Source organism: Pseudonocardia hispaniensis (genome assembly GCF_042658695.1).
GTDB classification, from domain to species: domain Bacteria; phylum Actinomycetota; class Actinomycetes; order Mycobacteriales; family Pseudonocardiaceae; genus Pseudonocardia; species Pseudonocardia hispaniensis.
This window is the reverse complement of record NZ_JBHSQW010000044.1, coordinates 283,667-340,772: the sequence shown is the minus strand read 5'-3', so window position 1 is coordinate 340,772 and position 57,106 is coordinate 283,667. Positions and strand designations below refer to the sequence as shown.

Here is a 57,106-nt window from a genome sequence, read left to right as displayed (position 1 = left end):
AACGGCTTACCCAGCCGATCGGCGAGGTAGACCGTGGTCGCCACGGCGGTCGAGGCCAGGTAGCCGGCCGCGGCCAACCGCTGGACCACCTCCGCGACCGAGCCGAACAGCGGGGACTGGGGAGCGCTCACCCGAGCCATCCTGCCGTGCGGTCACCGGGTTGTCAGGGTGGCCCGCCACCATGACGGGGTGCCCCGGATGACCCGACCGACCGAGCCCGAGCTGCGGGTGCGGGCCGAGCAGGTGCTGGACACGCTGGCCGGCCCCGGCGCGAGGCTGCGCGCGGACCAGTGGACGGCGATCCGGGCGCTGGTCACCGAACGCAGGCGTGCCCTGGTCGTGCAGCGCACGGGCTGGGGCAAGTCGGCGGTGTACTTCGTGGCCACCGCGCTGCTGCGGGCCCAGGGCGCCGGGCCCACGGTGATCGTCTCTCCGCTGCTGGCGCTGATGCGCAACCAGATCGATGCGGCCGCGCGCGCCGGTATCCGCGCCGCGACGGTCAACTCCGCCAACATCGAGGACTGGGACGCCGTCTACGCGGCCGTCGAGGCGGGCACCGTCGACGTGCTGCTGGTCAGTCCGGAGCGGCTCAGCAACCCCGACTTCCGCGACCGGGTGCTGCCCCGGCTCGCCGCGACCGCGGGACTGCTGGTGGTCGACGAGGCGCACTGCGTGTCGGACTGGGGGCACGACTTCCGGCCCGACTACCGCAGGCTGCGGGCGCTGATCGCCGAGCTGCCCACCGGGATACCGGTGCTGGCCACCACGGCGACCGCCAACGACCGGGTCGTCACCGACGTCACCGAGCAACTCGGGCTGGGTGGTGCCGAGGCCGACACGCTCGTGCTGCGCGGCTCGCTCGACCGGGCCAGTCTGCGGCTGTCCGTGGTGCGGGTGGCGACCCCCGCGGCGCGGCTGGCCTGGATCGCCTCCCGGCTCGATGCGCTGCCCGGTGCGGGCATCGTCTACACGCTCACGATCCAGGCGGCGCAGGAGGTCGCGGAGTTCCTGCGCGAGCGGGGGCACGCGGTCGGGTGCTACACCGGCAAGACCGATCCCGAGACCCGGCTCGCCGCCGAGGCCGATCTCATGGCCAACCGGGTCAAGGCGTTGGTCGCGACGAGCGCGCTCGGCATGGGCTTCGACAAGCCCGACCTCGGCTTCGTCATCCACCTCGGCGCGCCGGCCTCCCCCGTCGCCTACTACCAGCAGATCGGCCGGGCCGGGCGTGCGCTCGACCGCGCCGAGGTGATTCTGCTGCCGAGCCGGGAGGATCGCGACATCTGGGCGTACTTCGCCTCGCTGGCCTTCCCGCCCGAACCCCTGGTCCGCCAGACCCTCGGCCTGTTGTCGCAGGTACCGCAGTCCACAGCCGCGCTGGAGACCCGGATCGACCTGTCCCGGACCCGGCTGGAGATGCTGCTGAAGGTCCTCGACAGCGACGGGGCGGCCAGGCGGGTCACGGGCGGCTGGATCAGCACCGGGCAGGAGTGGGTCTACGACGGCGAGCGGCACCGCCGCATCGCCGCCGCCCGCACGGCCGAGCAGCAGGCGATGCTCGACTATCTGGACACCGACGGGTGCCGGCTGGCGTTCCTGCGCCGCCAGCTCGACGACCCCGACGCGACCGCCTGCGGGCGGTGCGACGTCTGCACCGGGACGGTCTGGTCCCCGCAGGCCGACGCCGCCGCGATCGAGGCGGCCGCCGAGCGGATCGGGCGGCCCGGGGCCGAGCTGGCCCCGCGCAGGCAATGGCCGACCGGGATGAGGGAGCTCGGCGTCGCGGCCTCGGGCCGGATCCCCGCCGGCGAGCTGGCCGAACCGGGCCGGGTGATCGGGCGCCTGTCCGACATCGGCTGGGGGGTCCGGCTGCGCGAGCTGGTGGACGGCGAGGACGGGCCGATCCCGCAGGACGTGCTCGACGCGTGCGTGCGGGTGCTGGCGGCGTGGGACTGGAGGCAGCGACCGGTGGCGGTGCTCGGCGTCGGCTCGCGTACCCGCCCGCGTCAGCTCGACCGGCTGACCCAGCGCCTGGCCGAGATCGGCCGCCTGCCGCTGCTCGGTACGCTCGCCCCGACCGGGCCGCGGCCGGGCGCGCACGAGAACTCCGCACATCGGCTCGCCGCGGTCTGGGACGGCTTCGACACGGGCTCGCTACCCGATCTGTCCGGCCTCGATGGCCCGGTCCTGCTCGTGGACGATCTGGTCGACAGCGGCTGGACGATGACCGTCGCGGCCCGGGCGGTGCGTCTCGCCGGGGCACCCGCGGTGCTGCCGTTCGCGCTGGCTCAGGTGGGCTGAGTCGGCCGCGCCCAGCCCAGCAGCAGCCTGCTGAACTCCTTGTCGATCACGGTCCTGCCCGCGGGGACGGCGGGCGGCTCGCCGGACGGGAGCACCGCGGCGATCACCAGATCGGCCGCGTTGAGCCTGCCCAGCGCGTGCCAGCGGCGCACCATGCGGCCCAGGCGTGCGGCGGCCGGGCCGCCGGCCGGGCCGAATACCTGCACAGCCGCCGGGTGGAGGCGCCCGGTGCCCGGACGGCCGCGCGGATCGAGCACCAGCAGGGCACAGTCCTCGCCCGGCTCCCCATCCACGAGCGCCACCGTGCCGCGGTCCGGGCCGATCCGAAGCAGCCGCCGTGCCAGCGGGCTCTCGGCCGCCTCGCCGCTGGCCAACACCCGTAGGGTCGACCGATCGGCCAGCGCGAGCCAGAGCCCGAGCCCGTCCCACAGATCGGCCGGGCCGATCGGCACCCCGGTGGCCCGTACCGGTCCGGGTTCCTGCAGCGCCGCGGCGACCGCGGCCGGATCGACCGTCGAGTCCTCGGCGACCTGTATCAGCAGGCCGTCGCCGGTCGACGCGGCGCGGGTCGCGGGCCCGGCGCCGATCCCGCGCAGCCGGATGAAGGCGCAGCTGCGCACGGAGTCGCTGCGCAGCGCACCGTCGCCGCCCAGGTCGAACGCCACCGAGAGCTGGCTGCCGCGCACGGCCAGCGGCAGCACCAGCCGCCCGCCCGGCACGAGCTGCTCGACCCATTCCGGGCGTACGTCCCAACTCCCGACGGTGAGGATGATCCGGTCGAACGGGGCGCCGTCCGGGTGGCCGAGCGCCCCGTCGCCCACGACCAGCTCGACCCCCTTCACCGCAGCGGCCCGCAGGTTGTCCTCTGCCTGGGCGATCAGCTCGGGGTCGATGTCGATGGCGGTCACCGACCCGGACGGCCCGACGATGCGGGCCATGAGCGCGGCGTTGTAGCCGGTCCCCGCGCCGATCTCGAGCACCCGCTGCCCCGGGCACAGACCGAGCTGCTCGAGCATGATCGCCATCATCGACGGCTGGGAGGCCGAGCTGATCGCGACGCCGCCGGCGAACTTGGTGGCGATCGCCTCGTCGGAGTAGGCGGTCTCGATGGTGCTACCGGGCAGGAACAGATGCCGCGGCACCGTGGCGAACGCATCGGCCACCGCCGGGGACCGCACCCGCGAGCCCCGGCGCAACTCCTCGACCAGGCGGGAACGTGCCCGTTCTGGGGAGACCATCGCCGCCCAGTGTGGCAGCAGCCCGGCGGGGTGTCAGGAACCCGGAACGGCGCAGCGCCGTTTGCTCGCAGCGAAGCCGGTCATCGGCACGAGGTCGTCAGCGTGGACGACCTCGCGCCGCTGCTCGGGAGGCAACTCGTGGGTGCGCCGGCCCATCAGCGCGGGCAACTCGGCGGCGTCATAGCTGACGACGCCGCGCGCGACCACCACCCCACTCGGCCCGACGAGGTCGACGACGTCACCGGCGACGAAGTCCCCGCGGGTGCCGTGGATCCCGGCGGCGAGCAGCGAACGCCTGCGGCCGATCACGGCGGCGACCGCGCCCGCGTCGATGTCCAGCCTGCCCCGCACGTTCGCCGCGTGCCGCAGCCAGAACCGCCGTGCCGACATCCGCCGCCCCGAGGGCCGAAACGCCGTGCCCGGCTTCGGCCCGTCGACGGCGGTGTCCAGCGCGGCCGCGGCCTCCTCCGCGGAGGCCAGCAGCACCGGGATCCCCGACGCCGACGCCATCGCCGCCGCGGTGATCTTGCTCGCCATCCCGCCGCGCCCGAGGCTCCCGGCGCCGGGGCGGCCGATCTCGACGGCCTCCAGATCGGCGGGCGCATCGACCTCGGTGATCAGTGTGGATCCGGCGCGGCGCGGGTCGCCGTTGTAGAGCCCGTCGACGTCGGAGAGCAGGATGAGTGCCTCCGCGCCCAGCAGGTGCGCGACCAGCGCGGCGAGCCGGTCGTTGTCGCCGACCCGGATCTCGTCGGTCGCCACCGTGTCGTTCTCGTTGACCACCGGCAGCGCGTCCAGGCCGAGCAACCGCTCCAGGGTGCGCTGGGCGTTGCGGTAGTGCGCGCGACGGATCATGTCGTCGGCGGTGAGCAGGACCTGGCCGACCGTCTGGTCGTAGCGCGCGAACGAGGCGGCGTAGGCGTGCGCGAGCAGGAGCTGCCCGACGCCGGCCGCGGCCTGCTGCGTCGCGAGGTCACGCGGGCGGCGGGTCAGCCCGAGCGGGGCGAGCCCGGCCGCGATCGCACCGGACGACACGAGCACCACCTGTGTCCCGGTGGCGCGGCGGGCGGCGATCGCATCGACGAGCCGGTCGAGCCGCTCCCCGTCGAGCCCACCGTCCAGGCTGGTCAGCGATGACGAGCCGACCTTGACGACGAGCCGGCGAGCGGCCGCGATCCGGGCGCGGGCGCTCACCGGAGCTCGCCGTCTGCATGGTCGGCCTCGGCCGCCAGCTCCTCGTCGGTACGGTGGCGGCGCCGTTCCAGCTTGGCGGCCTTGCGTTCGGCCGCGCTGACCCGGGCGCTGCGCTCCAACCGGCGGTCCGTGCCGCGCCGCGACAGCATCACCGCGACGCCGGCGGGGGTGCTGGGTTCCCAGTCGAAGGTGACCTCGCCGATGGTCACCGGGCATCCGGGCTCGGCCCCGGCCTCGGCCAGGGCCTCCTCGACCCCCAGCCGGGCGAGCCGGTCACCCAGGTAACCGACGGCCTCGTCGTTGTCGAACGGGGTCTGCCGGATCCACCGCTCGGGACGGGCGCCGCGGACGATGAAGCCACCGGGAAGCTCCCGGTCGGGCTCGATCGTGAATCCGGTGTCGTCGACGGCCCGCGGGCGAAGGACCACGCGGGTCTGTTCGGCGACCGGCTGGGCCGCCCGATGGGCCCCGACCTGCTCGCCCATCGCGAACGACAGCTCGCGCAGCCCGGTCCGGGTCGCCGTCGAGATCGGGAAGACCGGCCACCCGAAGCGTCTCTGCAGCTCGGGCGTGACGAGTTCGGCCAGCTCGGCGGCATCCGGGACATCGATCTTGTTGAGGGCGATCAGGCGGGGCCGCTCGGCGAGCGCCCCGCCGAGCGCCGGGATGTAACGGGCCAGCTCGTCCTCGAGGGCCTGCACATCCGAGACCGGATCGCGGCCCGGCTCGTAGGTCGCGCAGTCCACGACGTGGACGAGCACCGAGCAGCGCTCGATATGGCGCAGGAAGTCCAGCCCCAACCCGCGGCCCTCGGCCGCCCCCGGGATCAGGCCCGGCACGTCGGCGATCGTGTAGACGACCCCGTCGTGGTCCCGGCCGCTCGGGCTCACCACACCGAGCTGTGGGACGAGCGTGGTGAACGGGTAGTCGGCGATCTTCGGCCGCGCCGCCGACAGCGCCGCGACCAGGGACGACTTACCCGCCGACGGGAAGCCGACCAGCCCGACGTCAGCCATCGAGCGCAGTTCGAGCACCAGGTTCCGGCTCTCGCCCGGCTCCCCGAGCAGCGCGAATCCCGGCGCCTTGCGGGCGGGCGAGGCCAGCGCCGCGTTGCCGAGCCCCCCACGACCACCCTCGGCCGCGACGAACCGGGTGCCCGCCCCGATCAGGTCGGCGATGATCGCGCCGCGCTCGTCGAACACGACCGTGCCGTCGGGCACGCGCAGTTCGAGGTCCTCGGCGTTGGCGCCGGCGCGGAACCCGCCTTGGCCCTGCTTGCCGTTACGGGCGGTGGCATGCGGTCGGTGATGGAAGTCGAGCAGGGTGTGCACGCTGGGGTCGACCACGAGGACGACCGACCCGCCGCGGCCGCCGTTTCCTCCGTCGGGGCCGCCGAGGGGTTTGAACTTCTCCCGGTGCACCGAAGCGCAGCCGTTGCCGCCCGCCCCCGCGGTGGTATGCAGCACGACCCGGTCGACGAACCGCGACATCGGACGACGTCCCCTCGTAGTTCTGAACAGAAACGGCGGACCACCCCTCGGGGCGGCCCGCCGTTCTTGGTTCTCGAATGGTGCCCAGCAGCCCTCAGGACTGCACCGGCACCACGTTCACGGTCTTGCGACCGCGCTTGGTCCCGAACTCCACTGAGCCCCCGACCAGCGCGAACAGCGTGTCATCCCCGCCGCGGCCGACGCCCGCACCCGGGTGGAACTTGGTGCCGCGCTGGCGGACGAGGATCTCCCCCGCGTTGACGACCTGGCCGCCGAAGCGCTTCACGCCGAGGCGCTGTGCGTTGGAGTCACGCCCGTTGCGAGAGCTGGACGCGCCCTTCTTATGAGCCATTGCCCAAGCCTCCTACTTCGCGATTGCGGTGACCTGGACCTTGGTCAGCGGCTGACGGTGTCCCTGCCGCTTGTGGTACCCGGTCTTGTTCTTGAACTTGTGGATGCGGATCTTCGGGCCCTTGGTGTGCTCGAGGACCGTGGCGGTCACCGAGGCGCGGGCCAGGGCGTCCGCGTCGGTGGTGAGCTCGTCGCCGTCAACGAGCAACACGGCAGGCAGGCTGATCTCCGCGCCCGGCTCGCCGTCGATCTTCTCGACGGTGAGCACGTCGTCGACGGCCACCTTGTATTGCTTACCGCCGGTCTTGACGATCGCGTACATCGTTGACGCACGACTCCTGAAATCGGGGGACACCACATACGCGCTCATCACAGCACGCCGCCAGCGCCCACGAATGCTCGCAGGAGCGGCTCCGGTCTCCCAGGGTACGGAACGGATTTCGAACGGGTCAAACCGGGTCCCCCCCAGCATCGATGCCGGTCGGCGGCCCGGCCGGGCGGGAGGCGCCGCGCCGCGCCCGCCGCGGGCGCACCGCCGTGGACGGCTGCGGCTGATCGGGGATAGTGGCCGGCACCGGGGCCGCCTGGGGGACCTCCCCGGGTAGCGGTGCGGTGATCACGGTGGCGGCGGTCCCGGTCGAGGGCGCCCCGGCCGAGCGCGTCACCCGGCCGCGGCGGCGCGGTCGCGCGGCCGCCTCGGCGTTCCCGGTCGCGTCCCCGGTCACGTCCGCGGTGGCGGCCGGGCGCGGCGCGGGCACCGTCGGCGCGGCCGGAACGTCGGTCACGGGGGCGGGGTGCTCGGGCTCCGCGGTGGCGGCGGCGCTCGTCGTCTCCTGCGGCGTGCCGTTGGCCGCGGAATGACTGTCGGCGGCGTGGCCATTCGGCGTCGACACGTGCAGTCGGTCGGCAGAAGCCGTGGTGGCCGCCGCCACCGCGGCCGCAGCCGCGGCGGCACCGGTGGTGCGGTACTCCTGCTGCGCGCGCTCGTCGGGAACGGCCTCGTCGGCGCGGCGCGCCCGGCTCCGCGCGCGGCGGTCCTCGCGGTCACGGCGCGGCTCGACCGGCTCGGTCGAGACGATCACACCCCGGCCCCGGCAGTGCTCGCACGGGGTGGAGAAATGCTCGAGCAGCCCGCCACCGACCCGCTTACGGGTCATCTGCACCAGCCCGAGCGAGGTCACCTCGGCCACCTGGTGGCGGGTGCGGTCGCGGGCCAGGCATTCGGTGAGCCGCCGCAGCACGAGGTCACGGTTGGCCTCGAGCACCATGTCGATGAAGTCGATGACGATGATGCCGCCGATGTCGCGCAGCCGCAGCTGACGGACGATCTCCTCGGCCGCCTCCAGGTTGTTGCGGGTGACGGTTTCCTCGAGGTTGCCGCCGGCCCCGGTGAACTTCCCGGTGTTGACGTCGATGACCGTCATGGCCTCGGTCCGGTCGATCACCAGCGTGCCGCCCGAGGGGAGCCAGACCTTGCGGTCGAGCGCCTTGAGCAACTGTTCGTCGATCCGGTACTCGGTGAAGACGTCGGCCGGGCCGACATGGCGATGCAGCCGGTCCGACAGCTCGGGCGCGACGTGCCCGATGTAGTTCGACACGGTGTCCCAGGCGTCGTCGCCGGACACGACGAGCCGGGAGAAGTCCTCGTTGAACTGATCCCGGATGACCTTGATGAGAAGGTCGGGCTCCTCGTAGAGGAGGCTGGGCGCCTTGGGTTTGTTCGGCCCGGTCGCCTCCGCCTTGTTCTTGATGACGTCCCACTGCGCCTGCAACCGGCGGACGTCGCGTTCGAGCGCCTCCTGGCTCACGCCTTCCGAGGCCGTCCGGATGATCACCCCGGCCTCGTTCGGGACGATCTCCTTGAGCATCTCCTTGAGCCGCCTGCGCTCGGTGTCGGGCAGCTTGCGGCTGATCCCGGCGGCGCCGCCGGAGGGGACATAGACCAAGAACCGGCCCGCCAGGCTGACCTGGGTGGTCAACCGGGCACCCTTGTGCCCGATCGGATCTTTCGTCACTTGGACGAGAATGCTGTCACCGCTGGTCAGCGCCTGCTCGATGCGGCGGGCCTTGCCGTTGAGCCCGGCGGCGTCCCAGTCCACCTCGCCGGCGTACAGCACCGCATTGCGGCCACGACCGATGTCGACGAAGGCGGCCTCCATGCTCGGCAGGACGTTCTGCACGCGCCCGAGGTAAATGTTGCCGACCATGGAGTTTCCGGTGCCGTTCGCGCTGGAACCGCCGGTGACGAAGTGCTCGACGAGCACGCCGTCCTCGAGCACCCCGATCTCGACGCGGTCACCCTGCTCCCGCACGACCATCGAGCGCTCGACGGACTCGCGGCGCGCGAGGAACTCGGCCTCGGACAGGATCGGGGAACGGCGACGACCGGCGTCGCGACCGTCCCGCCGGCGCTGGCGCTTGGCCTCCAGCCGGGTGGACCCGCGGACACTCTGCACACCGTCCGGAGCGTCGTCGTCCGCCGACCGGTCGCGCGCGGGCCGGATCTTGGTGACGGTGCCGGGCGGGTCGGCGACGGCGTCGAGGTCCCCGTTCTCGTCGCCGGATGCGCGGCGGCGGCGCCGACGGCGCCGACGGCGCGTCGCGCCCATCTCGTCCTCACCGGCGTCCTCGCCCTCGGCGTCGGCGTCGGCGTCGGCGTCGGCGCCGGCGTCGGCCGCGACCTCGGCCTCGGCGGGCTCCTCCTCGGGCTCGGTGTCGACCTCGGCGGCGGACTCGTCGGTCTCGTCGTCACCGGGCTGGGCACCGTCCGCGCCGCGGCCGCGACCCCGCCCGCGCCGCCCCCGGCGACGGCGACGACGGACGCCGCCCTCGTCCTCGGCCGACTCGTCGGTCTCCTCGACGGCGGACGTCTCGGCCGCCGCGGCGGGCTCGTCGGCCGGGACGGTGCTGACCGGGGCCGGCTCGGGCGGGGCCACGGGCCCCGCTTCGCGGCGGGCACGCGTCGGCCGTTCCGGTGGCTGGAACACCGGGGCGGGTGGGGCGAACAGCGGGGTCAGCGGCGCCTCGCCGCTTCCGGGCTCGGCGGCCGCGGGGGTCTCGACGACCGCGGTGGCCGCCCCGGGGGTGGCCGCTTCGGCGGCACCCTCACCCACCGGGCCGGCCTCGGGAACCCCAGCAGGCTCCGCGGCCTCGGTGGCGTCAGCGGCCTCCAGGACCTCGGCGGCCGCAGCGGTCGTTGCGTCCGCGACGGGGGTGTCGACATTCGCGGCCTCCTCGGGCCGCAGCCCCGCGAGGATCTGCTCGGCCACGCTGCGCCCGACGCTGGACTGTGCGCTGCGTACCTCGATGCCCTGCTCGTTCAGGATCGCCAGCACCTCACGGCTCGTCCGCCCGATCAGCCGGGCGAGCGCATGCACCCGGACCCGTTCGGGCAGGTCGGCCAGCGCGGAAGGCCCGCCGTTGCTGCCGGCGGGCGCGTCATCGTTCGACATTCAGCTCCTTCGCCCCCGGGCGCCCCCGAATCGGGAGGCGGCCGCGCAGGGGCCTTGCGTTCTCTCCCCACGCGGTGCGCGGAGAGCAATCCTCGGCGGCGGTGCTTCGACGTCGTACCGAAGGCCGGCTGGCGCCGGCAACGCACCGAACGCGTCCGGTCAGGACCGGGTGGTGACCCGGTCGGGGTCGAACGGCTCGGCGAGGCGGCCCCGGTCGTCGAGCAAGCCCTGGGCCAACCGGGTCACCTTCGCGGGCACCGGCGGCCGAAAGCCTGCGACAACGTCGAGTGCGCCCAACACGTCGTCGGGTCGAACGGCAGGTGTCATCTGCCGGACGACCGCCGTCAGTATCGCACAGTCCGCAACTGTCCCGGCGGTGCTCGAAGGCGAGGACCCGTCCGTCGCCGTGACCGCGGCCGATGCCAATCCGGCCCGCACATCGACCTCGCGGCGACCCGACGGGGTCATCCGCTCGACGACCACGCGCTCGCGCGCCAGCAACGCCTCGACCGCCGCGGCCAGCTCCGCCGCCGCGACGCCCGGCAGCTCGATCCGCCAGCGGCTGGCGTTGATCCGCTCGGCCAGCGGGGGTGGCTCGGCGACGACGGCGGTCAGCACGTCGAGCCCGTCGGGAAGCACCGCGTCGAGCTCGGCGACCAGCATGTCGGGATCGACCTCGCGGGTCAGTCCGATCTCCAGGTACTCGGCCTCACTGGCCGCGCCCGTGGGGGCCGCGCCGAGCCAGGAGATCCTCGGGTGCGGGCTGAACCCGTGCGAATGCGCAACGGGCACCCCCGCCCGCCGGACGGCGCGTTCGACACTGCGAGCGATGTCACGGTGAGACAGGAAGCGCAGCCGGCCGCGCTTCGCGAAGCGCACCCGGATCCGTTGGACCGTGGGTGGGGCCGGGTTCGCCGCCTCACCGGGCCGGACGCGTGCCATGCCGCCAGTCTAGGGACCCGACGTTCCGCAGCGTCGTCGCCGTCCCGCGAGCGGAGGCCCCACTGCGAGGGCGGCGAGCGGCACGAGCACCAGCCAATCCTGCGGGTCGGTCAGCATGTCGACCAGCAGCCACGGGGCGTTGGGCAGCCCCGGCGAGGCGAGGAGCAGCCACGCCGCCCCGGATCCGACCACCCCCGCGCTCACCCTCGCACCGATCGCGGCGCCGAGCACCATCGCGGCGAACTGGGTGATCAGCGCGTTCTGCACGGCCGCAACGGCGAGGCCGGCAGGGGCTCCGATCCCGGCCGCCCCAAGCCCCACCGCCGCGGTGGTGATCGACAGTTCAGCCAGACGCAACCACCGCGCCCGGCCGACGGCGCCCTCGTCGAGCCAGCGCAACCGAACCGGGGCAGGGCGGCCCCCAGCACCCCCACCAGCACCGGTGCGAGCGCCCCGGTCACGACCGCGGGGTAGGTCGCGGCCGCCAGGTCGGTGCGCAGCACGGGCGCGGGCACCCGAGCGAACGCGGCGGCCAGTGCCGCGGTGACCCCGATGGCGACCATGCGTTGCGGCAGGCAGCGCGCGTGCAGATGGGCACAGGCGAGCCGGGCCGTGGTCACGTCGGCCGGACCGTCCGCAAGAACCAGTCCCACTGCTCGGCCTCGGGCCTGGTCAGCAGCGCCTGGACGGGCGAGCCGTAGCCGGCCACCTCGACACGGGCGGGCCCCTCCAGCGCCCGCGCGGCCAGCCAGGCTCTGGCCGGCCGCAGGTCGACTTCAGCCCGACCGGGCGCCAGCCGCTCGATCAGCCCGTCGGCAAGGGCCTGTGCGACCTGCACCGAGCCCGGTCGGTTGCCGGCGATGTACAGCGGCGCGTCGGCGGCGCGGCGGGCCAATCCGATCTCGGTCCACCCGCGGACCGGCAGCTGCTCCGGAACACCCGCCAGCATCCGGCGACCGACCCCGCCGTAGCGAGCCGCGAGGAAGCCGTGGTCGGGCCACAGGCAGACCACCCCGTCCGGAGTGCAGTGCCGGGTGCCGTCCACGTCGGTGAGCAGCTGCGCCTTTGGCCCGCCGGTGGCGGCGAGGCCCATGGCCGCGCCCACCGGCAGCAGGGTGACCATCGCGGCCGCCACCGCCGCAACACCGGTCGGGCGCACCAGCCAGCCCGTGACCGCGGCCGCGCTCGCGGCAAGGAGCAGGTAGAACGCAGCCTGCAGGCCCTGCACGATCGGCCGAGGCGCCGCCGCGGCGCCGAGAAAACCCGAGTCGACCACGGTGAACAGGGCCGCGACACTGTCCGACTCGGCGGCCAGCACCACGTTGCCGAGCAGGCCGAGCAGTCCCGCCAACGCCACCGCGACGAGCACCGGGACGAGCCAGCCGAGCAGGACTCCCAGCGCGGCGTGCGCGACGACCGCGGCGGCGCCGGCCGCGACCCATATCCAGGGCAGCGGCGGCGGGAACACCGGGTTGACCCGCGCCGTCGCGGCGTACCCGGTGACCAGGACGAGCAGATACCCCGCCAGGCCCCACAAGGCGACCACCGCGACGAGCGAGGCGACCACGGCAGCCGGGGGGCGGACACCGGTCACGGCCGACGGGTGCGCGGCGGGCCGTAGCACGCGGCGCGCATCCAGCGCGCCGGCGAGGATCACCATCGGGAGCAGGAGCACAAGATGTGTGGTGGCGCGCAGGGTGGCATCGCCCCAGCTGCCCACCCAGCTCCCATCGGTCAGCAGCCTCGCGACCGCCAGCACCGTCCCGAGCGGGACTAGCAGGCGGGCTGTGCTCGTCCGCAACAGGGCTCTCATGCCGGTACCGAGTCCTGAAGACCCAGGTAAGCCAGGTCGAGGTCCTCGGGTCGGGCAGGGTCCAGCGCCCGGCCGAGCCGCACCGCGGCCGCGTCGGTCAGTCCCCGGAGCGGACCGTGGAACACGATCCTCCCCGCCGACATGACCGCCACGGCGCCGCCGAACCGGCGCAGGTCGTCGAGCACGTGGGTGGACAGCACGACGATCCGCCCGTGGGCAAGCTCGGTGATCACGTTCGCCAGCACGGTGCGCTGTTCGGGGTCCAGCCCCGCGGTCGGCTCGTCGAGTACGAGCAGTCGTGGTTCGTGCACCACCGCGGCCGCGAACCCGAGGCGCCGGCGCATTCCACCGGACAACGTCCGGACCCGGTCGCCTGCGCGGTCGGCCAGGCCGACGGATTCCACCGCGCGCTGAACCGCGTACCCGAGCTGGCGCCGCCCGAGGCCCTTCAACCAAGCGGCGAGCGCCACGGTGTCGCGCACCGACACGCCACCGGCCAGGTCCGGCTCCTGCGGCAGGTACCCGACCAGGCTCTGCCACCGGCCGGTCTCGGCGGGTGTGTGGCCGCCGAGCCGGACGCGCCCCGACGTCGGTCGTTGCACCCCGGCAAGCGCGCGGAACAGGCTCGATTTGCCCGCCCCGTTGGGCCCGACGACCGTGGTGACCCCCGGCCCGAATTCGGCCGATGCGCCGCGGACCGCGGAGCGCCGGCGGTGCCGGACCGACACCTCCTCGACGCACAAGATGCCTACCTCGGCGAGGTCCTCGGCCGTAACCAGTGCGCCCTGACGAAGCCCTGCCCGAACTGGGACTCCTGTCGGGCCGTCACCCGGGCGTCGAAATGGAACCGGCCCCGGCTCCACGAGACGCCGGTCTGGGTGGCGGGACCGTCGCACGCCCGGCCGTTGTAGCGGTGCACGACTTCGTCGGGCAGGTAGTCCCGATCGCGAACGAGCTGGACTCCGTAGGTGGAGTCGCACGCGGTGCCGTCGAGGTCGGAGGTGACCAAGCCATTGCTCACCGCGGGTGCCGCGAAGTCCGAGTCCGGATCCGCGGGAAGCCGCTGGTTGCCCAGTCTCGTGGCGTCGAATCGATACTCAGCACCCGCCGCCCAACCGACCGCGGGCAGGCCAACAAGCAGCGCACCGGCCGCTGCGACGGTGGCCACCCACCGGAATGCCCTCATCGTTCCGCGTCCGGGTCGTGATATTCGCGCACCGTGGCGATCCGTGGCTGTTCCTCGACGGCGTACCGCCAGGACCGCTCGGGCTCGGGCTCGGGGCCGCATTGATACCACTCGTACCCGAGCCGGTCGGTGAACTCCCGCGGCGGGGGGCTGTACAGATCATGGAAGAAATAGAATCCCTGCTCTCGCGCACTGAGCGCATAGCCACCGCTGGTCGGATCGATATGTGGGTCGGGGATCCGCCGCCCCAACCGCCAGTCCCCGATCCGGTACCGAATGTAGACCGCGAGATCCTGCCCCACCCAGCACTCGTCGACGGGCGGCGGCAGCGGCTCCAGGCCCCTCTCCTGCTCTCTCCATACCAAATCGACAAACTCCTGGGCCACCGCGGTTGCCCACTCCGCGGTCAGCTCCACCACCGGCCGCAGCGGCGTGTTCTCCTCGGGCCGACCGAGCGGCCGATCGTTGTTCTCGCTCATGCCGGAGAGACGTTCTGGACATTGCTCACCCAGGAGGGGCATTCAGCGACATCAGGTCTACCGAATACACAGTAGGCAGTAATCACACCCTTCTGGCCACCCATGTTCGGATCCTCTCGAAAGTCGACCACGGCTTTGAGGGGGATTCGCTCGACTTCCTCGCATCGACCGGAGACATCGCATCGAAACCTTTGAGCGAAACCTCGGTACGTTCTTGCTGAACCGTTTAACTCTCCACCATTGGGATTTTGGATAATTTTCTCGATGAGCTTGACATTCGTGATCTTGTGCTTGTGGTAGATCTTGTCCCACCCGAATCCGGCAATGCCGACCTAGTAGCCGCGCCGCATGACGACCGGCCGACCTGCCGCATCCGTGAAGCTGTGCACCACCTCACGCTGATAGTCGAAGGACGGAGGCGCTGCCAGCGCGACCGACGGCATCGCCATCAGCAACGCGGACACCAACGCTGCCACAGTCCATGCCCTGCGCGTCGTCATTACTCCATGCGTCCACAGATCAACTGTGAGTCACAGTAGCGAGGCGTGAGGGCGGCAGAGCGGCATCACCAGAAGATCACCGGAACGTGGCCTACGGCTCCGCTCGGGCTACTGCGCCGCCGGGTGCAGCACCAGGATCGACTCTCCCGCCGGGGCGAACCCGGCACGGCGGTAGAAGGCGGCGCTGCCCGGCGTCGGGGTGAGCAACAACCTTCGGTAGCGGCGGGCGCGGGCGTGCTCGACGGCCGCCGCGAGCAGCGCCCGCGGTACCCCCCGGTCGGCGAAGGAGCGCAGCACGAACGCGTTGCCGACCTGCCCGACGCGCCCGCTGCGGGCCCCCGGGCGCGGCATGTGGACGGTCTCCACGACGTTGATCGAGCCGACCGCCGTCCAGCCCGCCCGCTCCGAACCCGCCTCGGCCAGCCAGAAGGTCCGGCGCGGCTGCTCGATCCGCCACCAGTCGGCGAACGTCTCCTCGAACCCGGGGTCGGGTACGGGGTGGCCCAGGCGCTCCTCCAGCCAGGCGCGGCGCAGCCCGGCCAGCGCCGCCACGTCGCGCTCGTCGGCGACGCGGATCGTGAACCCCGGCGACGCGACCCGATCAGCCACTCGCAAACCGGTTCCCGCCGACAGGGTTGACCACCGTCAGCGGGAGCAGGGACGTGCCGCTCGGACCCACCTGGATATCGGTGCCGGTCGAGGGACAGACACCGCAGTCGAAACACGGCGTCCACCGGCAGTCGTCCTGCTCCCGCCCGTCGAGAGCGTCCTGCCAGTCGTCCCAGAGCCAGTCGCGGTCCAGCCCGGAGTCGAGGTGGTCCCAGGGCAGGATCTCCTCGCGCCCGCGCTCGCGGGTGGTGAACCAGTCGAGCGAGACGCCCAGCGGCTCGAGCTCCGCGACGGCCGCGCCGGTCCAGCGCTCGTAGGAGAAATGCTCGCTCCAACCGTCGAACCGGCCGCCCTCGCGCCATACCCGCTCGATCACCCGGCCGACCCGGCGGTCGCCGCGAGCCAGCAGTCCCTCGATGAGCGAGGGCTGCCCGTCGTGATAGCGCATCCCGACGTTCCGGCCCAGCTTGCGATTGCTGTTGACCGCGGCCCGCAGCTTGCGCAGCCGGTCGTCGACGACCTCGGGCGAGGCCTGCGCGGCCCACTGGAACGGGGTGTGCGGCTTGGGCACGAACCCGCCGATCGAGATGGTGCAGCGGATGTCGTTGCGCCCCGACGCCGCCCGACCGGCTTCGATCACCCGGTGCGCCATCCCGGCGATCTGCACGACGTCGTCGTCCTCCTCGGTCGGCAGCCCGCACATGAAGTAGAGCTTGACCTGCTGCCAGCCCTGTGCGAACGCCTGCGAGACGGTGCGGATGAGGTCGTCCTCGGAGACCATCTTGTTGATCACACGCCGGATCCGTTCCGACCCGCCCTCGGGGGCGAAGGTCAGCCCGGAACGGCGGCCGTTGCGGGAGATCTCGTTCGCGAGGTCGATGTTGAACGCGTCGACCCGGGTCGAGGGCAGCGACAGCGACGTGTTGGTGCCCTGGTAGCGGTCGGCCAGGCCCTTGGTGATCTCGGCGATCTCGGAGTGGTCGGCCGACGACAGCGACAGCAGCCCGATCTCGTCGAAGCCACTGGCGCGTACCGCCCGATCGACCATCTCGCCGATGCCGGCCAGGGACCGCTCACGCACCGGCCGGGTGATCATGCCGGCCTGACAGAACCGGCAGCCCCGGGTACAGCCGCGGAAGATCTCGACGCTCGCCCGCTCGTGCACCGTGTCGGCCAGCGGGACCAACGGCGTCTTCGGGTACGGCCAGTCGTCCAGCTCGACGGTGGTGCGCTTGTGCACGATGCGCGGTACGCGTTCGTCCACCGGGACGACCGAGGCGATCGTGCCGTCGGCGGCGTAGTCGACCGCGTACAGCGACGGCACGTAGCAGCCGTCGGTCGCGGCCAGCCGCAGCAGCAGCTCGCGGCGCCCACCGGGGCGGCCCTGTTCCTTCCACTGTTTCACCACGTCGGTGATGTCCCCGACGACCTCCTCGCCGTCCCCGAGCGCCGCGACGTCGATGAAGTCCGCGATCGGCTCGGGATTGAACGCCGCGTGCCCGCCCGCGACGACCACCGGATGGTCGAGGCCGCGGTCGGTCGCGCGCAGCGGGATGCCGGCCAGGTCGAGAGTGGTGAGCAGGTTCGTGTAGCCCAGTTCGGTGGCGAAGCTCACGCCGAGCAGGTCGAATGCGCCGACCGGGCGATGGGCGTCGACGGTGAACGCCGGAACGCCGTGCTCGCGCATCCGCGCCTCGAGGTCGGGCCAGACGGCGTAGCAGCGCTCCGCCAGTGCGTCGTCCCGCTCGTTGAGCACCTCGTAGAGGATCATGACGCCCTGGTTGGGCAGCCCGACCTCGTAGGCGTCGGGATACAGCAGGGCCCACCGCACCGCGGCGGACTCCCAGTCCCGCTGCTGCGCGTTCAACTCGCCGCCGACGTACTGCACGGGCTTGGCGACATGCGGCAGCAGCGGCTCGAGTATCGGGAAAACGGACGCCGGGGTCACGCTGCCCCAGGGTAGCCCCGCCACGACGGGCCGCCGCAGCCACGTCGCACCGGCCCCCATCCCGCCGCCACATGAGCGGCTCAGGCGCCCCTGGGCGACGCCTGTGCCACTCATGTGCGGTCAGGTCCGGCCGGATGCGACGGCTCGGGTCAGCCGAGCAGACCCGCGGTGCGCAGCGCGGCGCGGACCGCGGGCTGATGGGCCTCCTCGAGCGGGACCAGCGGGAGCCGGATGCCCCCGCCCATCAGCCCCAGCTCGGCCAGCGCCCACTTCACCGGGATCGGGTTCGGCTGGAGGAACAGCGTGCGGTGCAGGTCGGCGAGCTCGGCGTCGATGGCCCCCGCGGTCTCGGCGTCCCCGGCGATCGCCGCCGCGCACATCTTCGCCATCCCCTCCGGGGCGACGTTGGCGGTCACCGAGATGTTGCCGTGGAACCCGGCGAGCATGCTCTCCCGCGCGGTGGCGTCGTCACCGGAGTAGAGCGCGAAGTCCTCCAGGCCGAGCGCGACCAGGTCCCGGACCCGGCCCAGGTCGCCGAGCGCCTCCTTGATCCCGACGATGTTCGGCACCGCCGCCAGCCGCGCCACGGTCGCGGGCAGCATGTCGCATGCGGTGCGGCCGGGGACGTTGTAGAGGATCTGCGGGATGTCGACGGCCTCGGCGATCGCCCGGAAGTGCCGATACAGGCCCTCCTGCGGGGGCTTGTTGTAGTACGGCGTGACGAGCAACGCCGCGTCCGCACCCACCTCCTTGGCCGCCTGGGTGAGGTGGATGGCCTCGGTCGTGCTGTTCGCGCCGGTGCCGGCGATGATCGGGACCCGGCCCCCGGCGACGTCGATGGTGCGCCGGATGACGTCGGTGTGCTCGTCCACATCGAGGGTCGCCGACTCACCCGTGGTGCCGACCGACACGATGGCCGACGTGCCGGCCTCGATCGTGCGGTCGACGAGCTTCGCCAGCGCCTCGTGGTCGACCGAGCCGTCGGCCCGCATCGGGGTGACCAGCGCGACGATACTGCCGGTGATCATGGTTCATATCCTCCGCCGTGTGTACCGATGTCGCACGCTACCCGGCGAGCGGATCGGCGCGCGCTCGGTGCCGCTCCCCCACGCCGGATCCGCGGCCCTACTTCAGCAGTAGCACGTCGAGTCGCCGGGCCGCCACCACGACCCCGAACGCGATCATGACCGCGAAGTACCCGAGGTGGCCGAGGACGCCCACGTGCACCGCACCGGTGGTCAGCGCGCGCATCAGCTCGACGGCGTGGAAGAGCGGCAGGCACTCGACGACAAGCTGCAGCCAGCGCGGATAGATCGAGAGCGGATAGAACGTCGTCGCGAACAGGAACATCGGCAGCACCGCGAGGGTGACCAGGTCGAAGTCCTGCCAGGAGCGCATGAACGACGTCGCCGCCATCCCGATCGCGCCGAACGCGAACGCCACCACCAGCGCCGCGGGCAGCGCCAGCAGCGCCCACGGGGAGCTGATCAGCCCGAATGCGGCCATCACCGAGAGGAACCCGGTGGCGTACAACCCACCGCGCAGCAACGCCCAGCCGATCTCCCCGAGCGCGATGTCGATCGGCCCGAGCGGGGTGGCCAGCATCGCGTCGTAGAGCCGGGCATAGCGGAGCTTGAAGAACACGTTGTAGGTGGAGTCGAACACCGCCCCGTTCATCGCCGACGCGGCCAGCAGCCCCGGTGCGATGAACGCCGCGTAGCTGAGCGGGGCGCCGCCGGGACCGGGCAGCTCCCCCACCAGCGAGCCGAGGCCCTGCCCCATCGCGATGAGGTAGAAGATCGGCTCGAAGAACCCGGACACGACCGCCAGCCAGGTCCGCCGCGACGCGGTGGCCGACCGGAGCAACAGCATCCGGGCCCGGCCCGCGTAGCTGCCGGCCGGGAGCAGCCGCAGCGCGAGCGGGAGGTCCGGGACGGTGGACGGGGCGCTCATGGGGTCAGCCTCCGCTGGAACAGCCGCGTCACCAGCACGGCCCCGACCACCAGTAGCACCAGCAGATACGCCACGTGACCCACGGCCGCGAGCGGCTGCCACCGGTCGAGCGCCGCCGATCGAGCCAGCTCGGTGCCGTGCCAGAGCGGGGAGACCCAGGCCAGCGGCTGCACGATGGCGGGCAGCCGGTCGATCGGGAAGAACGTGCCCGAGAACAGCGTCATCGGGATCACGACGAACCGGAACAGCCCGGTGAACTGCGAGCCCTCGTTCTCCACGGTGGCCGCGAACGCCATGACCAGCGCGGCCACCGCGGTGCCGGTGATCGTCGCGGCGAGCAGCGATATCGCGATCCCCGGACCGGTCACCCCGCCGAACGCCGCGATCACGATCACATACACCGCGCCGGAGGCGACCATCCGCAGCGCGATCCAGGCCAGGTGACCGAGCCCGATCTGGGTGCCGGTCAGCGGGCCGGCCGCCATCGCGTGGTACACCCGCTGCCATTTGAACCCGGACAGCACCGGATAGGTCGACTCGAACGCGGCGCTCTGCACCGCCGACATCGCCAGCAGCGCGGGTGCGAGCCACACCAGGTAGCCGACGCCGCCCGTGGCCACCTCGACCCGACCGCTTCCGCTCACCAGCGCGCCGAAGCCCACCCCGAAGGCCAGCAGGAACAGCAGCGGCTGCAGGACCGAGGACACAACGGTGGCCCGCCAGTTGCGCCGGTACCAACGCCAGTAGTGCTCGACGACGATCCCGATCCCACCGATGCGGCCCGGAACGCGCCCGCACGCCTGCGGGACGGGGACGACCGCGGTGCTCGGTCCGGTCATCAGTCCACCAGGGTCCGGCCGGTGAGCCGGAGGAAGACGTCCTCCAGCGACGAACGACGCACCAGAGCCGACAGCGGTCGCAGTCCGGACCGGGCCACGTCGGCCTGCGTCCGTTCGCCGTCCTCGGTGTAGAGCAGGAACCGGTCGGGCAGCTCCTCGACCCGCTCGAGGGGGCCAGGGAGCTCGACCGAAGCGGGCCGATGCTCCGGAAGGAAGCGCAGCTCGAGGACCTCCCGGGTGGAGTAGCGCTCGATCAGCTCGGCGGGTGAGCCCTCCGCGACGATCAACCCGTCGTCCATCACGACGAGCCGGTCGCACAGCTGTTCGGCCTCGTCCATGTAGTGGGTGGTGATGATCTGGGTGACGCCCTCGCGTTTGAGCCGGTACAGCCGGTCCCAGAGCAGGTGCCGGGCCTGCGGGTCGAGTCCGGTGGTGGGTTCGTCCAGCAGCAGCAGCTCCGGGTCGTTGACCAGGGACCGGGCGATCGTCAACCGCCGCTTCATGCCGCCGGACAACGGCTCCACCGGCTCCTCGGCGCGCTCGCGCAGCTGGGCGAACTCCAGCAGCTCGGCGGCCTTGGCCCGAACGTGCCGTCGGGACAGCCCGAAGTAGCGCCCGTAGATCTCCAGGTTCTCCCGGACCGAGAGCTCCGTGTCGAGGTTGTCGAGCTGCGGGACGACCCCGATCCGGGCTCGGATCCGCGGGCCGGCCGACCCGGGATCCATGCCCAGCACCTGCAGCGACCCGCCCGAACGCGGCGAGACGCAGGCGATCATCCGCATGGTCGAGGACTTGCCCGCGCCGTTGGGCCCGAGAAAACCGAACACCTCGCCGCGCGCGACATCGACGTCGATACCGCGAACCGCCTCGAACGAACCGAAGCGTTTGCGAAGGTCCCGCGCCTGCACCAGAGCATCGGACACGCCGGAAACGCTAACCCGGCGCCACGACGGAATGGGCGGGGTTCGCGGTGTCAGAGGCTAGGGAACCACAGCTTGATCTCGCGCTCGGCCGACTCCGGCGAGTCCGAGCCGTGCACCAGGTTCGACTGGGTCTCCAGCCCGAAGTCACCGCGGATGCTGCCCGGGGCGGCCTTCTCCACCGGGTCGGTGCCGCCGGCCAGCTGCCGGAAGGCAGCGATCGCGCGCGGACCCTCGACGACGGCGGCGACCACCGGGCCGGAGGTGATGAACTCGAGCAGCGAGTCGAAGAACGGCTTGCCGTCGTGCTCGGCGTAATGCTGGGCGGCCAGCTCACGGTCGACGGTGCGCATGTCGAGAGCCACCAGGTCGAGCCCCTTGCGCTCGATCCGGGCGACGACCTCGCCGACGAGCTTGCGCTCGACGCCGTCGGGCTTGACGAGGACCAGGGTGCGTTCAGTCACGCCGCCAGCGTATCGGCGGGTCAGGTGGCCACCGGCTGCAGGGCGGCGGCGCCGAAGGAGACGTTGAACCGGTCGCACCAGATGCTCACGCTGGTGAGCTGGGTGAGGTCGACGTCGGCGGGCACCGGGTAGTTCGAGCTCCCGAGGTTGCCCTTGAGGTCACCGAGGTCGACGTAGCGGCCGTCGTCGAACACACCCCAGCCCGCACGGCCCGGCAGCACGGGCGCATCGGTGAGCCACACGTTCAGGTCGGGCCCGTTGCTGGTGTCGAGGTTCTCCAGACGCAGCACCCGCGAGCCGTCGGGCAGCGCGAACACCGCCACGGTGCCCGTCGTCGCGTGCTCGTGGCTGATCAGATCCCCCCTGGCCAGCAGCACCGGCCCGGTCGGTGCCGCGGGGCCGGCGGGTGCGCCGGCCACGACCGGGGCCGCTTCGTCGACGCTCTGGTCGATGAACAGCTTCCACGGCTGGAACAGCGCCAGTGCGGCGATCACCACGACCGCGCCGACCGCGAGCACCACCCAGGTGACCGGACGACGCAGCAGCGGACGGCGGGTGGTGCGAGACATATCACATGGTATCCGCCGGATCCGGTTGATCGCCGCCGTTCGCTGCGCGCCGCTGGGCGGGCAGCTCACCGCGCTGCATCTTGCGGGCCACGTCCCGGCGCATCAGCAGCAATCCGCCCCAGACCAGCGCGAACACCACGCCCATCACGCCGAGCGCCGGCACGAACACCGCAAGGGCGATCATCACGGCCTGCAGGGCGAGGGCGAGGCCGAGCCCCCACCGGCGGCGCTGCAGCCCGGCGGTGACGATCAAGGCGGCGGCCAGCCCCAGCACCGCTGCCACGCCGGCCGGGGTCGCCCCCGCGCCGAACTTCGCCAGCACGAGCATCGCCAGCAGTACCACGATCGACTCGAGCACGAGCGTGGCGGCGAACACCCCCCGTACGCCCTTCATCGGGTCGGGGTTGGGCGCCGCGGGCCCGGTCATGACGGGTCCTTGCCGAACAGCCTGCGTGCCTCACCGGCGGTGACGACCGACCCCGTGATGACGACGCCGACGCCGGAGTCGCCACCCTCCTCGGCCAGCTCCACCGCCTGCTCGATCGCCTCGCCGAACACCGGCTCGACGCTGACCCGGTCGGCACCGAACACTTCGACGGCGAGCGCGGCGAGCGCGTCGGGATCCATCGCCCGCGGCGACGAGTTCGCGGTGATCACGACCTCGTGCACGACGGGCTCCAGTTGGGCGAGCAGGCCGCGGGCGTCCTTGTCGCTCAGCACGCTCAGCACCGCGACGAGCCGGGTGAACCGGAACTCCGAGGTCAGCGCCGCGGCCAGGGCTCGAGCGCCGTGCGGGTTGTGCGCCGCGTCGGCCAGTACCGTCGGGGGCCCGCCACGACTCAGCCGCTCCAGGCGCCCCGGCGACTGCACCGAGGCGAACGCCGCACGCACCACGTCGGGGTCCAGCGGCTGCTGCGGCCCGGCGCCGACCAGCGCCTCCGCCGCCGCGAGCGCCAGCGCGGCGTTGGACGCCTGGTGCTCGCCGTGCAGCGGCAGGAAGATCTCGTCATAGCGACCGGACAGCCCTTGCAGCGCGAGGCGTTGACCGCCCACGGCCAGCTCGCGCTCCCGGACGCCGAACTCGGCCCCCTCCCGGGCCACCTGCGCGTCGACCTCGGCAACCCGTTCGAGGAGCACCTGGGCCACCGCCGGGTCCTGGGCCGCGAGCACCGCCACCGATCCCGGCTTGATGATCCCGGCCTTCTCCCGCGCGATCCCCCGCAGGTCGTGCCCGAGGTAGGCCGCGTGGTCGAGCCCGATGGGGGTGACCACGGCCACCTGGGCGTCGGCCACGTTGGTGGCGTCCCAGCGGCCGCCGAGACCGACCTCGAGGATCGCGGCCTCGACCGGGGCATCGGCGAACGCCGCGAACGCCATCGCGGTGAGCACCTCGAACTTGCTCAACGCCGGACCGTCACCCCGGTTGGCGTCGACCAGATCGACGAAGGGAACGACCTCGCGGTAGATCTCCACGTAGCGCTCCGGACTGATCGGCCGGTTGTCCAGGCTGATCCGCTCGGTGGCCAGCAGCAGATGGGGGCTGGTGTACCGGCCGGTGCGCAGGCCGACCTGACCGAGGATGGCCTCGATCATCCGGGCCGTCGAGGTCTTGCCGTTCGTGCCGGTCAGGTGCACCACGGGATATCCACGCTGCGGCTCGCCCATCAGGTCGACCAGGGCCCGAATGCGATCGAGGGACGGTTCCATGACCGTCTCCGGCCAGCGCCGGTCCAGCTCGGCCTCGACGGCGAGGAACTCCGCGAACCCGGCCACACTCGACTGCGCCGGGACGACGTCGATGCTCTCGCTGCCACGGATCGCGTCGAGAACGTGGGAGATCACCGCGTCCTGGGCGGAGGCTTCACCGTTGCGGGAGATCTCGACCTCGTCCGCACCCTCGGTCCCGTTCCCGGTGGGGTTCATGAGCTCGCAAGGGCCTCCAGTCGTGCCGTGACCCGTTCGATATCGGCCAGCGCCGCCGCGCGGCGGGCCCGGATCCCGTCGACGACCTGTGCGGGCGCCTTCTCGGTGAACCGGGGGTTACCGAGCTTCTTGTCGGCCTGGTCGAGCTCCTTGCGCGCCGCGTTCAGGTCGCGCCCCAGCCGCGCCCGCTCGGCGGCGACGTCGACCGCGCCGGAGAGATCCAGCTCGACGCGCGCACTGCGGTTGCCGGGCAGGCCGACCTCGACCGTCGCGGTCGGCGCGAAGCCGTCGGACGGCCCGTCGAGCCGGGTGAGGAACCGGATCGCGGTCTCATGCCCGGCCAGACCGGCCTCGTCCAACCCGACGAGCCGCGCGGCGACCGAGCGCCGGTCGGGCAGCCCCTGCTCGGTGCGGAACCGGCGCAGCTCGGTGATCAGCCGCTGGAGCGCCTCGACCCGCGCGGTCGCCGCCGCGTCGGGCGAGGCACCCACGTCGGTGGGCCACGGGGCGATGACGACGGACTCCCCGCCGGTCAACCCGGTCCACAGCGCCTCGGTGACGAACGGGATGATCGGCTGCAGCAGCCGCAGCAGCGCGTCGAGCGCGTGGCCGAGAACGGCCCGGGTGCCCTCGGCCAGCTCCGGGTCGGCCAGCTGCGGCTTGGCCAGCTCGATGTACCAGTCGCACAGCTCGTCCCACGTGAAGTGATAGAGCGCCTCGGTGGCCTTGGCGAACTGGTAGTCCTCCAGCAGCGCGTCGACCTGCTCCCGGACCTCGCGCAGCCGCCCGAGGATCCAGCGGTCGGCGTCCGTGCGCATGCCCTCGGCGGGCAGCGGCAGTGCGGGCGAGGCACCGTTGGCGAGGGCGAACCGGGTGGCGTTCCACAGCTTCGTGATGAAGTTGCGCGCCGCGACGACGGCGTCCTCGCCCAGCGGCAGATCGGTGCCGGGGTTGGCCCCACGGGCGAGGGCAAAGCGGACCGGGTCGGTCCCGAAGCGGTCCATCCAGTCCACCGGATCGACCGTGTTCCCCGCGGACTTGGACATCTTCTTGCCGTGCTGGTCGCGGACCATGCCGTGCAGGGCGATGGTGTGGAACGGCGGCTCGCCGTCCATCGCGTACAGGCCGAACATCATCATCCGGGCGACCCAGAAGAACAGGATGTCGTACCCGGTGACCAGCACCGACGTCGGGTAGTAGCGCTCGAGGTCCGGGGTCCTGTCGGGCCAGCCGAACGTCGAGAACGGCCACAGCGCCGAGGAGAACCAGGTGTCCAGGACGTCCTCGTCCTGGTGCCAGCCCGGGCCCGACGGCGGCTGCTCGTCGGGGCCGACGCAGACGACCTCACCATTCGGCCCGTACCACACCGGGATGCGGTGGCCCCACCACAGCTGCCGTGAGATGCACCAGTCGTGCATGTTGTCCACCCAGCCGAACCAGCGCGGCTCCAGCTCCTTCGGGTGGACGGTGACCCGGCCGTCCCGCACGGCGTCGCCCGCGGCCTTGGCCAGCGGCCCCACCTTGACGAACCACTGCATCGACAGCCGCGGCTCGATCGGCTCGTACGGCGCGCGCGACGAGTGACCGACGCTGTGCCGGTACGGCCGCTTCTCCGCGACGATCCGGCCCTGCGCCCGCAGCGCCTCGCGCACCGCGACCCGCGCCTCGAAGCGGTCCATGCCGTCGAACTCGGTGCCGGTGCCGGTGATGACGCCGCTCTCGTTCATGATCGACGGCATGGGCAGGCCGTGCCGCCGGCCGATCTCGAAGTCGTTGGGATCGTGCGCCGGCGTCACCTTCACCGCACCGGTGCCGAAGGTCGGGTCGACGTGGGCGTCGGCCACGATCGTGATCTTCCGGCCGACCAGCGGCAGCGTGATCTCGCGACCGACGAGGTGGGCGTAGCGCTCGTCGTCGGGGTGCACCGCCACCGCGGTGTCGCCGAGCATCGTCTCGACCCGGGTGGTGGCGACGACGACGGAGTCCTCCCCATCGCCGTAGCGGATGGAGACCAGCTCGCCGTCGACCTCCTTGTGCTCGACCTCGATGTCGGACAGCACGCTGCGCAGCGCGGGCGACCAGTTGACCATCCGCTCGGCCCGGTAGATCAGGCCGTCGCCGTAGAGCCGCTTGAAGATGGTGGTGACGGCGCGGTTGAGCCCGTCGTCCATGGTGAAGCGCTCGCGCGTCCAGTCGACGCTGTCGCCGAGGCGGCGCATCTGGGCGAGGATCGCCCCTCCGTGCTCGTCCTTCCACTCCCAGGTGCGTTCGATGAACGCCTCGCGGCCCAGCTCGCGGCGGCTGGTGCCCTCCGCAGCGAGCGCCTTCTCCACGAGCGCGTGCACCGCGATCGAGGCGTGGTCCATCCCGGGCAGCCACAGCGCGTCGTAGCCCTGCATCCGGCGACGGCGGATCAGCACGTCGATGAGCGTGTGCTCGAAGGCGTGGCCGATGTGCAGGCTGCCCGTGACGTTCGGCGGCGGGATCACGATGGCGTACGGCGGCTTGCCGGACGTGGGGTCGGCCTCGAAGTAGCCGCGATCCACCCACCGCCGGTACAGCCCGCCCTCTACCTCGCCAGGGTTCCACTTGGCGGGCAGCTCGGACGTACGCGATGGGAGGGTTTCGGTCACCCCGCAAGTCTACGAGCCGGACGCCACCGGGCTCCGCGACCCCATGATCATCAGTTTGGAGTCCTGAGCTGCGCGAACCGCGGCTTCGGGCGCCGAAACGGCGATCATGGTCCGGTGGGCAGCAGCGCGAGGTGCAGTCGGTCGAAGCCGACGACCGGGCCGAGCCCGCGCCGGCGGATCCGTTCGACGTCCAGGGCGCGCACCGAGCCGCTGGAGGGCTCGTAGACCCGCCAGCCGCGGTCGGTCCCGGCCAGCGCCAGCACGTAGTGCCGCGGCACCAGCGAGCCGACGAGCAGCGGAACCGGGCGGCCCGCGGCCAGCGCGGCGGCCACGGCCGCGCTCAGGGCGGCCACATCGGCCGCCGAGGTGTCGTCGACGAACCGGACCCGGTAGCGCCCGGCGTGCGGCGCATGCTCGTGCAGCCAGCGCACCATCCCCCAGGGCGTGGTGCCGAGCGCCCGCGGCCAGAGCCGATTGGACTCCCGGTGCACCTGCCGCTGCCGCGCATCGAACCCGATGCGCGCCAACCGGTCCGCCTCGGCCGGATCCGCCCACGCGGCCAGCGCCACCAGCACGGCGCTGCCGCAGGTCGTGCCGTCGACCTGGTCGAGCCGGATGCCGTCGCAACGCTGCTCGCCCAGCGCGTTGCCGAGCAGCGGCCGGCCCCGGGGCGCCACCGCGCCGATCCGGCCGCCGGCCGTGTCACCGACGGTCAGCAGCTGCGCCCGCCGCGCGATCCCGCACACCGTGCGCACGCCGAATCACCCCAATCCCGCTCGGCCGCACCCGCCGGGGGCGTCCGGACGACGGCGGCCGCCGAGGTGAGCGCCGCCCCGGACGTCACGGCCCGAGGGCGGCTCAGCCGCGAGCCTGCTGGTCATCCGCCTCGCTGCCCCAGCCGTCGGCGAGGCTGCCGATCTTCTGGGCGAAGTCGCGCGCGGCGACCGCCGGATCCGCCGCCCGACCGGCGGCGAGGCCGACGAGGAACGCGGTCACCGGTGCGGCCGGGCGGCTCACGCCGTGCGCCACGTCGGAGGTGAGGTCCAGCACCAGGTCGACGGTGGCGTCACTCTCCACGGCCGCTTCCAGGCCGAGTTCGCGGGAGACGGCCTTGACCCACTCGGACATCGCTTTCGATTCGTCGCTCACAGCTCGCAACCTAGGCCCTCCGCGGGCCGACCGAAAACGCGGCCGAAGCGCCCGCCTTACGATGGGGCGTGTCCGCGCATCCCCTCGACGGCATCACCGTCGTCTCGTTCGAGCACGCCGTGTCGGTTCCCTACGCCACCCGGCTGTTGGCCGACCTCGGCGCCGACGTGATCAAGGTCGAGCGGCCCGGTGGCGGCGACTTCGCCCGCGCCTACGACACCGCCTGCGGGGAGGTCTCCTCCTACTTCGCCTGGATCAACCGCGGGAAGCGTTCGGTGGTGCTCGACCTCAAGGACGCCGACGGCCTGGCCGCCGCGCGGCGGCTCACCGACCGGGCCGACGTCGTCCTGGCCAACCTCGGCCCGGGCGCCACCGCCCGGCTCGGACTCGACGGTGACACCCTGCGCGCGCGGCGCCCGGAACTGATCACCTGCGAGCTCACCGGCTACGGCGACGACGGACCGTCCCGCGGGCGCAAGGCCTACGACGCGCTGATCCAGTCCGAGGCGGGGCTGCTGGAGCTGACCGGAGACGGCGCCGTCACCGCGCGCACCGGGATCTCCGTCGCCGACATCGCCGCTGGGGTTCAGGTGCATGCGGGCGTGCTCGCCGCACTGCTGCACCGGCAGCGGACGGGCGAGGGCGCGACCCTGCGGATCAGCCTGCTCGAAGCCCTGGCCGAGTGGATGCACCAGCCGATGCTGTACGCCCTCGGAACCGGCGCCCCGCCGCCGCGCACCGGGGCTCATCATCCCTCGATCGCCCCGTACGGGCCGTTCACCTGCGGGGACGGGGGCGCGGTCCACCTGGCCGTGCAGAACGAGCGGGAGTGGGCCCGACTGTGCGACGTCGTGCTCGACGATCCCCGGCTCGCCACCGACCCGCGCTTCGCCACCGTCGCCGACCGGGTCCGCAACCGCGCGGAGCTGCATGCCGAGCTGCACCGCCGATTCGGCGCGCTCACCGCGTCGCAGGCCGGGACCCTGCTCGACGCCGCCGACATCGCGTGGTCGAGCGTCGGACACGTCGCCGGGCTGCCCGAACACCCGCAGCTGGTGGCGCGCAACCGCTGGCGGTCGGTGCCGGTGCCCGGCGGCGCCGACGTCCCGATGCTGGTGCCTCCGGTGGACTCCTCGGCGTGGGATGCGCCCGAAGCGCACGCCGTCCCCGCTCTGGGAGCCAGCACGGGCGAGGTGCTCGCCGAGCTCGGCTACTCCCCGCAGGAGATCGCCGCCCTCACCGGGGACCCAGCGCACGTCGTGGAGCCACGATGCGCTGGAACCTGCCCGGACAGGAACGTCATGGAGCCATAGCGCGCTGGGACGTGCACAGCGGGTGGGGCTCAGGCCGAGCGCTCTCGGCGCTCCCGGCGCGGCGGCTGCCGCGGGACGATCGTCGGGTTGACGTTCTCCCGCACGGTCTGCTCGGTCACGACCACCTTCGCCACGTCGTCGCGGCTCGGGATGTCGTACATCGCCGGGTGGAGGACCTCCTCCATGATCGCGCGCAGCCCCCGGGCGCCGGTGCCGCGCAGAATCGCCTGGTCGGCCACCGCCTCCAGCGCGTCCTCGGTGAACTCCAGCTCCACGCCGTCCATCTCGAACAGCTTGCGGTACTGCTTGACCAGCGCGTTACGGGGCTCGGTGAGGATCTTGACAAGGGCGTCCTTGTCCAGCGAGGTCACCGAGGCGACGATCGGCAGGCGGCCGATGAACTCGGGAATGAGCCCGAACTTGATCAGATCCTCGGGCATGGTCTCGGCGAAGCTCTCGGCCGCGCTCAGATCGTTCTTGGAACGGATGTCGGCGCCGAAGCCCAACCCGCGCTTGCCCACCCGGTCCGCGATGATCTTCTCAAGACCGGCGAAGGCGCCCGCCACGATGAACAGCACGTTCGTCGTGTCGATCTGGATGAACTCCTGGTGCGGATGTTTGCGGCCGCCCTGCGGCGGGACACTCGCGGTGGTCCCCTCCAGGATCTTCAGCAGCGCCTGCTGCACGCCCTCGCCCGAGACGTCGCGGGTGATCGACGGGTTCTCCGACTTGCGGGCGATCTTGTCGACCTCGTCGATGTAGATGATCCCGGTCTCGGCCCGCTTCACGTCGTAGTCCGCGGCCTGGATGAGCTTGAGCAGGATGTTCTCGACATCCTCGCCGACGTATCCCGCCTCGGTCAGCGCAGTGGCGTCGGCGATGGCGAACGGGACGTTGAGCAGCTTGGCCAGGGTCTGCGCCAGGTACGTCTTGCCGCACCCGGTGGGGCCGAGCATGAGGATGTTGGACTTCGTGAGCTCGACGCCGTCGCCGCCGTCACCGCGGCCCTTGTCGCCGGCCTGGATCCGCTTGTAGTGGTTGTAGACCGCGACCGAGAGCGTCCGCTTCGTCGGCGTCTGACCCACGACGTACTGGTCCAGGAAGTCGTGGATCTCGGCGGGCTTGGGCAACTCGTCGAGTTTGACCTCGCCTGCCTCGGCCAGTTCCTCCTCGATGATCTCGTTGCACAGGTCGATGCACTCGTCGCAGATGTAGACGCCAGGGCCGGCGATCAACTTCTTGACCTGCTTCTGACTCTTCCCGCAGAACGAGCACTTGAGCAGGTCACCGCCGTCGCCAATGCGTGCCATGAGTGCAGACCCCAGTCCCTCCGGCGCGCCCGGCGACGCGCCCGTGTTCGTGACGGTACCTGCCGAACCCGCTCCGATGGGAGCACGAAGACCCCGAATCGGGAACGGGTCGGCAGGCGGTCGGCTCAGCTAGCCGACCACGGACAGCTTCCGGCTCTGGATGATCTCGTCGATGATGCCGTAGTCCTTGGCCTCCTCGGCGGTGAGGATCTTGTCACGTTCGATGTCCTCGTGCACCTGATCGGGAGTGCGCCCGCTGTGCCTGGCCAGCGTCGTCTCCAGCAGGCGGCGCATCCGGGAGATCTCGGCCGCCTGGATCTCCAGGTCCGACACCTGGCCATAGACGCCCTCGGTCGCCGGCTGGTGGATGAGGATCCGGGCGTTCGGCACCGCGAGCCGCCGCCCCGGCGTGCCCGCGGCGAGCAGCACGGCCGCGGCCGAGGCCGCCTGCCCGAGGCAGACCGTCTGGATGTCGGGCCGGATGAACTGCATCGTGTCGTAGATCGCCATCAGCGACGTGAACGAACCGCCCGGCGAGTTGATGTACATGCTGATCTCGCGGTCGGGATCGGCCGACTCCAGGCACAGCAGCTGGGCCATGACGTCGTTGGCCGACGCGTCGTCGATCTGCACGCCGAGGAAGATGATCCGTTCCTCGAACAGCTTGTTGTACGGGTTGGACTCCTTGACTCCGTAGCTCGTGCGCTCGACGAACGACGGCAGCACGTACCGGGACTGGGGCATCTGCACGCTCACCGCGCACTCCCGTTCTGGTTGGCGTCGGGAAGCTGCCCGGCGCGGGTGATCACGTGGTCGACGAAGCCGTACTCGAGGGCCTCCTGCGCGGAGAACCAGCGGTCCCGGTCGAAGTCGGCCATGATCCGCTCGACGGTCTGTCCCGTGTGCTCGGCGATCAGCTCGGCCATCTCCCGCTTGTGCCGCCGGAACAGCTCGGCCTGGATGGCGATGTCGGACTCCGTGCCACCGACGCCCGCCGACGGCTGGTGCATGAGGATCTGACAGTGCGGCAATGCGTAGCGCTTGCCGCGGGTTCCCGCCGAGAGCAGGAACTGCCCCATCGAGGCGGCCAGCCCCATCCCGAAGGTGGCCACGTCGCACTCGATGAACTCCATCGTGTCGAAGATGGCCATCCCGGCGGTGACCGAACCGCCCGGCGAGTTGATGTACAGCGAGATGTCCGCCGTCGGGTCCTCGGCCGACAGCAGCAACATCTGCGCCGCGATGCGGTTGGCGATGTCATCGTCCACCTGCTGACCGAGAACGATGATCCGTTGCTGGAGCAGCCGTTCGTACACCGAGTCGGACAGCGTCATGCTCGTGGGCGCGGAACGCATCTCCACCCGACGGAAATCGGCACTGCGGTCCGCGCTGCGCGGGCCGATGTCCTGCTGCGTCACTTCACTCTGCCTTCTGCTCGCTCGCGTGGAAATCATGGAAGGCCCAGGCGGACCCGGAGCCGTCGCGATCTGTGAGACCCGACCCTACGCGGACCCGGGGCCACCTGACCGAGACCAACGCGGTTGTTCGCTGTCGGCGCAGCGGGCAGCCGCCCACGTCACCTCAGGCGCTGGTCGACGCCGGCTTGTCGGCCCCGGAAGCCTCGGACTGCTCGGTGACCTCGGACTGCTCGGTGACCTCGGACTGCTCGGTGCCCTCGGCCGAGTCCGATGCCTGCGCCGAGTCCGACGCCTCCGCGGCCTCGTCCTCGGCGCCGTCCTCGGGACCGAACAGCTCGGCCAGATCGACGACGTTGCCCGAGCTGTCGGAGACCGTCGCCGCCCGCACGGCGGCGACGAGTGCCTTCGTGCGCCGGACGTCGGCGTAGATCGTCCCGAGCTGACCGGCCTGCTGGATTCGCTTGACGAACTCGTCCGGCGCCATCCCGTACTGCTGGGCCTGGAAGATGATGCGCTCGGTGAGCTCCTGGTCGTTGACCGAGACCTCCTTCGCGTCGGCCAGCGCGTCCAGCACCAGGCGCGTCTTGACCGACTTCTCGGCGTCGGCACGCGCCTCGGCGTCGAACTCCTCGCGGCTGCGCCCCTGCGAGCCGAGGAACTCGGCGAACTTGTCCTCGTCGTGGTCGAAGGCGTGCACGGCGTCATGCAGCCGGGAATCGACCTCGGCCTGCACGACGCTCTCGGGCAGCGGCACCTCGGTGGCCTCGACGATCGCCTCGAGGACCTTGTCCCGGGCCTGCGCGACCTGTTCCATCCGGCGCATGCGGGCGAGCCGCTCCCGCAGGTCCGCGGTGAGCTCGTCGAGGGTGTCGAACTCGCTGGCGAGCTGAGCGAACTCGTCGTCGGCGTCGGGCAGGTCGCGCTTCTTGACCGAGGTGACGGTCACCGTGACCTCGGCGTCGCGGTCGGCGTACTCGCCGGCGACCAGCTTGGTGGTGAACGTCTTCGACTCACCCGCGGACAGCCCGACGATGGCCTCGTCGATGCCCTCGATCAGACCACCCTTCCCCACCTGGTAGGAGAACCCGGTGGTCGTCGCCTCCTCGACGGGGGTGCCGTCGACACTGGCGGACAGGTCGATCTGGACGAAGTCGTCCGTCTCCGCGGGCCGGTCCACTCCGGTCAGCGTGCCGAACCGGCCCCGCAGCTGGTCGAGCTGCTCGGTGACCTGCTCGTCGGTCACCTCGACGTCGTCGACCGACACCGAGAGGCTCTCGAGGTCGGGGAGGGTGATGTCGGGCCGGACGTCGACCTCGGCGGTGAAGGTGAGCTTGTCCCCGTCGGCGAGCTCGGTGAGCTCGATATCCGGCCGCCCGATCGGCTTGACCTGCTCCGACGCGCTGACCGCCTCCCCGTACTTGGCCGGGATGGCCTCGTTCACGACCTCGTCGAGGACGACGCCGCGACCCAGCCGGGCCTCGAGGATGCGCGCCGGAGCCTTGCCGGGGCGGAAGCCCGGAATGCGCACCTGCTGGGCGATCTTCTTGTACGCGCGGTCGAAGCTGGGCTTGAGCTCGTCGAACGGCACCTCGACGTTGATGCGGACGCGCGTCGGGCTGAGGTGCTCGACGGTGCTCTTCACGGTGGTACTCCTCGAACTGGCGGACTGTAGTCGGAGACGGCGGGTCCGGCCGATCGCCGGGGCGATCAGGCGGCATCACCGGTTCGCGCGAGTCTAGGCGAGACCGGCATGCCGGCCCCAGCCGCCCGCTGCGTGCCCGGCACCGCCGTGCGGCCCGCGCCGGGGCGGCGGAACGGTGGGCGCGTCCTCGGCGATGTCGAAGAAGGTGACCTCGACCGCGACCGGGCCGAGCACGTCGCGCACGAGCGCGCCGATCTCGTCGGACAGCCGGGGCAATGCGACGCCGGGCCGCACGACCACCCCGACGTGCGCCGACCCCGCACCCACCTGGACCCCGAGCACACGGCGCCGACCCGGAAGGTAGGAGGCGACGGTGCCGTACGGACCCCCGTCGAGACGCACGACGCCACGGTGACCGAGCACGGCAGCGGCCACCGCGTGGACAGGGTCGTCGGCGGGGGCCGCGGGATCCGGCACCCGCCCAGAGTACGTGGTCATCACCGGTTACGCCCGGTCTCGCGCCCCGGGTGCGACTATGCTCGCCGGCGCGGCTCGACCATCGGTGGGGGGTGCGCGGCCCGCGTGCCTCGACCGCAGGCGAAGTGAGCGGAGAGCGGTGACGGCAACGCAGCGCGCTGACGATCACGATCTGTCCCGGCACGTTTCCGCCGCCCCACACGGCGGCCGGACCGACGGCTCGGGGCTCGACGAACCGACGCTGGTCGTGCGGGCCCAGGAGGGAGACCTCGGCGCCTTCGACGTCCTCGCGCGGCGCCACCAGGCCGCGCTCTACCGGCTGGCGGTGCGGGTGCTGGGCAACCGGGCCGACGCCGAGGACGCATTGCAGGACGCCCTGCTGGACGCGTGGCGGCGGATCGGCGGGTTCCGGGGCGAGGCCGACTTCTCGACCTGGATGTACCGGATCGTGACGAACCGGTGCCTGGGCCTGCTGCGCGGGCGAGGGCCCGCGCAGCCGGTGGCCGAGGTGACCGACGGCGGGGCCGAGGTCGTCCCCAACCCCACGCGACAGCCCTCGCCGGAGGGCGCCGCCGAGTTCGACGCGGGCCTGGCGGCGCTGCGGGCGGCGGTGGCGGGGCTTCCCGTGCAGCAGCGGGTCTGCTTCGTCCTGCGCGAGCTGGAGGGCCTCGGCTACGCCGACATCGCCCGGATCACGGGCGCGAGCGAACCCGCCGTGCGCGGCCGGATCCACCGGGCACGCACCCGGGTGGCGGAGGTGATGCGGCCATGGCGGTGATGCTGCACGCCGATACCGCGGCCGCGGGGCGCCCGATCGAACCGCTGCCCTGCGGTCGCGACGCCGCGCAGGTCTGGGACCACGCGACGAGCCGCCGCCCCGACGCCCACGAGCTCGGCTGCCCGCACTGCACCGCGGTGGCCGCGGATGCCCGCGGCCTGGCCCGATTTGTGCACCGGATCGCGGCCGAGCCGCTGGATCCGCCGCCGTCGCTGCTCGGCCGGGTGATCGGGGCGGTCTCGCTCGAGCGCTTCCCGCACGATTTGGTGACGTTGGAGTCACCGCACGGGCCCGTCGCGCTGAGCCGGGCCGCAGCCGCCGCGGTGCTGCGCCACGGCGTCGATCAGCTGGACGGGGTGCGGGCTCGCAGCTGCCGCATCGAGCAGCCCGATCCGGGTGCGCTACACGTGGCGATGACGGTGACCGTGCGCTTCGGGGCGGACCTGACGACGCTGGCGGCGCGGGTGCGCAGCCGGGTGCTGGCCGAGGGCGAGCAGACCCTCGGACTGCCGGTGCGCCGGGTGGACATCGAGATCGTCGACATGTTCGACGTGCCGGGGGTCCCGAGGTGAGCGGGGTTCCCTACCACGTCGGTGAGCGGCTGCTGGCCCGGCTGGCGGCGCGGCACGCCCGGCAGGTGCCCGGGGTCGTCGGCGTGTATCCGGGCCGGGTACCGGCCCCGCCGGACCTCGCGGGTCCGGCGCGAGGTCACCCCGCCGTCGCGGGCGCCTCCGCGCGGGTCGACGACGGGTCGGCCGAGGTGACGATTGCGATCATCACTCGGCTGGGCGAGAGCTGCCGCGACGTCGCGGTGGCGGTCCAGGAGGCGGTCGGCGCCGCACTGTCCCGCGACACCGGCCTCACCGTCGAGGTCAGGGTCGTCATCACCGACGTGCTGCTCGACTAGCTTTGCGCACGCGCAGCTCCGAGCACGCAGTCGCCGCAGATTCCCCCGCCTTCGACCCGGTAGTAAAGGCAACAGGACCGGCGCCGGAAGGTCCATTCGACATCGGGCGGGCTCGGCGGCAGCCGTTCCCCCGATCCGGTGAACGGGCCGCGATCGAGCACCGCGCCGGCGATGCGGGCGGCGCGCGCCGCGGCGGCGGGACGGCCGGTACCGATGAGCCGTTTCCCGGCCGCCACGCTCGACGCCGCATTACCCCACAGCAGCCGCTCGGAAATGCGCACCTGTGCGCGCACCGCCGCGACCAGCGGGGCCAGGTGCTCCTCGACCAGCAGATCGGTGAACGCCCGGGCCGCGGCGGCGGGATCGGCGGGCAGCGGCTCGGCCGCGGGGTCGGCGGCCCACAGCGGCCAGGGCCCGGTCACCGAGACCCGCCAGTGCAGCGAACGCGCCGTGAGCAGCGGCAACGCGCCGTGCAGGATGACGACCGCGAGCGGCGCGGAGAGGATCCGGGCGGCCAGGCCCTGGAACGCGATCGAGGCGGCGACGCGGTCGTCGGCGCCGTCCAGCACCCGCCGAACGTGCGCGATCCGGGCGCGCAGCGGCTCCGGGTCCGTGTACAGGTCGGCCATCGGGCGCCAGGTCGGATCCACCCGTTCGGCGGGGTTGGTCATCACCTCGAAGAAGGGGCCGTATCCGGCCACGTCGGCGAGCACCGCCCGGATGTCCACCGCTTCTACCACTCGAATTGCTCCTGAAAGTCGTCGTTTGGGCGTTATGCCGGGACAGGCCGATACGACCAAATGGTTGAAATTCGCCATCCTCCCGGACTTGATTGTGATCACAACGTAGTCGTGGTGGTCACTCGCCTCGTCACTGGCGCATTCACCGGCTGGCATGCGACTCTTTAGCTTGGTCGACCGCTCTCGACGCTGTGCGCGGTCGCGCTGTGCGATGGACAGGCTGACGTTCGGGTCACGCCGGCCGGGCATCGCACATGGAAAGCCCACCGGAGCGTCACGCTTCGCTCCGGGACCGCACCGACCGGACGGGCTCCCGGGTCAACACGGGGAGCCTCGGATCCTGGCTCGGTCCGCCATGTGTACACGTCGTCGTCCCGATGCGTCGATCGTCGGGGTGCACAGAGACGACAGGAGGAGCCGTTGGCTGCGATCAGCGACCAGGCCCACGCCCCGTTGGGCGTGATGAAAAGTCCCACCGAAGGCCTCTACGCCCGCGACCATGAACACGACGCCTGCGGCGTCGCGATGGTCGCCGACCTCGCCGGACGGCGCGACCACAGCATCGTCCGCAAGGCGCTGACGGCGCTGCTGCGCCTTGAGCACCGGGGAGCACGGGGCGCGGAGGCCAACACCGGTGACGGGGCGGGGATCCTGATCCAGATCCCCGACACCTTCTTCCGCGAGGTCGTCGACTTCGAGCTGCCGCCGGCGGGGACGTACGCGGCCGGGATCGCGTTCCTGCCCGCCGAGCGCGCCGAAGCCGACGTCACCGTGGAGAAGATCAACGCACTGGCCGCGGAGGAGGGACTGCGGGTACTGGGCTGGCGCGAGCTGCCCACCGACCCCGACAAGGCCGACCTCGGCCCGACCTCGCTCGCCGCGATGCCCAGCTTCCGCCAGCTGTTCCTGGCGGGCGCCGAACGGGACAACCCGCCCACCGGGATCGACCTGGAGCGGCGCACCTTCTGCCTGCGCAAACGGGCCGAGCACATCACCGGGGTGTACTTCGCCAGCCTCTCCCCGCGCACCATCGTCTACAAGGGCATGCTCGCCGAGCCCCAGGTGGAGGCCTTCTACCCGGACCTGTCCGACGAGCGGGTGACCACGGCGCTGGCGGTGGTGCACTCCCGGTTCTCCACCAACACGTTCCCGGCGTGGCCGCTGGCCCACCCCTACCGCTACGTCGCGCACAACGGTGAGATCAACACCCTGCGCGGCAACCGGAACTGGATGGCCGCCCGCGAGGCACTGCTCGCCTCCGACGTCCTGCCGGGCGACCTGCAGCGGCTCACCCCCGTCGTCACCCCGGACGCCAGCGACTCGGCGACCTTCGACGAGGTGCTGGAGCTGCTGCATCTGGGCGGCCGCAGCCTGCCGCACGCGGTGCTGATGATGATCCCCGAGGCGTGGGAGAACCACGCCGAGATGGACCCGGCGCGCCGCGCGTTCTACGAGTACCACTCGACGCTGATGGAGCCCTGGGACGGCCCCGCGCTCGTCGCGTTCACCGACGGCACCGTGATCGGCGCCGTGCTCGACCGCAACGGTCTGCGCCCGGCCCGCTACTGGGTCACCGAGGACGGGCTGGTCGTGCTGGCCTCCGAGGTCGGCGTCCTGGACGTCGACCCGGCGACGGTGGTGCGCAAGGGCAGGCTCGAGCCGGGCCGGATGTTCCTGGTCGACACCGCGGCCGGCAAGATCGTCGACGACGACGAGATCAAGGGCGAGCTCGCCGCCGCGCATCCGTACGCCGACTGGCTGCACGCCGGTCTGGTCCGGCTCGAGGAGCTGCCCCCGCGCGCCCGCGAGCACATCGCGCACTCCGCGCTCGTGCACCGCCAGCAGTCGTTCGGCTACACCGAGGAGGAGCTGAACGTCCTGCTCCGCCCGATGGCCGCGAGCGGTGCCGAACCGATCGGGTCGATGGGCAACGACGCGCCGCTGGCGGCGATCTCGCAGCGCCCTCGGCAGCTCTACGACTACTTCACCCAGCTGTTCGCGCAGGTCACGAACCCCCCGCTGGACGCGATCCGGGAGGAGCTGGTCACCTCGCTGCAGAGCCAGCTGGGGCCCGAGCAGAACCTGCTCTCCCCCGGCCCGGCGAACTGCCGGCGGCTGCTGGTGCCGTTCCCGGTGCTGGGCAACGACGACCTCGCCCGGATCATCCACGTCAACGACGACGGGGAGTTCCCCGGCTTCGCCTCGCACGTGGTGCGCGGCCTGTTCACCGCCGCCGAGGGCGGCGCCGGGCTGGTCCGCAGGCTCGAGGAGATCAAGGCCGAGGTGTCGCAGGCGATCTCGGACGGAGCCCGGCTGATCGTGCTGTCCCAGCGTGACGTCGATGCGGCGCATGCGCCGATCCCGTCGCTGCTGCTGACCGGCGCCGTGCACCAGCACCTGGTGCGGGAGCGGACCCGGACCCGGGTCGGGCTCATCGTCGAGTCCGGCGACGCCCGCGAGGTGCACCACATCGCGCTGCTGATCGGCTACGGCGCCGCCGCGGTCAACCCGTTCCTGGCCATGGCGGCGGTCGAGGATCTCGCCGAGCGCGGCGACATCCCCGGTGTCGACGCCGAGACCGCCACCAGGAACCTGATCAAGGCACTGGGCAAGGGCGTCCGCAAGACGATGTCCAAGATGGGCGTCTCGACGGTCGCGTCGTACACCGGCGCACAGATCTTCGAGGCCATCGGGCTGGGTCGGGAGGTCATCGACTCCTGCTTCACCGGCACCAGCTCGCGGCTGGGCGGCGTCGGCTTCGACGTGCTCGCCGAGGAGGTGCTGCGCCAGCACCGCAAGGCGTTCCCGGCGGACGGGGTGCGACCCAGCCACCGCGCGCTCGAGGTCGGCGGCGAGTACCAGTGGCGCCGCGAGGGCGAACTGCACCTGTTCAACCCGCAGACGGTGTTCAAGCTGCAGCATTCGACACGCTCGGGCCGCTACGAGATCTTCAAGGAGTACACCCGCGCCGTCGACGACCAGGCGCAGCGGCTGATGACGCTGCGCGGGCTGTTCCGGTTCGTCGAGGGCGCCCGCCCGCCGGTGCCCATCGATGAGGTGGAGCCGGTGGAGTCGATCGTGAAACGGTTCGCCACGGGAGCCATCTCCTACGGCTCGATCTCCCAGGAGATGCACGAGACGCTGGCGATCGCGATGAACCGGCTCGGCGGCAAGTCGAACACCGGTGAGGGCGGGGAGAACCCCGAGCGGTTCATCCCGGACCCGGACGGGGACTCCCGCCGCAGCGCCGTCAAGCAGGTGGCCTCCGGCCGCTTCGGCGTGACCAGCGAGTACCTGGTCAACGCCGACGACCTGCAGATCAAGATCGCGCAGGGCGCCAAGCCCGGTGAGGGTGGGCAGCTGCCGGGCAGCAAGGTCTACCCGTGGATCGCCGAGACCCGCTACTCCACCCCGGGCGTCGGACTGATCTCCCCGCCGCCGCACCACGACATCTACTCGATCGAGGACATCAAGCAGCTCATCCACGACCTGAAGAACGCCAACCCGGCCGCGCGCGTGCACGTCAAGCTGGTCAGCCAGGTGGGCGTGGGCACGGTCGCGGCGGGCGTGGCGAAGGCCCATTCCGATGTCGTGCTCATCTCCGGGCACGACGGCGGCACCGGCGCCTCACCGCTGTCGTCGATCAAACACGCCGGTGGGCCGTGGGAGCTGGGCCTGGCCGAGACGCAGCAGACGTTGCTGGCCAACGGGTTGCGTGACCGGATCGTGGTGCAGACCGACGGCCAGCTCAAGACCGGCCGCGACGTCATGATCGCCGCGCTGCTCGGCGCGGAGGAGTTCGGCTTCGCGACCGCGCCGCTGGTGGTGTCGGGCTGCATCATGATGCGGGTCTGTCACCTCGACACCTGCCCGGTCGGCGTCGCCACCCAGAACCCCGAGCTGCGCAAGCGGTTCGACGGGCGCCCCGAGTACGTCGTCAACTTCATGCGGTTCGTGGCCCAGGAGGTCCGGGAGTACCTGGCCCAGCTCGGTTTCCGGACGCTGCAGGAGGCGATCGGGCACGCGGAGCTGCTCGACACCGATGCTGCCGTGGCGCACTGGAAGACCGAGGGGCTGGACCTGCGTCCGATCTTCCACACGCCGCCGCTGGCCCCCGGTGCACCCCGGCACTGCACGAGTTCCCAGGACCACGGCCTGGAAAAGGCCCTGGACAACACCCTGATCCAGCTCGCCGAGGGCGCGCTCGCCACCGGCGACACGGTCCGGCTCGACCTGCCGGTGCGCAACGTCAACCGGACGGTCGGCACGATGCTCGGCTACGAGGTGACCAAGCGGTGGGGCGGGCAGGGCCTGCCCGACGACACCATCGACATCACGCTCACCGGCTCGGCCGGGCAGTCGTTCGGCGCGTTCGTGCCCCGGGGGATCACCCTGCGGCTGGTCGGGGACGCGAACGACTACTTCGGCAAGGGGCTGTCCGGCGGGCGGCTCACGGTGCGGCCCGACCCGGCGGCGCCGTTCGCGGCCGAGGAGAACATCATCGCCGGCAACGTGATCCTCTACGGGGCGACCTCCGGTGAGGCGTTCATCCGCGGCGTCGTCGGGGAGCGCTTCTGTGTGCGCAACTCGGGTGCGCTCGCGGTCGTCGAGGGGGTCGGCGACCACGGCTGCGAGTACATGACCGGCGGCCGCGTCGTCGTCCTCGGCAAGGTCGGGCGCAACTTCGCGGCGGGCATGTCCGGCGGTATCGCCTACCTGCTGGACCTGCCGCGACACCGGGTCAACACCGAGATGGTGGACCTCGACCCGCTCGACGACGACGACCGCGAGTTCCTGCGCACGACGGTGGAACGGCACCACGCGGAGACCGGTTCCGCCGTGGCACGCACGCTCCTGACGGACTGGGACGTCGCCGTCGAGCGCTTCGGCAAGGTCATGCCGAAGGATTTCAAGCGGGTTCTGCAGGCCCGCGCGCAGGCCGAGCGGGACGGCCGGGACGTCAACCAGGCGATCATGGAGGCGGCACATGGGTGACCCGAAGGGCTTTCTCACCACGCCCCGGGAGGCACCCACGCGCCGTCCGGTCGCCCTGCGCCTGCTGGACTGGCGCGAGGTCTACGAGGATTTCCCGCACGACCGCCTCGAGGCACAGGCCGGGCGCTGCATGAACTGCGGCATCCCGTTCTGCCACCAGGGCTGTCCGCTCGGCAACCTCATCCCGGAGTGGAACGACCTGGTCTACCGGCGCGACTGGCGGGAGGCCTTCGAACGGCTGCACGCCACGAACAACTTCCCGGAGTTCACCGGGACGCTGTGCCCCGCACCGTGTGAGGCGGCGTGTGTCCTGGCCATCAACAGCGACGCCGTCACGATCAAGCAGGTCGAGGTCGAGATCGTCGACCGGGCCTGGGACGAGGGCTGGGTGACCCCGCAGCCGCCCGAGGTCAAGACGGGCCGCACGGTCGCCGTCGTCGGTTCCGGCCCCGCGGGGCTGACCGCGGCCCAGCAGCTCACCCGAGCCGGGCACGAGGTCGTGGTGTTCGAGCGCGCCGACCGGATCGGTGGGCTGCTGCGTTATGGCATCCCCGAGTTCAAGATGGAGAAGTCCCGCCTCGACCGGCGCCTGCGCCAGATGCGCGAGGAGGGCACCCTGTTCCGCGCCTCGGTCGATGTCGGGACCGACGTGACCGCTGCGCAGCTGCGGGACGACTTCGACGCGGTGGTGCTCGCCGGCGGGGCCACCGCCTGGCGCGACCTCCCGGTGCCCGGCCGTGAGCTGGACGGCGTCCACCAGGCGATGGAGTACCTGCCGCTGGCCAACCACGTGCAGCAGGGCGATATCGACGAACCGCCGATCACCGCGCAGGGCAAGCATGTGGTGATCATCGGCGGCGGCGACACCGGGGCCGACTGCCTGGGCACCGCGCACCGTCAAGGCGCCGCATCCGTGACCCAGCTGGAGATCATGCCGACACCGCCGCAACGCCGGACGCCGGGGATGCCGTGGCCGACCTACCCGATGATCTATCGGGTCTCCTCGGCGCACGAGGAGGGTGGTGAGCGGGTGTACTCGGTCAGCACCACCGAGTTCGTCGACGACGGCGCCGGCGCGGTCCGGGCGCTGCGACTGGTCGAGGTGTCCCGGGGCGCGGACGGCAGGTTCAGCCCCGTCGCGGGTACCGAGCGGGAGATCCCGGCCGACCTGGTGCTGCTGGCCATGGGCTTCGTCGGCCCGGAGAAGGGCAGGCTGCTGGCCGACCTGGGCGTGGAGTTCGACGAGCGCGGCAACGTCGCGCGCGACGAGGACTTCATGACCAGCGCCGACGGGGTGTTCGTGGCCGGCGACATGGGCCGGGGTCAGTCGCTGATCGTGTGGGCGATCGCGGAGGGCCGGGCGGCGGCCGCGGGCGTCGACCGCTACCTGACCGGCCGCGACGTGCTGCCTCGCCCGATCGACCCGACGGACCGGCAGATCGCCTGAGCAGTGCCGGTACGTGAGTGGCGCATGCGTCGCGCGGTGACGCGTGCGCCACTCACGCGGCGAGCGCCGGAAGGTTGTGGGCGACCCAGCCGGCCACCTCGGTGAGCAGCTCCGGATCGACCGGCCTGCGCAGCTGCGAGCGGTAGGTGCGCAGGCTGGCAGGCCGGGGGTCACGGCGCAGGATGTGCGTGAGATCCGGCGTGCGGCGCGTCTCGACCGGGCCGGGCACGAGCTCGGCGATCGCGGCGAGGTCGTCCGGGTCGACCTGCAGGTCCTTGTCCCCGGTGATCGCCAGCACGGGGACGGTGATCGCGGCGAGATCGGGCCGCGGATCGTGGGCGAGAAACTCCCGCAGCCAGCGGGCGTTGACCCGCGCACCGCGGACCCGGGCGATGTCCGTGGTCGTGGCCTTGATCCGGGCGATCGAGGCCGCCTGCTGCCGGTGGATGTCGGTGCGCAGCAGCTTCAGCAGCAGCGCCACCGGCCGCGGTAGGTCGTCACCGATCATCCGGGCCTGCCAGAGCAGCACCTCCTCCCCGGGCTGGGCCGGGCAGGCCAGCAGCACGACCGCCGCGGTCCCGCCGCGGGCCCCGAGTGCCGCGGCGTGCAGCGCACCCTCACTGTGGCCGATCACCGCCACCGCGTCGGCCCGCACCTCCGGCCGGGCCCGCAGCGCGGCCAGCGCCGCCTCGGCGTCCTCGCGGTTCTGTACGAAGCCGGCGGCCTTCCAGTTGCCGGGCGTGGCGCCCACCCCGCGCCGGTCGTAGCGGAACAGCGCCACGCCGCGCTCGGCGAGCGTCCGGGCGAGGTCGCCGCCGAGGGCCAGTTTCATCCGGCCGGCATCGGAGTTGCGGTCCACCGGGCCGGACCCGGGCAGGAGCAGGGCGGCCGGATGCGGACCCGTCCCCAGGGGCAGGGTCAGCGTGCCGGCCAGCGCCACACCGTCCGGGCTGTGCGCGTCCATGGCCACCTCGCGCACGCCCGCCGCGGGGTTCATCGACGTCCTCGGCGAAGGTCGCGCGCCACCCGCTCGGGCTCGTCGACGCTGACCACCAGCTCCTCGAACGGCATGTCGGCCAACACCACCCGCACCGCCGGACGCCCGGCGCGGGCGACGGCGAACGACTTCGCGCCGCGCCGACGCCAGGTGCCGATCTTCGTCCGGAACGGCACGGCCAGCCCGGGCGCGCGCAGTCCCCGCACGGCGGCCAGCGGTGCGGGGACGACCGAGACATCCCGGACCGCCGACAGCGGCATCCGCAGGTTTCCGTGCAGGCTCCAGATCTTCTCCCCCAGGGTGAGCTCCAGGACCAGGTCCTGACCGTCCGTTCGGAGTACCGCCATCTCCCCTCCCACTGTTATCGATTTTGAGAACGATATCATCTATGAGAATATTTGGTCGAGGTGAGGTGATGGCGACCGCGGATCTCCTGCTGCACCCGGTGCGGCTGCGCATCCTCAAGACCCTGCTCGACGGCCGCGATCGGACCACGTCCGAGCTGCGCGCCGAGCTGCCCGACATCGCGTCGGCGACGCTCTACCGGCATGTCGCCCTACTCGCCGAGGCCGGCGTGCTGGCGGTCGTGGCGCAGCACCGGGTCCGAGGGGCGGTGGAACGGACCTACCGGTTGCGCCAGGGCGCGGCCGAGATCGACGACGACGCGCTCGCCGCCATGACTCCGGACGATCACCGGCGCGCCTTCACCGCGTTCGTCGCCGGACTGCTCGCCGACTTCGATCGTTACCTCGACCGCGACGAGGTGGATCTGCGTCGCGACGGGGTGGGCTACCGGCAGGCGACGCTGTGGCTCACCGACGGTGAGCTGGACGCGCTGCTCACCGAGCTGCGCGCGGTCATCGCCGCCCGCCTGCCCAACCCCCCGGCCCCGGGCCGCGTCCAGCGCCTGCTGTCCACCGTGCTGCTGCCCGGCGGGCGCCGCGCCGGGACCGATGCGCCTGGCGAGACGCGAGAGGTCCGGTGAGCGACGCCGTGCGGCGGGTTGCACGATGGGGGTAGGCGTCCCGGCGCCAGAGCCGCGCTGACGCCCGCCACCCACGAGAACGGGGACAACGCGATGCACCTGCCCGGCCGGATCGGACCCATCCGCCACGCCGTACTCAGGTTGCTCGTCCTCTGTGTGGTCGCCGGAACGGTGCTCGCCGGCCTGCTCGCCCCCGTCGTCGTGGGGGCGGGCCTGGTGTCGAACGGGGTGAGCCGATCGGCCGGCGAGGTGTCGGCCCGGCACGTCGGCCCGCAGCTCGACCGGACCAGGTTGCCTCTGGTGTCCACCGTGCTCGACCGGACCGGAGCGCCGATGGCGCTGCTGTTCGACCAGTACCGGCTCCCGGTGTCCTACCAGCAGATCTCTCCCGAGATGGACGCCGCCATCATCGCGATCGAGGACCGGCGGTTCTTCTCCGACTCCGGCGTGGACCCGCGCTCGATCCTGCGGGCACTGCTGGCCGACAGCGTCGGTGACAGCACCCAGGGCGCATCCACGATCACCCAGCAGTACGTGAAGAACTATCTGATCAACGTCATCGACCGCGGCGACCCGGTCGCGCAGCAGGCCGACCGCGCCGACACGATAGGACGCAAGCTGCGCGAGGCCGAGATCGCGATGCAGGTGGCACGGACCATGCCGAAAACGGACGTTCTCGCCGGATACCTGAATGTCGTCGAGTTCGCCGGCAACATCTACGGCGTCGGCGCGGCGGCGAAGGCCTACTTCAACACCACGCCCGATCGGCTGACGATCCCGCAGGCGGCCCTGCTCGCCGGAATGGTCAACAACCCGAACCGCTACAACCCCTACACCCATCCGCGGCAGGCCCTCGACCGGCGCAACACCGTCATCGACGCGATGGTGCAGGACCGGTCGCTGCCGGTGGCCGACGCGGCGACCGCAAAGGCCGCCCCGCTCGGGGTGGTGCCCGACGGTCCGGTGATCCCGGGTGGCAGCTGCCTGGCCGCCGCGCCGGACGCCGGGTTCTTCTGCTCCTACGTGGTCAGCTACCTGGCACAGGCCGGACTGTCCGCCGACCAGATCACGACCGGGGGCTACACGATCACAACCACGATGGACCCGGTGGCCAGCCGGGCGATCAAGGAGGCGGTCGACCGGAACGTACCGACCGCACAAGACGGCGTCGCGAACACGTTCGCACTGATCCGGACGGGAACCGACACGCACCAGGTGCTGGCCATGGCCGCCAATCGCAACCTCGGCACGCATGGCGACCGGGGCGAGCGCGCGACGAACATCGTCGCCGACCCGAGCAATGTGTTCGGCGCCGGCTCGGCGTTCAAGATCTTCACCACCGCCGCCGCGTTGGAGGCGGGCACGGTCGGCTTCAACTCCACGCTGCCCAACCCGCCGTTCGGCTGTTTCCTGCCGCCGACCGCCCACCGTCATGCCCCCTGCTATCCGGTGCACAACGACGGGACGAACTACCCCGACCCGATCAGCCTCCAGGACGCGCTGGCCACCTCGCCGAACGTGGCGTTCGTCAACCTGGAGTCCCGGGTCGGCGTGCCCGCGGTCGTCCAGATGGCCCAGCGTCTCGGGCTGCGCCATACCTTGCAGGCCAACGACGCGGGCCATCCACCGGTCACCGACCCGGACAATCCGTTGTCGCGCGACCCCCAGTACTCCGAACCGCAGTCCCGGTACTTCCAGGACCTGCTGTCGTTCACCCTCGGCGACAGCCCGGTCAGCACGCTGGAGATGGCCAACGTCTCCGCCACGGTTCTCAGCGACGGCGTGTGGTGCCCACCCACCCCGATCCTGTCGGTCACCGACCGCAACGGCCGACCGGTGCCGATCGCGCAGGAGCCGTGCGAACAGGTCGTCTCACCCGGGCTGGCGCACACCCTCGCGGCCGGGCTGAGCCGGGACACCACGGCCGGCACCTCGGCGGCCGCGGCGGCCGCCGCCGGCTGGCACCGCCCGGACATCGGCAAGACCGGAACCACGAACGAGAGCGAGTCGGTGGCGTTCGTCGGCGGCGTGGACGGCTACGCCGCGGCCTCGATGGTCTTCGCCGACGGCACCCATCCCCGGGAGATCTGCCCGGGGACACCGGTCCACCTCGGCGACTGCGGACACGGCGCGTTCGGCGGCACGGTCGCCGCCCCACCGTACTTCGCGGCGCTGAACCAGATCCTCGCCGGACAACCCGACCAGCCGATCCCCGGACCCGACCCCGCGTACCTGCGCACCGGGGACCGCGGTCCGATCGTCCCGTACGTGGTCGGCGGCCAGGGCGACGCCGCGGTCACGGCCCTGGCGCAGGCCGGATACCCGGCGACCGTCCGCGAGGTCACCTCGACCGCACCGAAGGGCCAGGTCGTCGGGCAGACCCCGCAAGGGAACACACCGACCGGGACGCCGATCACCCTGTACGTCAGCGGGGGGACGACATAGGGCCGGCTCCGTTCCCGCGCTCACGGGCACCGCGCGGCGGCCCGCCCCTGCGGTCAGGCGCCCGGGCCGCCGGAGTTGTCCCGCCGGACCTCGCCCTCCTTGCCGAGCTCGCCCGGCCGTTGCGGGTCATCGTGCAGGCCCGCGGTCTCGGCCCGGAGAATACGAAGGGACCGCCCCATCCCCCGGGCCGCATCCGGGAGCCGCTTGGCCCCGAACAGCACGACGAGGACGCCGATCACGATCAGCCAGTGCGTTGGACTCAGCGCGCCCATACCTGACCTTCCGCTCGTAGGTGCTGGGCTAGGTTAGTCACCGGCGCACCGGCGCCGATCGGTCGGGTTGTCGGCGCTCGTGAAGAGGCCGGAGGACGGGATGCTCGGACAGCGCGCCCGGGCCGGTGTCTGGCATCGGCCGGCCATCCGCTGGTGGCGCATCGTGCTGGCGTCGCTGTCCGCGCTGACGTTGGTCGTCACGGGCTACGGCTGGTCGCTCTACCGGCAGCTCGACGGCGCGATGGTGACCAGCGATGTGCTCGGCGGTGTGCGCGGAGCCGATGGGGCGACCGACATACTTCTCGTCGGGTTGGACAGCCGCACCGACGCCCGGGGCAACCCGCTACCGGCCGACGTCCTCGACGCGCTGCATGCGGGGGCGGACACCGGGGAGCTCAACACCGACACTCTCATCCTGGTGCGCATCCCGAACGATCCGACACGCACGGCGACCGCGGTGTCGATCCCCCGCGACTCGTACGTCGACATCCCCGGCTATGGCACCCACAAGATCAACTCAGCGTATCCGCGGGCGGCGAACACCGAGCGCGGCCGGCTACAGGCGGAGGGCGTCACCGGAGCCGACCTGGTCCGGCGTTCCAGCCTGGCCGGCAGGCGCGCCCTGATCGCGACCGTCGAGCAGCTCACCGGCGCCTCGATCGATCATTACGCCGAGGTCAACCTGGCCGGGTTCGCCGAGATCACCGCGGCCGTCGGCGGCGTTCCGGTCTGTCTCACCGCGCCCGCGAACGACCCGTTCTCGGGGGCGGACTTCCCGGCCGGCCCGCAGACCCTCCAGGGTCCCGCGGCCCTGGCCTTCGTCCGCCAGCGCCACGGCCTGCCCCGCGGCGACCTGGACCGGGTGGTGCGCCAACAGGCATTCCTGGCGAGCCTGGCCCATCAGGTGCTGTCCACCGGCACCTTGACCAACCCGGCCGCGCTCAGCGGCCTGATCGGGGCGGCGAGCCGGTATGTGGTGCTCGACCAGGGCTGGGATCTGATGGCCTTCGCTGCGCAGCTCCAGGGGCTGGCCACCGAGCGCATCCAGTTCCGCACCATGCCCACCGGCCGCCCCGATCTACGCACCCCCGCCGACGGGGTCGCCGTCCAGGTCGACCCGGCCCTGGTGCACGCCTTCTTCGCCGATCTGGGCGGCGTCGGCGACGCCGCCGACTCCGGCCGGCGAGACTCCGGCGGACCCGCGACGAGCCGGGTCACCGTCGACGTCCGCAACGGGACCCAGCGAACCGGGCTCGCCGCGGCCACCCAGGACTTCCTCGACAACTCCGGCTACGTGCCCGGGGTCCTGGGCAACGCCGCTCCCCGCACGCGCTCCGCCGTGCGTGCCACCGCTGCGGACCAGCAGGCCGCGCACCGGATCGCACAGCTTCTCGGCGGCCTGCCGGTCCAGCGCGAGGACAGTCTGGCGACCGGACGGGTCGAGGTCCTGCTCGGCCGCGACTATGTCGGACCCGGCACGTCCGACCGCCCTCGCATCCCCGCCCCACCGCCCGGCGATGACGCCCCACATGCCCAGCCCGACCCCGGACGGGTCATCACCGCGAACGGCGTGCCCTGCGTCAACTGAGGCGAACAGCCGTACCCGACGATGACCTCGGGGCGGTGCAGGCGCTCAGGGGCCGCTACCTGCGGCGGATCCGCGGCACCTGGTCATGAGCCCTGGTCGGGGGGAGCGGCACCGAGGAGGCGCCACGACGCGGTGGCCGCGCCAGCCGGCCGGGTCCGAGCAGCCAGCCCAGGGATCCACCGCGCAGCCGAGCCACGGTGCGGCCGAGCAGCAGCCGGGACGGCAGTGCGACCACCAGCGCGCAGGCCATGCCGACGAGGAGCCCGGCGATCACATCGTGCGGGTAGTGGGCACCGAGGTAGACCCGCGAGAACCCCATGAGCAGCGCGAGACCGACCGCGATCCAGCCCAGCCTCCGGTGCACGACCAACACCGCCACCGCCAGCGCCGCCGCCGCCGCACTGTGGTTGCTGGGAAAGGCGAAGTCGGTCGGCGGAGCGCAGGGCAGCACGGTGACCGGGACCGCCAGGACGTCACACGGCCGGACCTCCGCGACCATGTCCTTGATCACGAGGTTGACGCCGATGGCCAGTGCCAGCGCGAGCGGGGCCGTCAGTGCCGCGGCGGCGGTCGCCGCGCTGGCGTGCCGAGCCCGCAGCCCACCCGCGAGGAGCAACACGGCAAGCAGCACGAAACCGACAGACGTATATATCAGGACAATGGAATGGAGCCACGGGGTGATCTCGGCGAAACGGACGATTTCCAGATACCAACCAGAATCAATGTAGTCAATCGACTGAACCACCGGGGAACGTCCTTTCGCGAGTCCGGCGCCGAGCATACTGCCAACCGCTGCTGCCACACTTGCGACGAAGCAGTACCAGCCGCCCCACAAACCGCTTCCACCAGCGGCGAAGGGCAGACATACGCCATGTAGAAGGGCGACAAAAGGACGGAACCCGACGAGCTCGTACAACCGTCCAGAATAGTTCCACCGACCACCGGCAATTACCCCGGGGCGGCCGTTTCGGGCGTTACCCGCGGACCATTCGACGGGCGGCTTCGTTTGCCCTGCGGACCCCTGCGACGACATGCACAACCACACAGTGGCCACGGGCGACGCGTGGGTTCGGGAGGATGCGCGATGGCATGCTGCGATCCGGATCGACGGCGTCCGTCTGCCCGGTCGCCGGGGCCACCGCACCGCCGGTGAGCGGCGGCCGGTACCGAATAATCTGCCGACGGCTGACGCGACCGGTCCGACGGCTCGGCGACCCGGTCACCGACGATCAAGGTCCGCTCGGCGGCCGGATGTCGGATGCCGCATCCTGGCGATCGCTCCCGCGTTGTCCGAGATGACCGGGGCCGGCGGAACGGGGAGCCTCCGCCGGCGCCGGTTTACCTCTTCGGACGTTACGCATCGGGCCGGTCCGGACGGTCCCGCCCGGCGGTCGCGTCGTCGTGCTGCCCGACGTGCGCGGCTTGCATCCCTACTACCGCGATCTCACCGTCCGTTTCGCCGAGGCCGGATTCGACACCGTCGCGATCGACTACTTCGGGCGCACCGCCGACACCGATGACCGCGGCGACGACTTCGACTGGCAGCCCCATGTCCACACGGTCGTGCCGGGCGACGTCGCCGCCGACGTCGCGGCCGCCCTCGCGCATCTCGACGCGGAGGGGTCCCTCGGTCCGGCATTCACGGTCGGGTTCTGCTTCGGCGCCAGCCAGTCATGGCGGCTCTCGGCGAGCGACCTCGACCTGGCCGGGGTGATCGGGTTCTACGGCCAGCCGCAGCGGGTGAACGACGTCATCGACGACATGCGGATCCCGCTCCTGCTGCTCATCGCGGGCGACGATGCGGCGACCCCGCCCGAGGAGTCCGCCGCGTTCACGGCTCGGCTCGAGGCGGCCGGTGTCCCCTACGAGGCGTGGACCTACGACGGGGCCCCGCACTCGTTCTTCGACCGCGCCTTCGCCGAGTGGGCCGACGCCTGCGCCGACGCGTGGCGGCGGATCCTGGACTTCACGTCGAGCCGCTCCGCACCGGTCGGCTGAGCGGGCGACTCAGGACTCGATGAGCACGAGGTCGAACGCGACGTCGCCGATCCACACCCGCAGCCCGTCGCCGTCGTCGGTGATGTAGCCGTCCTCCTCCTCCCCCAGCTCCCGGGAGGCGCCGAGAGCGAGCCGGTTCAGCTCGACGCGGCCGTCGCCGAGGTCGCGCGGGCGGTACTCGGAGGCCAGTCGCGCCGTGCGACTCTCGGTGGCCAGCCAGTGGGCATTCTCAGGACCGACCTCGGCGACCCAGCGCTGCGTCCGCATGTCGCACAGTATGCGGGAAAGATCAGCTGCACGCGTCCGGACGCGGCGGTGCTCACCAGCCGACCGCCGGGCACGAACCGGGCGCCGATCGCGACCTCGACCGAGACGATGTCGATCTGCGCCGCGGATGCAACCGAAGGCGTGGCCGGCTGACCCCGGAACGGGCGCGTTCAGCCGGCCGCGCCGACCGAGCCGGCCGGCAGCCGGGACCGTAGCGCGGCGACGAGCTGGGCGCGATTGACCGCGCCCAGCTTCTGGCGCAGCCGCGCGACGTGCTGTTCCACCGTCTTGGGCGAGATGAACAACCGCGCGCCGATCTCCTTCTGGGTGAGCCCGTCGAGCACGAGGGCACCCACCTCGCGCTCCCGCTCGGACAGTCCCCCGGCGGGTTCCCGGTCCTCCGCCGACGGCTTGCCCACCAGAGCGCGGGAGCGCCCGAGCAGGTCCCGGGCGGCGGCGGGCTCGGCGGCCCGCTCGGCCGCGGCACGGCAGAGGGCCGCCGCCTCCCGCGGACGTCCGGCGTCGGCGAGCCCGCGAGCCGCGGCGGTCACTGCGGGCGGGTCGATGTTCCCGGCCAGCACCGTCGCCCAGGTCCGCGCGGCCGCGGCCAGCGCCGCCAGGGTCCCGGAACCGGGGTCGGCCAGCGCGCCGAGCCGCTCCGCGGCCGACGCGACCATGTCCCGGTCACCGTCGGCGACGCCCCGCTGCAGCCGCCACCACTGCTCGCTCGCCACACACCACGTCGGCGCGCCTGCCCGGCCGGCCGCGGCGGCAATCGCGTCGGAAAGGGAGTCGCCGTCCCGGGGCGACACCCTGGCGGCCGCGGCCGCCAGCTCGCCCCAGACGTCGAGCAGGAGCGGCTCCACGTCGGCGCCGACCACCACCGGCACCACGCGGTGCCAGGTCGCGGCCAGCGCGGCCTCGTCGCCGCAGCGCCGGGCCAGCCCGACGCTGACGGCCGCCGCGAGGACGGCGTTGCGCCGCAGGACCGGCGTCTCGGCCGCGGCCGCGAGCCCCGCCCGGGCCTCCGCCAGCCGACCCGCCCGCAGGTCCAGCCAGGCGGTGAGCAGCCGGTGCCGCGGGGTCGAGGGCCGATGGTGGTCGTGCGCCGCGAGCATCGCACGCGCCGTGCGGTCGTCACCGGCGGCGGCGAGAACGGTGACGGCGAGCTCGTCCCAGCGTTCGACGGTCAGCGGATCGGCGGGCACCGTCGCCGCCGCCAACCCGGCCAGGCGGCGCGCGGCCCTTACCGGGTTGCCGCGCTGGGCCTCCAGGGTGGCGTCGACACCGTCGAGCAGCACGGTGAGCCCACGGGGCGCCGGATCGGGCAGGGCCTCGCGCGCGGCGGCGAGGTCGGCGTCGGCGGCCTCCAGGTCACCGGCGAGCGCGGCGGCGAGCGCGGCGCGACCAAGGGCCCAGGCCCCCCGGCTGTCCGGCAGCGCGGCCGCGACACCCCGCCAGCGGACGGCGGCGTCGCGCAGGGCGCCGTCGGCTGCGGCGGCCGCGGCGACCACACCCGCGGCGCGGCAGTCGATGTCGGCGCCGCCGGCGAGGACCTGATCCGCGACGTGGATGGCCTCGATGACCGCACCGTCTCGCCAGAGCCGCTCGACACCCAGGCCGGCGGGTTCCACCGCCGCATCGTCGTGAACCTCGTGCACCCGAGCTGTCGTGATCGGCATGTCCCTCACCGTGCCCCCCGATCGGCTCATCGTCGCGCCCCCATGGTCTGCCATGCCGGCACGACGGCGTGTGTCCGCGCGTACGACCGGCGCTCGATGCTCCCGGTCACGAACCGCGGTGTTCGCAGGCATCTCCGAGACTCCCCCGTCCCGGTGCACCGAAGCGGTCGGCGCATCCGCCACGACCATGGTGGCGCCGGGATCCGGCGCGGGCGAGGGTGAGCGCCCCCGGGCGAGCGGGGGTTATCCCCCGCTCTCTGCGCGTCATGGAGCCATGATGCGCGGGAGCGGGGCAGGTTGTGCGCGTTATGGAGCCATGATGCGCGGGAGCGGGGCAGGTTGTGCGCGTTGTGGAGCCATGACGTTCAGGGGGGTCATGGGGTCAGCGGGGGGTGAGTGCGGCGAGCATCCCCTCACAGCTTCGGATGACCACGCGGCACGCCTCCGTCGCGGCGCGGCCGAACATCGGGTTGACCGCATGGTTCTGCCATCGGTGCAGCGTGGCGAGCGCGGCGTTACGCACCTCGAGCGCCCCGCAGCCCGCGGGCAACCCCAGGCGCTGTCGCGGGGCCGGACCGGCGGCCCCGAGCAGCCGCTCGGCCTCCCCGGCCATCTCCCGCGGCAGCGTGACCGCACCCGAGCGCAACGCGCTGAGCAGCCGCAGCTCGGTGAACTCGTGCGCGTTCGCGAGGATCCGCTCGACCTGCGCGGCCAGCGGGCCGTCGGTGCGGCCGTCGGCCCGCAGCACGCGCTCCAGCGCCAGCAGCGCCGAGCGGGCCTTGAGCAGGTCGCGCCGCTGGGTGAACTGGGTGTGCAACACCCGCTGCAGATCGGGCAGGCCGCTGCGGGCGACCAGCTCCGCGGCCAGCGTCGGGCTGTCGGTCGTGCCCTGCCGGATGAGGGTGGTCGCCAACCGGATGCCGAACAGGCCGAACCGGCGCAGCAGGGCGTCGCGGTCCTCCCCGATCTCGACCGCATCGGCCACGGCCCCCTCGGCGCGGCGGAACCGGTCGACGGACAGCAGCGCGGCCTCCAGCTCGGTGCGCGGCACCCCGGCCAGCCGCGCCATGGTGACGAACTCCGCGTGCCGCAGGGTACGCCCGGTCTCGGCGAGCAGCCCCGCGACGGCGACCACGTCCTGGCAGAGCCCGCGCACGGTCGGCTCGGCCCGGTAGCGATGGGCGATCGCCCTGGCCGAGATCATCGCGTCCACCCGTCCGGCACCGATCTCGTCGGCCCGCGAGATCACCGCGATCGCATTGACGGCCCCGGCGCTGGCCACTCCCTGGTCCCGGAAGGCCTCGAGCAGGTCGATATCGGCGGTGTGCAGGTGGCGCATGAGGTAGACGACCGCGTCGGCCTCGGTGGGGGTGTCGGCTTCCTCGGGGTCGATGAAGGTCAGGGTGCGCCGCGCGGTCTGGGTGGACATCGACGCGATCCCCGGGGTGTCGATCAACGTGGTGCCGCGCAGCCCCTGCGAGGGCCAGTCGACCACCAAGCGGTCCAGGTCCTCGGCCGCGGCGCCCTTCAGCTCGATGACGAGCGCCCCGTCCCGGCGGACGACCGGCAGCGGCACCGGCGCGCCCGAGCGCGGGTACATGACCACCCGTGGGCTGTGCCCATCGCGGTACCAGGTGACCACGCGGGTGCACTCCCCCGCGTCGGTCGGCGCGACCGGCTCCCCGACCAGCGCGTTGAGCAGCGTCGACTTGCCGGCCTTGACCTTGCCTGCGATCGCGACGCGCAGCGGCTCGTCGAGCCGGTCCAGCTGGTCGCGCAGCAGGGCGGCGGTGCGCGGGCGGTCCCGGTAGAGGTGCGTCGCCTGTCGGAGAACCTCGCGCACGGCGTCGGACAGCGCCCCGTACGGTCGGCCGTTCATCCCGCCTGCACCCGCTCCGGTGCCGGGGAACCGGCGTCCTGCGCCGCGGGCGCCGCGGCGGGTTGCGCGGCCGGTTGCGCGGCGGTGGCCGGCTGGAGCAGGGCCTTGGCGGCCCGCCGCACCTCCTCCAGCTTCGCCAGCTCGGCCGGGATCTCGCGCAGCCGCCGCTCCTGGTCGGCCTTCGAGGCCTTCACCGAACTTTCGGCGGCCCGCACCGCCTCCTGCAGCGAGCGTTTGGCCTGTTCGGCCTGCTCGGTGAAGTGGTCGCGCAACTCGCGCTGCAACGCGCGCAACCGGTCGCGGGAGTCCTTGCCCACCTGGAAGATCACGTCGTCGATGTGGCGGCGCACGGCGGTCTTCGCCTCGTTCTGGCGGCGCGTGACCAGACGCTTGCGCTCCTCGCCGATGGCCTTGCCGCCCAGCACGATCCCGGCGCCGATGGAGAGCGGGTTGACGACCGACGTCAGCCCGACGAGGGTGCCGAGCATCCCGAACATGAGCATCCCGGTGTAGCTGCCCCGCAGCCCGGTCAACGCCTTCTGCCCGATACCCCACGGCTGGACCTCGCGCAGGGTCAGCGGCTGTACCGTCCGCTGCGCGACGATGGCCTCGGAGCGCAGCGTGGGCACCAGCTGGTCGCTGTCCTCCGAGAAATGCTCGGCGACCCGGCGGGCCAGCCACCGGGCCCGCTGCGTCGCCCAGACGAAGTTCGCCGACGCGGCGGCCGCCACCTCCTGCTGCACCCAGCGCGAGAACTCGTCCCACGTCTTGGTCGGATCGCCGCCCTCGGTGAGCGTGTCCTCGGCGACCCGGGCGATCTCGCGCATGCGCTCGCGCAGGTCGTGGTCGATATCGGCGTTGAGATCGGCGACGCCGTCGCCGAGAGTCTGCTGCCAGCGCGCGGACCGCTCCCGCAGCTCGGTGGCCCGCTGCTGGGCCTCGGTCAGCCGGACGACGAGCTCGTGGACGGACTCCGGGTCGCGCCGGGCGGCCTGCTCGGCCCGCAGGCCCTCGGCGAGCTGCCCGGTGACCGCCAGCACGTCCTGGGCCGTCGACCGGCGTCCCAGCCGGTCGGCCTGACCGAGGACCCGGCGGCGCAGATAACGCACGAGCGCCGGATAGCCGGACTCCTCGTTGAGCGCGGAGTCGTTGTCGAGCACGGCCTGCCAGCGCAGCGTGGAGGAGACCGGGAACAGCGGGGCGCCGATCCCGATCGCGGCCAGATGGCCTTCGTCCAGCTCCGCGACGCGCCGCCACTCGGGGTAGAGGTCGTTCTTCGTCAGCACGCAGGCCACGTTCGGGCAGACCGCGACCGCCTGGCGCAGGAACGTCAGCTCGGGCTCGGTGTACTCCTGCGAGGCGTCCGAGACGAGCAGGATCGCATCCGCCGAGGGGAGCGCCGCCATCGTCGCCGACCCGTGCACCGAGGACAGCCCGCCGACCCCGGGGGTGTCGACCAGCTCCAGCCCGCCGGCCAGGATCGGCCGGGGCACCCCCACCTCGACGCAGGCGAGCCCTCTCCGGTTGCCGGGGTTGCCCCCCTCGCCGACGTGGTCGGCCAGTTCCTCCGCGGGCACCTCGACCCGCTCGGTGCGCTGCTCGGCAGGGTCGGCCTCGGGGTTGAGCACCCGCACGGCGGTCACCGTGACCGTCTCGGCGTGCCGGACGACCGTGGGGACCGCGGTGGCCACGTCGTCGGCGACCGGGCAGACCGGGGCGCCGACCAGGCCGTTGACCAGCATGCTCTTGCCCTGCTTGAACTCGCCGACGACCAGGACCCGGACGCTGTCGTCGGTCAGCCGGGCACGCGCCTGCCGCAACCGCGCCTCCAGGTCCGGCCGGTCGTAGCGGGCGACCGCGGCGAGGGCGGAGTCCACGACCTCGACCGGAGCGGTGGGTGCCACTGCTGCCCCTCCCGGATCAGACGGTGGTCTCGACGGTGTCGTCGGTGGCCACGACCTCGTTACCGGCCGGTTCGCCGCCGAGGTCCTCGGCCGTCGTCGTGGCCGCGGT

At 72.3% G+C, this 57,106-nt stretch carries 52 protein-coding genes (1 of these 52 only partly in view); 11 read left to right on the top strand and 41 right to left on the bottom strand.

Features of this window, described 5'->3' with window-relative positions; genetic code table 11:
* On the bottom strand, nt 1-140 hold the beginning of the coding sequence (locus ACFQE5_RS21725; protein WP_379587670.1) for an AAA family ATPase. Its footprint begins 745 nt before the window's first position; 140 of the gene's 885 nt are visible here — the first part of the coding sequence; it begins with the start codon at nt 138-140; the stop codon falls past the left edge of the window.
* Between the two features lie 58 nt (nt 141-198).
* Between ACFQE5_RS21725 and ACFQE5_RS21720 the strand changes: the two genes are divergently transcribed.
* A complete protein-coding gene (locus tag ACFQE5_RS21720) occupies nt 199-2,301 on the top strand; it encodes a RecQ family ATP-dependent DNA helicase (RefSeq protein ID WP_379587668.1) in 2,103 nt (700 codons plus the stop codon).
* On the opposite strand, the gene fxlM is transcribed toward ACFQE5_RS21720, so the two are convergent.
* The 26 genes from fxlM to ACFQE5_RS21590 all read right to left on the bottom strand — a co-directional run bounded on the left by fxlM (nt 2,289) and on the right by ACFQE5_RS21590 (nt 27,953).
* A complete protein-coding gene (fxlM, locus tag ACFQE5_RS21715; RefSeq protein WP_379587666.1) occupies nt 2,289-3,539 on the bottom strand; it encodes a methyltransferase, FxLD system in 1,251 nt (416 codons plus the stop codon). The two genes, ACFQE5_RS21720 and fxlM, sit on opposite strands and share 13 nt — an antisense overlap.
* A gap of 33 nt (nt 3,540-3,572) precedes the next feature.
* Nucleotides 3,573-4,733, bottom strand: a complete 1,161-nt coding sequence (gene proB / locus ACFQE5_RS21710; RefSeq protein WP_379587664.1) for a glutamate 5-kinase — start codon at nt 4,731-4,733, stop codon at nt 3,573-3,575.
* A complete protein-coding gene (obgE, locus tag ACFQE5_RS21705; protein WP_379587663.1) occupies nt 4,730-6,223 on the bottom strand; it encodes a GTPase ObgE in 1,494 nt (497 codons plus the stop codon). The genes proB and obgE overlap by 4 nt, the downstream gene beginning before the upstream one ends.
* A 94-nt stretch (nt 6,224-6,317) precedes the next feature.
* Nucleotides 6,318-6,575, bottom strand: coding sequence for a 50S ribosomal protein L27 (gene rpmA / locus ACFQE5_RS21700; protein ID WP_379587661.1), 258 nt, complete (start codon nt 6,573-6,575; stop codon nt 6,318-6,320).
* Between the two features lie 12 nt (nt 6,576-6,587).
* Nucleotides 6,588-6,896 (bottom strand): 50S ribosomal protein L21, encoded by a 309-nt coding sequence (gene rplU, locus ACFQE5_RS21695; protein WP_379587660.1) that lies wholly within the window; start codon nt 6,894-6,896, stop codon nt 6,588-6,590.
* Nucleotides 6,897-7,023: 127 nt separating this feature from the next.
* Nucleotides 7,024-10,026, bottom strand: coding sequence for a translation initiation factor IF-2 N-terminal domain-containing protein (locus ACFQE5_RS21690; RefSeq protein ID WP_379587659.1), 3,003 nt, complete (start codon nt 10,024-10,026; stop codon nt 7,024-7,026).
* A gap of 159 nt (nt 10,027-10,185) precedes the next feature.
* A complete protein-coding gene (locus ACFQE5_RS21685; RefSeq protein WP_379587657.1) occupies nt 10,186-10,968 on the bottom strand; it encodes a TIGR03936 family radical SAM-associated protein in 783 nt (260 codons plus the stop codon).
* Nucleotides 10,969-10,977: 9 nt separating this feature from the next.
* On the bottom strand, nt 10,978-11,367 hold the full coding sequence (locus ACFQE5_RS21680) for a hypothetical protein (protein ID WP_379587655.1): 390 nt from the start codon (nt 11,365-11,367) through the stop codon (nt 10,978-10,980).
* Nucleotides 11,368-11,584: 217 nt separating this feature from the next.
* The gene (locus ACFQE5_RS21675) at nt 11,585-12,727 is read right to left on the bottom strand and encodes a hypothetical protein (protein WP_379587654.1); all 1,143 of its coding nucleotides are present in this window, start codon (nt 12,725-12,727) and stop codon (nt 11,585-11,587) included.
* A gap of 50 nt (nt 12,728-12,777) precedes the next feature.
* Nucleotides 12,778-13,524 carry an ATP-binding cassette domain-containing protein gene (locus tag ACFQE5_RS21670; RefSeq protein WP_379587652.1) on the bottom strand — a complete coding sequence of 249 codons (747 nt, stop codon included), beginning with the start codon at nt 13,522-13,524 and terminating at the stop codon, nt 12,778-12,780.
* 5 nt (nt 13,525-13,529) lie between these two features.
* The gene (locus ACFQE5_RS21665) at nt 13,530-13,967 is read right to left on the bottom strand and encodes a hypothetical protein (RefSeq protein ID WP_379587650.1); all 438 of its coding nucleotides are present in this window, start codon (nt 13,965-13,967) and stop codon (nt 13,530-13,532) included.
* The gene (locus ACFQE5_RS21660; RefSeq protein WP_379587649.1) at nt 13,964-14,446 is read right to left on the bottom strand and encodes a hypothetical protein; all 483 of its coding nucleotides are present in this window, start codon (nt 14,444-14,446) and stop codon (nt 13,964-13,966) included. The genes ACFQE5_RS21665 and ACFQE5_RS21660 overlap by 4 nt, the downstream gene beginning before the upstream one ends.
* Nucleotides 14,447-14,778: 332 nt before the next feature.
* Nucleotides 14,779-14,922, bottom strand: coding sequence for a hypothetical protein (locus ACFQE5_RS21655; protein WP_379587648.1), 144 nt, complete (start codon nt 14,920-14,922; stop codon nt 14,779-14,781).
* Nucleotides 14,923-15,054: 132 nt separating this feature from the next.
* Nucleotides 15,055-15,555, bottom strand: a complete 501-nt coding sequence (locus ACFQE5_RS21650) for a GNAT family N-acetyltransferase (RefSeq protein WP_379587646.1) — start codon at nt 15,553-15,555, stop codon at nt 15,055-15,057.
* Nucleotides 15,548-17,503 (bottom strand): TIGR03960 family B12-binding radical SAM protein, encoded by a 1,956-nt coding sequence (locus ACFQE5_RS21645; protein WP_379587645.1) that lies wholly within the window; start codon nt 17,501-17,503, stop codon nt 15,548-15,550. Before ACFQE5_RS21645 ends, ACFQE5_RS21650 begins: the two co-directional genes overlap by 8 nt.
* 149 nt (nt 17,504-17,652) lie before the next feature.
* On the bottom strand, nt 17,653-18,531 hold the full coding sequence (gene dapA, locus ACFQE5_RS21640; RefSeq protein WP_379587643.1) for a 4-hydroxy-tetrahydrodipicolinate synthase: 879 nt from the start codon (nt 18,529-18,531) through the stop codon (nt 17,653-17,655).
* Nucleotides 18,532-18,628: 97 nt separating this feature from the next.
* A complete protein-coding gene (locus ACFQE5_RS21635; protein ID WP_379587642.1) occupies nt 18,629-19,456 on the bottom strand; it encodes an ABC transporter permease in 828 nt (275 codons plus the stop codon).
* Nucleotides 19,453-20,295, bottom strand: coding sequence for an ABC transporter permease (locus ACFQE5_RS21630; protein ID WP_379587640.1), 843 nt, complete (start codon nt 20,293-20,295; stop codon nt 19,453-19,455). Before ACFQE5_RS21630 ends, ACFQE5_RS21635 begins: the two co-directional genes overlap by 4 nt.
* A complete protein-coding gene (locus ACFQE5_RS21625; RefSeq protein ID WP_379587639.1) occupies nt 20,295-21,218 on the bottom strand; it encodes an ABC transporter ATP-binding protein in 924 nt (307 codons plus the stop codon). Before ACFQE5_RS21625 ends, ACFQE5_RS21630 begins: the two co-directional genes overlap by 1 nt.
* 50 nt (nt 21,219-21,268) lie before the next feature.
* On the bottom strand, nt 21,269-21,679 hold the full coding sequence (gene ndk, locus ACFQE5_RS21620; RefSeq protein WP_379587638.1) for a nucleoside-diphosphate kinase: 411 nt from the start codon (nt 21,677-21,679) through the stop codon (nt 21,269-21,271).
* Between the two features lie 20 nt (nt 21,680-21,699).
* Nucleotides 21,700-22,248, bottom strand: coding sequence for a DM13 domain-containing protein (locus tag ACFQE5_RS21615; RefSeq protein ID WP_379587637.1), 549 nt, complete (start codon nt 22,246-22,248; stop codon nt 21,700-21,702).
* A gap of 1 nt (nt 22,249) precedes the next feature.
* Complete coding sequence (locus ACFQE5_RS21610; RefSeq protein WP_379587636.1) at nt 22,250-22,675, bottom strand: DUF4233 domain-containing protein; 426 nt, start codon at nt 22,673-22,675, stop codon at nt 22,250-22,252.
* Nucleotides 22,672-24,171, bottom strand: a complete 1,500-nt coding sequence (locus tag ACFQE5_RS21605) for a bifunctional folylpolyglutamate synthase/dihydrofolate synthase (protein ID WP_379587635.1) — start codon at nt 24,169-24,171, stop codon at nt 22,672-22,674. The genes ACFQE5_RS21610 and ACFQE5_RS21605 overlap by 4 nt, the downstream gene beginning before the upstream one ends.
* The gene (locus ACFQE5_RS21600; RefSeq protein ID WP_379587633.1) at nt 24,168-26,804 is read right to left on the bottom strand and encodes a valine--tRNA ligase; all 2,637 of its coding nucleotides are present in this window, start codon (nt 26,802-26,804) and stop codon (nt 24,168-24,170) included. The genes ACFQE5_RS21605 and ACFQE5_RS21600 overlap by 4 nt, the downstream gene beginning before the upstream one ends.
* Before the next feature lie 104 nt (nt 26,805-26,908).
* Nucleotides 26,909-27,559: a hypothetical protein gene (locus ACFQE5_RS21595; RefSeq protein ID WP_379587632.1), complete on the bottom strand. Its 651-nt coding sequence runs from the start codon at nt 27,557-27,559 to the stop codon at nt 26,909-26,911.
* A 103-nt stretch (nt 27,560-27,662) separates the two neighbouring features.
* The gene (locus tag ACFQE5_RS21590) at nt 27,663-27,953 is read right to left on the bottom strand and encodes a DUF6457 domain-containing protein (protein ID WP_379587631.1); all 291 of its coding nucleotides are present in this window, start codon (nt 27,951-27,953) and stop codon (nt 27,663-27,665) included.
* A gap of 68 nt (nt 27,954-28,021) precedes the next feature.
* Between ACFQE5_RS21590 and ACFQE5_RS21585 the strand changes: the two genes are divergently transcribed.
* Complete coding sequence (locus ACFQE5_RS21585; RefSeq protein WP_379587630.1) at nt 28,022-29,266, top strand: CaiB/BaiF CoA transferase family protein; 1,245 nt, start codon at nt 28,022-28,024, stop codon at nt 29,264-29,266.
* Between the two features lie 29 nt (nt 29,267-29,295).
* Here the strand turns inward: ACFQE5_RS21585 and clpX are convergent, their stop codons facing one another.
* The 5 genes from clpX to ACFQE5_RS21560 all read right to left on the bottom strand — a co-directional run bounded on the left by clpX (nt 29,296) and on the right by ACFQE5_RS21560 (nt 34,113).
* Nucleotides 29,296-30,576, bottom strand: coding sequence for an ATP-dependent Clp protease ATP-binding subunit ClpX (clpX, locus tag ACFQE5_RS21580; protein ID WP_379587629.1), 1,281 nt, complete (start codon nt 30,574-30,576; stop codon nt 29,296-29,298).
* A 129-nt stretch (nt 30,577-30,705) separates the two neighbouring features.
* Complete coding sequence (locus ACFQE5_RS21575) at nt 30,706-31,320, bottom strand: ATP-dependent Clp protease proteolytic subunit (RefSeq protein ID WP_379588077.1); 615 nt, start codon at nt 31,318-31,320, stop codon at nt 30,706-30,708.
* 8 nt (nt 31,321-31,328) lie between these two features.
* Nucleotides 31,329-31,931, bottom strand: a complete 603-nt coding sequence (locus ACFQE5_RS21570; protein WP_379588075.1) for an ATP-dependent Clp protease proteolytic subunit — start codon at nt 31,929-31,931, stop codon at nt 31,329-31,331.
* 226 nt (nt 31,932-32,157) lie between these two features.
* A complete protein-coding gene (gene tig, locus ACFQE5_RS21565) occupies nt 32,158-33,636 on the bottom strand; it encodes a trigger factor (RefSeq protein WP_379587628.1) in 1,479 nt (492 codons plus the stop codon).
* Between the two features lie 93 nt (nt 33,637-33,729).
* Nucleotides 33,730-34,113, bottom strand: a complete 384-nt coding sequence (locus ACFQE5_RS21560) for a hypothetical protein (RefSeq protein WP_379587627.1) — start codon at nt 34,111-34,113, stop codon at nt 33,730-33,732.
* A gap of 139 nt (nt 34,114-34,252) precedes the next feature.
* Here ACFQE5_RS21560 and ACFQE5_RS21555 point away from each other — a divergent pair, with 139 nt between their 5' ends.
* The 3 genes from ACFQE5_RS21555 to ACFQE5_RS21545 are packed head-to-tail and all read left to right on the top strand — an operon-like array spanning nt 34,253 to nt 35,798.
* Nucleotides 34,253-34,891 carry an RNA polymerase sigma factor gene (locus ACFQE5_RS21555; RefSeq protein ID WP_379587626.1) on the top strand — a complete coding sequence of 213 codons (639 nt, stop codon included), beginning with the start codon at nt 34,253-34,255 and terminating at the stop codon, nt 34,889-34,891.
* Nucleotides 34,882-35,463, top strand: a complete 582-nt coding sequence (locus ACFQE5_RS21550) for an Asp23/Gls24 family envelope stress response protein (protein ID WP_379587625.1) — start codon at nt 34,882-34,884, stop codon at nt 35,461-35,463. Before ACFQE5_RS21555 ends, ACFQE5_RS21550 begins: the two co-directional genes overlap by 10 nt.
* Nucleotides 35,460-35,798 carry an Asp23/Gls24 family envelope stress response protein gene (locus tag ACFQE5_RS21545; protein WP_379587623.1) on the top strand — a complete coding sequence of 113 codons (339 nt, stop codon included), beginning with the start codon at nt 35,460-35,462 and terminating at the stop codon, nt 35,796-35,798. Before ACFQE5_RS21550 ends, ACFQE5_RS21545 begins: the two co-directional genes overlap by 4 nt.
* Here the strand turns inward: ACFQE5_RS21545 and ACFQE5_RS21540 are convergent.
* The gene (locus tag ACFQE5_RS21540) at nt 35,795-36,538 is read right to left on the bottom strand and encodes a (2Fe-2S)-binding protein (RefSeq protein ID WP_379587621.1); all 744 of its coding nucleotides are present in this window, start codon (nt 36,536-36,538) and stop codon (nt 35,795-35,797) included. The genes ACFQE5_RS21545 and ACFQE5_RS21540 overlap by 4 nt on opposite strands.
* A gap of 462 nt (nt 36,539-37,000) precedes the next feature.
* Between ACFQE5_RS21540 and gltB the strand changes: the two genes are divergently transcribed.
* Together gltB and ACFQE5_RS21530 are read left to right on the top strand one after the other, a co-directional pair.
* Nucleotides 37,001-41,533: a glutamate synthase large subunit gene (gltB, locus tag ACFQE5_RS21535; RefSeq protein WP_379588073.1), complete on the top strand. Its 4,533-nt coding sequence runs from the start codon at nt 37,001-37,003 to the stop codon at nt 41,531-41,533.
* Entirely contained in the window at nt 41,526-42,980 is a 1,455-nt protein-coding gene (locus ACFQE5_RS21530; protein WP_379587620.1) for a glutamate synthase subunit beta, read from the top strand. The genes gltB and ACFQE5_RS21530 overlap by 8 nt, the downstream gene beginning before the upstream one ends.
* Before the next feature lie 52 nt (nt 42,981-43,032).
* Here the strand turns inward: ACFQE5_RS21530 and ACFQE5_RS21525 are convergent, their stop codons facing one another.
* Nucleotides 43,033-43,977, bottom strand: coding sequence for an alpha/beta hydrolase family protein (locus ACFQE5_RS21525; protein ID WP_379587619.1), 945 nt, complete (start codon nt 43,975-43,977; stop codon nt 43,033-43,035).
* On the bottom strand, nt 43,974-44,324 hold the full coding sequence (locus ACFQE5_RS21520) for a hypothetical protein (RefSeq protein WP_379587617.1): 351 nt from the start codon (nt 44,322-44,324) through the stop codon (nt 43,974-43,976). The genes ACFQE5_RS21525 and ACFQE5_RS21520 overlap by 4 nt, the downstream gene beginning before the upstream one ends.
* Before the next feature lie 68 nt (nt 44,325-44,392).
* On the opposite strand from ACFQE5_RS21520, the gene ACFQE5_RS21515 reads away from it, so the two are divergent.
* Together ACFQE5_RS21515 and ACFQE5_RS21510 are read left to right on the top strand one after the other, a co-directional pair.
* Nucleotides 44,393-44,962 (top strand): helix-turn-helix domain-containing protein, encoded by a 570-nt coding sequence (locus ACFQE5_RS21515; protein ID WP_379587615.1) that lies wholly within the window; start codon nt 44,393-44,395, stop codon nt 44,960-44,962.
* 93 nt (nt 44,963-45,055) lie between these two features.
* Nucleotides 45,056-47,407: a penicillin-binding protein gene (locus tag ACFQE5_RS21510; protein ID WP_379587613.1), complete on the top strand. Its 2,352-nt coding sequence runs from the start codon at nt 45,056-45,058 to the stop codon at nt 47,405-47,407.
* Nucleotides 47,408-47,460: 53 nt separating this feature from the next.
* Here ACFQE5_RS21510 and tatA read toward each other — a convergent pair whose 3' ends face one another.
* Nucleotides 47,461-47,679 (bottom strand): Sec-independent protein translocase subunit TatA, encoded by a 219-nt coding sequence (gene tatA / locus ACFQE5_RS21505; RefSeq protein WP_379587612.1) that lies wholly within the window; start codon nt 47,677-47,679, stop codon nt 47,461-47,463.
* Between the two features lie 100 nt (nt 47,680-47,779).
* Between tatA and ACFQE5_RS21500 the strand changes: the two genes are divergently transcribed.
* On the top strand, nt 47,780-49,267 hold the full coding sequence (locus ACFQE5_RS21500) for an LCP family protein (protein WP_379587611.1): 1,488 nt from the start codon (nt 47,780-47,782) through the stop codon (nt 49,265-49,267).
* A 55-nt stretch (nt 49,268-49,322) separates the two neighbouring features.
* Here ACFQE5_RS21500 and ACFQE5_RS21495 read toward each other — a convergent pair whose 3' ends face one another.
* Nucleotides 49,323-50,012, bottom strand: coding sequence for a phosphatase PAP2 family protein (locus ACFQE5_RS21495; RefSeq protein WP_379587610.1), 690 nt, complete (start codon nt 50,010-50,012; stop codon nt 49,323-49,325).
* A 614-nt stretch (nt 50,013-50,626) separates the two neighbouring features.
* Here ACFQE5_RS21495 and ACFQE5_RS21490 point away from each other — a divergent pair.
* Complete coding sequence (locus ACFQE5_RS21490; RefSeq protein WP_379588071.1) at nt 50,627-51,265, top strand: dienelactone hydrolase family protein; 639 nt, start codon at nt 50,627-50,629, stop codon at nt 51,263-51,265.
* A gap of 9 nt (nt 51,266-51,274) precedes the next feature.
* On the opposite strand, the gene ACFQE5_RS21485 is transcribed toward ACFQE5_RS21490, so the two are convergent.
* From ACFQE5_RS21485 to ACFQE5_RS21470, 4 genes are all read right to left on the bottom strand, one after another.
* Nucleotides 51,275-51,532 (bottom strand): hypothetical protein, encoded by a 258-nt coding sequence (locus ACFQE5_RS21485; RefSeq protein ID WP_379587609.1) that lies wholly within the window; start codon nt 51,530-51,532, stop codon nt 51,275-51,277.
* 170 nt (nt 51,533-51,702) lie between these two features.
* Nucleotides 51,703-53,214: a helix-turn-helix transcriptional regulator gene (locus ACFQE5_RS21480; RefSeq protein ID WP_379587608.1), complete on the bottom strand. Its 1,512-nt coding sequence runs from the start codon at nt 53,212-53,214 to the stop codon at nt 51,703-51,705.
* Between the two features lie 382 nt (nt 53,215-53,596).
* A complete protein-coding gene (locus ACFQE5_RS21475) occupies nt 53,597-55,093 on the bottom strand; it encodes a dynamin family protein (protein WP_379587607.1) in 1,497 nt (498 codons plus the stop codon).
* The gene (locus tag ACFQE5_RS21470) at nt 55,090-56,997 is read right to left on the bottom strand and encodes a dynamin family protein (protein ID WP_379587606.1); all 1,908 of its coding nucleotides are present in this window, start codon (nt 56,995-56,997) and stop codon (nt 55,090-55,092) included. The genes ACFQE5_RS21475 and ACFQE5_RS21470 overlap by 4 nt, the downstream gene beginning before the upstream one ends.
* Nucleotides 56,998-57,106 lie beyond the last annotated feature (109 nt).

What these genes read in the sequence shown, in the direction of transcription:
- ACFQE5_RS21720 (WP_379587668.1), top strand. Translation starts at nt 199, where the DNA reads ATGACCCGACCGACCGAGCCCGAGCTGCGGGTGCGGGCCGAGCAGGTG.
- fxlM (WP_379587666.1), bottom strand. Translation starts at nt 3,539, where the DNA reads ATGGTCTCCCCAGAACGGGCACGTTCCCGCCTGGTCGAGGAGTTGCGC.
- obgE (WP_379587663.1), bottom strand. Translation starts at nt 6,223, where the DNA reads ATGTCGCGGTTCGTCGACCGGGTCGTGCTGCATACCACCGCGGGGGCG.
- rpmA (WP_379587661.1), bottom strand. Translation starts at nt 6,575, where the DNA reads ATGGCTCATAAGAAGGGCGCGTCCAGCTCTCGCAACGGGCGTGACTCC.
- rplU (WP_379587660.1), bottom strand. Translation starts at nt 6,896, where the DNA reads ATGTACGCGATCGTCAAGACCGGCGGTAAGCAATACAAGGTGGCCGTC.
- ACFQE5_RS21690 (WP_379587659.1), bottom strand. Translation starts at nt 10,026, where the DNA reads ATGTCGAACGATGACGCGCCCGCCGGCAGCAACGGCGGGCCTTCCGCG.
- ACFQE5_RS21685 (WP_379587657.1), bottom strand. Translation starts at nt 10,968, where the DNA reads ATGGCACGCGTCCGGCCCGGTGAGGCGGCGAACCCGGCCCCACCCACG.
- ACFQE5_RS21665 (WP_379587650.1), bottom strand. Translation starts at nt 13,967, where the DNA reads ATGAGGGCATTCCGGTGGGTGGCCACCGTCGCAGCGGCCGGTGCGCTG.
- ACFQE5_RS21660 (WP_379587649.1), bottom strand. Translation starts at nt 14,446, where the DNA reads ATGAGCGAGAACAACGATCGGCCGCTCGGTCGGCCCGAGGAGAACACG.
- dapA (WP_379587643.1), bottom strand. Translation starts at nt 18,531, where the DNA reads ATGATCACCGGCAGTATCGTCGCGCTGGTCACCCCGATGCGGGCCGAC.
- ACFQE5_RS21635 (WP_379587642.1), bottom strand. Translation starts at nt 19,456, where the DNA reads ATGAGCGCCCCGTCCACCGTCCCGGACCTCCCGCTCGCGCTGCGGCTG.
- ACFQE5_RS21630 (WP_379587640.1), bottom strand. Translation starts at nt 20,295, where the DNA reads ATGACCGGACCGAGCACCGCGGTCGTCCCCGTCCCGCAGGCGTGCGGG.
- ACFQE5_RS21615 (WP_379587637.1), bottom strand. Translation starts at nt 22,248, where the DNA reads ATGTCTCGCACCACCCGCCGTCCGCTGCTGCGTCGTCCGGTCACCTGG.
- ACFQE5_RS21610 (WP_379587636.1), bottom strand. Translation starts at nt 22,675, where the DNA reads ATGACCGGGCCCGCGGCGCCCAACCCCGACCCGATGAAGGGCGTACGG.
- ACFQE5_RS21605 (WP_379587635.1), bottom strand. Translation starts at nt 24,171, where the DNA reads ATGAACCCCACCGGGAACGGGACCGAGGGTGCGGACGAGGTCGAGATC.
- clpX (WP_379587629.1), bottom strand. Translation starts at nt 30,576, where the DNA reads ATGGCACGCATTGGCGACGGCGGTGACCTGCTCAAGTGCTCGTTCTGC.
- ACFQE5_RS21575 (WP_379588077.1), bottom strand. Translation starts at nt 31,320, where the DNA reads ATGCCCCAGTCCCGGTACGTGCTGCCGTCGTTCGTCGAGCGCACGAGC.
- ACFQE5_RS21570 (WP_379588075.1), bottom strand. Translation starts at nt 31,931, where the DNA reads ATGCGTTCCGCGCCCACGAGCATGACGCTGTCCGACTCGGTGTACGAA.
- ACFQE5_RS21550 (WP_379587625.1), top strand. Translation starts at nt 34,882, where the DNA reads ATGGCGGTGATGCTGCACGCCGATACCGCGGCCGCGGGGCGCCCGATC.
- gltB (WP_379588073.1), top strand. Translation starts at nt 37,001, where the DNA reads ATGAAAAGTCCCACCGAAGGCCTCTACGCCCGCGACCATGAACACGAC.
- ACFQE5_RS21530 (WP_379587620.1), top strand. Translation starts at nt 41,526, where the DNA reads ATGGGTGACCCGAAGGGCTTTCTCACCACGCCCCGGGAGGCACCCACG.
- ACFQE5_RS21525 (WP_379587619.1), bottom strand. Translation starts at nt 43,977, where the DNA reads ATGAACCCCGCGGCGGGCGTGCGCGAGGTGGCCATGGACGCGCACAGC.
- ACFQE5_RS21520 (WP_379587617.1), bottom strand. Translation starts at nt 44,324, where the DNA reads ATGGCGGTACTCCGAACGGACGGTCAGGACCTGGTCCTGGAGCTCACC.
- ACFQE5_RS21515 (WP_379587615.1), top strand. Translation starts at nt 44,393, where the DNA reads ATGGCGACCGCGGATCTCCTGCTGCACCCGGTGCGGCTGCGCATCCTC.
- ACFQE5_RS21510 (WP_379587613.1), top strand. Translation starts at nt 45,056, where the DNA reads ATGCACCTGCCCGGCCGGATCGGACCCATCCGCCACGCCGTACTCAGG.
- tatA (WP_379587612.1), bottom strand. Translation starts at nt 47,679, where the DNA reads ATGGGCGCGCTGAGTCCAACGCACTGGCTGATCGTGATCGGCGTCCTC.
- ACFQE5_RS21500 (WP_379587611.1), top strand. Translation starts at nt 47,780, where the DNA reads ATGCTCGGACAGCGCGCCCGGGCCGGTGTCTGGCATCGGCCGGCCATC.
- ACFQE5_RS21485 (WP_379587609.1), bottom strand. Translation starts at nt 51,532, where the DNA reads ATGCGGACGCAGCGCTGGGTCGCCGAGGTCGGTCCTGAGAATGCCCAC.
- ACFQE5_RS21480 (WP_379587608.1), bottom strand. Translation starts at nt 53,214, where the DNA reads ATGCCGATCACGACAGCTCGGGTGCACGAGGTTCACGACGATGCGGCG.
- ACFQE5_RS21475 (WP_379587607.1), bottom strand. Translation starts at nt 55,093, where the DNA reads ATGAACGGCCGACCGTACGGGGCGCTGTCCGACGCCGTGCGCGAGGTT.